The sequence below is a fragment of the Streptomyces sp. NPDC002838 genome (assembly GCF_040295365.1).
Classification (GTDB): domain Bacteria; phylum Actinomycetota; class Actinomycetes; order Streptomycetales; family Streptomycetaceae; genus Streptomyces.
Genome location: NZ_JBEOVF010000062.1, coordinates 1 through 49,907 on the forward strand (window position 1 = coordinate 1; position 49,907 = coordinate 49,907).

Sequence of the window (49,907 nt, forward strand, 5' to 3'; positions counted from 1 at the left end):
CCCGTGGGGGGTGGGCCGTGGGGGGTGGGCCGTGGGGGGTGGGCCGTGGGGGGTGGGCCGTGGGGGGTGGGCCGTCAGGTGTGGGGATGACGGCAGGATCAGGTCGGCGGGGCCGACCATTTCCTACGGAAACGGGCGCGCGGAGTCGGCGTTCAGCTGCTGTGGACACCCACCTCGCGGAGCGAATATCCCCAGTCGGTGCCGCGGTCCAGGCCCTGGACGCGGACGTAGCGGGCAGGCGTGCCGGTGAACCGTGCCGTGTCCAGGCCGCCGTCGCCGGCCGTCGTGGACCAGGCGGTCCGCCAGTTCACGCCGTCGGTGGAGAGCTCGACGCGGTACGACTTGCCGTACGCGCGCTCCCAGTCGAGCGTGACGCGCCGGACCAGGTGCGTGGAGCCCAGGTCGATCCGCAGCCACTGGTCGTCGCTCCAGTCGCTCGCCCAGCGGGTGTCCGCGTCACCGTCCACGGCCCGGCCCGGCGCATAACTCGTGAACGGGTTCGACTCCGCCGAACTGGCCGTGGCCGAGGCACCCTTGGCGAGATTCGCGCCGGCCCGGTGCCGTTCCGTCCCGCCCCAGGTGTCGAGGTAGGACTCGGCGCCCCGGAAGAGGTCGTCCACCACGTCCTGGCCGCCGACGCGCCGGATGTCCTCGATCCAGTCCGGGATCATGCCGACGTGGGCGGCGCCGTCGGTGTTGTAGTCCCAGGTGCGCTCGCCGGTGGTCTGCCTGTCGATGAGGGAGCCGCCGTCCACGCTGCGGAAGGGGTACGTGACGGGGTTCGCGGTGTCCGCGCCGCGCGGGGCGGGGTGGTCGCCGATGCCGTTGAAGTCGGTGCCGTAGCCATAGCCCACGTCGTATTTCGCGCGCAGCGCTTCCGTGCGCCCGGCCTCCTCGCCGAACTCCTGGGAACCGTGCATGTACTGGGCGACGAAACCGCCGAGGGAGTAGACCCGCTCGGTCCAGTTCAGGTCCATCCAGCTGTGCGAGGACAGCACGCCGGGGTACGACTCGGCCTCGAAGATGTCCAGGACCCGGCCGGTGGCCTTGACGCTCATGTGGTCGATCTCGACCATCATCTGGCGCTTCATCATGCCGCGCAGGGCGTACTCGCCGAGATCGGTGAGCCCACGGACGTTGCACTGCGCGTCCTCGTCGTACTCCGGGACCTCCACGCCGTCCGGGAGGTCCTCCTCGGCATCCGACGCCGCCTCACCGATCGGGTTGTCCTTCTGCGGTCCGGGGCACTTCTCCGTCTGCCAGAAGGTGCCCGTCGACAGGAACTGGCCGACGTTGATCGCCGTACCGAGCCCGTGTTCGTCGAAGCGGACCCCGCACAACGCGTTGTCGAACTTGTGACACAGGAACATGCTGCGCACACCCAGGTCGTACAACTCGTCGATGCCCTTGTCGATGTCCTCCTTGTCGCACTGCGCGACGTCCAGGATCTGCTTGCAGCCGAACGGCTCGGAGGTCTCGACGCCCAGGACGACGGCGAGCTTGCCCTGTCGGACGACCTCGCGGGCCTGGGCGCTGTCGGTGACGATGCGGAACCAGCCCTTGCCGGTGCCGCCGTACATCTCGTCGATGTGGTCCTGCATGTCGTAGGTCAGCTTCGCCTGCAGCCGGATCGAGGTCATCTCGTCGCAGCCGCGGTCCTTGAAGGGGTAGACCGAGCAGATCACGCCATTGGTGACGAGGTCGTTGACGAGGACCCGCTGACCGCCGCGCCAGGCGCGCTCGATCCAGGCGTAGTAGTTCGCCTGGTGGGTCATCGAGTCGTACGCCGGCCAGTCCTTGAACGTCGGCCAGCCGACCGGGTCGTGCTTGCCGTCGCCGCCGTGGGTGATGTAGTCGAAGATCGCGAGGGAACCGTCTGGGTAGTGCTCGGGACAGTCCTTGAGCGCGTCGGCGATGCCCCCGCCGGAGAACGGCTTGCCGCAGATGAGCCGCCCGCCGAAGGCCTCGTTGGAGAGCAGGTGGTTGTGGGCGTCCACGAACCCGCGCACCTCACCCGCGGAGTTCGTGCCCTTGAACGGCTCGCCGGTGACGTTGATCTGGGAGTCCGGCGCGGGGCGTGCGGTAGGAATCCACCAGTCCGTTCCGGCCGCTGAACTCGGCGTGGGGCCCAGGGCCACGGCCAGCACGAGGAGGAGCAGCGACAAGACGGTGACGTCTTTGCGCCTGTGGTACGGGCGTTGAGCCATGGTCACTACCCACGTCCCCTGAGTTGTCATGACCGGAGCAAGATACGCGACGAGGATCACCGTGGCTCGCATTCCGCGTCAAGAGCCCCGACCGATCGAGCTGATGCTGTGCACGTACCCAAAGCCATGACAGAAGGAACAGGCGCACCACCAGTATGAAACCCAGCTGACACGCACATTTACAGCACCTGTTACGTCCTTTACTGTGAACGTTCACGGAACCCCCTACATGCGCATGTCAGGCCCCTGGGCCTCGACTTCGCCACCGTCTCGATCAAAGGAGTTCGGGATGACCGTGAACGGTCCAGGCCGCACAGTGAAGGCCGCCTTGCTCATGGCGGCTGTCGCCCTGCCCGCGTCCCTGCTCACCAACCCCACGAGCGCCTCCGCCGCGGGCTCGCTCAGCATGCTCGGCGCCGATGTCTCCACCGCGCAACGCGCCCTCGACCTCGGCGCCAAGTACTACGACGCGAGCGGCACCGCCAGAGACCCGCTCGACGTCCTCAAGGGCCTCGGCGTGAACTACGTCCGCCTCCGGGTCTGGAACAACCCGGCCAGTGGCTACAACAACAAGGCCAAGGTGCTGGCGTACGCGAAGCAGGTCAAGGCCAAGGGTCTCAAGCTGCTGGTCGACTTCCACTACTCGGACACCTGGGCGGACCCGGGCAAGCAGTACAAGCCGGCCGCCTGGGCGAGCCACGGCGTCAACCAGCTGCAGACGGACGTCTACAACTACACCTACGACGTCTGCAACAGCCTCAAGTCCCAGGGCACCACGCCGGACAGCGTGCAGATCGGCAACGAGATCAACGTCGGCATGCTGTGGGACGACGGCAAGGTGGTCAACAACGACTTCACCAACCTCAGCCTGCTCCTCAAGTCGGGTTACAACGCGACCAAGGCGTGCAACAGCGGCACCAAGGTGATCATTCACACGGCCAACTCGGACAGCGACGCGCATGCGCGGTGGTTCTACGACGGCATCAGGGCGAAGGGCGTCAACTGGGACATCACCGGGCTGTCCTATTACTGCCCGTGGCACGGCACGCTGTCCAACATGGGCAGCGTGGTGTCCGACATGAAGTCCCGGTACGGCAAGGACGTGGTCATCGCCGAGACGGCCTACCCGTTCACCTCGGCGAACGCGGACAGCACCGGCAACTCGATCACCTCCGGCTGCTCGGGCTACCCGCTCACCTGGAAGGGACAGGCCGACAACTTCACCGCCGTACAGAACACGGCCCGCAACGCCGGCGCGATCGGCGTCTTCTACTGGGAGCCGACCTGGTACGCGGTCAAGGGCAACGGATGGGATCCGGCCGACATCAACAACAGTGGAAACGGCTGGGACAACATGGCCATCTTCAACTGGACCGGCCAGGTGAACCCGAACATCAAGTGGACGCCGTAGCCGGCGGCGAACACCAACAGCGAACGGCACCGTCCCCGGGCGGTGCCGTTCGTGTTCGCTTCGACGAGCAAAGCATTGACATGTCTGCCTCACGGAAGTGCAGTACTGGAAGCAAACAGCACGAGTGCCACAACTCATCCCACCGATGAAGGATGTGCACCAGTGACTCGATCCAGATGTCTGTCCGTGCTCACCGCAGTGCTCACCATGGTGGTGGCCTTCCTGGTGGCGCCCCCCGCGGCCGCCGCCGTAGCGTTCACGTCCACGGGGGTGAACCAGAACGGCGGTAACTGCCTGGACGTCCCCGGCAGTTCGTCGACCAGCGGGACACAACTCCGCGCCAGCATCTGCGACACCGGTGTGAGCCAGAGCTTCGGCTTCACCCTGGTCGCGGGAACGACCGACACCTACACGATCAGCACCCACGCCGGCCAGTGTGTCGACGTCCACGGCGCGTCCACCGCGGACAACGCCACGATCATCCAGTGGACCTGCCACAACGGAACGAACCAGCGGTGGCGGATCGTCCCCGTGACGGTCACCGGAACCGACAAGACCTTCCACCTGGTCTCCGTCGGCTCCGGCAAGTGCGTCACGCCGAGCGGCGGCTCGGCGGCCTCCGGCACCGGCCTGGTGCAACTGCCCTGCGGCACCGCGAACGGCAGGGTGTGGCGGCTGCCCGGCTTCACCGGCGGCGGTTCGGGCGCGCCCACGTTCACCAACCCACTGTCCCAGCGCGGGCCCGACCCGTGGCTGACGTACTACGACGGTTACTACTACCTCGCCACCACCACCTGGAACTCGACGATCACCATGCGCAAGGCCGACACTTTGGCAGGGCTCAAGACGGCTCCCGACACGGTGATCTTCAACCTCACCCGGCCCAACGGAGCCGGCACGATGTGGGCCCCGGAGTTCCACCTGCTCGACGGTCCCAACGGGAAGCGGTGGTACTTCTACTACACGGCCGGACGGGAACCGTACGACCTGGGCACCCAGCGGATCCATGTCCTCGAGAGCGCCGGCCTGGACCCGATGGGGCCCTACACCTTCAAGGCCGACCTGCTCGACCCGACCCAGGACAACACCTGGGAGCTGGACCCGGGCATCCTCCAGCTGAACGGCAGGCTCTACCTGCTCGGCACCTTCTACAACGGCTCGCAGCCGATGTTCATCCGGCCGCTGTCGAACCCGTGGACCGCCGGAGGTACCCGCCGTGTGCTGTCCACGCCGACCTACAGCTGGGAGACGGTGGGCGGCGCGGTGAACGAGGGCGCCGCGGTCCTCCAGCGGGGCGGCAAGACCTTCATCGTCTACTCCGCCAGCCACTGCTCCACGCCCGACTACAAGCTGGGCATGCTCACCTACAACGGCGGCGACCCGCTCAACTCCTCCTCCTGGGTCAAGTCACCGAACCCGGTCTTCCAGCGGTCCAACGCGGGCGGCGTGTACGGCCCCGGCCACAACGGCTTCTTCAAGTCGCCCGACGGGACCGAGGACTGGATGGTCTACCACGCCAACGACTCCGCCGGCGGTGGCTGTGACATGAACCGGAGCACCAGGGCGCAGAAGTTCACCTGGAACGCCGACGGCACACCGAACTTCGGCACCCCGGTGGCCCTCGGCGTCACGCTGCCCGCACCCTCCGGGGAGTAGCCGGACGATCTCGGTACAGGTGAACTGCTGTCATCCGGCGTCGGCCGCCAGTTCGGGAACGGTGGTCCCGGCAACCGCCTGTTCGGAGATGGCCGGTTTGCGGATCAGGAGCAGCGCCGCGTCGTCGTGCAGCCGACCGCCCACATGTGCCAGCAGTTCGTCGTGGAGCGCGGTGAGGGTGCGCGCCGGCTCGTCGGACAAGTGGCGCGCCAGCCCTTCGCGGAGGGGATAGAACTCACGGTCGCGGTCCCGGGCCTCGGTGACCCCGTCGGTGTAGAGCAGCAGTTGATCCCCGTCGGCGAAGGGCAGTACCTGGAGGCCGGGGGTCTGGCCCGTGAGGGCGCGCAGCCCGAGGGGCGGGGCCGGATGCGTGGGCTCCACCGCCACGACGCTTCCGGACGCGCGGACCAGCAACGGAGGCGCGTGTCCGCAGTTCACCACCTCCAGATGGCCCGGCCGCGGGTATCCGGCGACCACGGCGGTGACGAAGTCGTCGGGGCCGAGGTTGCGCGCCAGGCTCCGTTCGATCCTGCCGACGACGGCGAGGAGGTCGGGCTCGTCGTAGGCGGCTTCCCTGAAGACACCGAGCACCAGCGCGGCGGTCCCCACGGCCGGCAGCCCCTTGCCCCGCACATCGCCCACGATCAGCCGGACGCCGTACGGGGTGGGTATCAGTGCGTACAGATCCCCGCCGATACGGGCCTCGGCCGCCGCGGCGCTGTAGCGGACGGCCACCTGGAACGGGCCGACCGTCGCCGGTACGGGCCTGAGCAGTGCGTGCTGAGCGGTCTCCGCTACCGACCGGACGGCCGCGAGCACCCGTTCGCGTCGCCCGCGCAGCGCGCTGGCCAGGCCGCTCGCCAGAGTGACGGCCACCAGGGCAGACAGTACGGCCGCCAGTTCGTGGCCCGGAACGCCGTCCCGGGTTCCGAGCGTCGCGCCCAGCACCGCGGCGAGGAGGCCGACGCACAGGACACCGCGCGGACCGTTGGTGGTGGCGGCCAGCGCGGGCCCGGCCGCGAGCAGCGGCAGCCAGATCATCCCCGCTCCGCCGACGAGGTCGACGAGCACGATGACGGAGACGGTCAGCACGGGCAGTACGGGTGTCCCGGCGGCCAACTGTGCGGCAGCGCGCCTCCGGGCCGACGCCCCGGGACGGGCCAGTCGGTTTTTGAACGGCCGCATCGGCCAGTGGTCGCCACCATGGTCTCGGGCCTGACTCATCTTTCGTCCGCAGTCCTCACCTGTGTACGGGGCGCACTCCTGAAATGCCCGTTTCATCCAGGAAACGGGTTCAGCCCGGGAGTCACAAGAAGAGGATTTTCAGATAGTGAGCGAGAGGCCTCTGGTCACGCGACCCGCGGTCGGGATGAGCCGCGCCCGGATCTCCTGCAACCGGGAGAGCCGGTCCGCCGGCAGCGAGACGCCGAGCGAGCCGAGTGTGTCCCCGCTGTAGACGGGCACGGCGACGCAGACCGTGCCGAGGGCGTACTCCTCCAGGTCCGTGACGGCCGGGGCCACGGGTGAGGAGTCGAGCCGGCGCAGCAGTTCCGGCAGGCTGGTGATCGTCCTTGGCGTGAGGTCGGCGAGGTCGTGCCGGGAGAGGTAGTCCTTGCGGGCCTCGTCGTCCAGTTCCCGCAGCACCGACTTGCCCAGCGCGGTGGCGTGCCCCGCGTCCTCGAATCCCACCCAGAGGTCGACGCGGGGCGCCCGGGGACCGTCGACGATCTCGGCGACCCGGATCTCGCCCTCCTCGTAGAAGGTGAGGTAGGCGGCGGTCGCGAACTCGTCCCGCAGCGCGGCGAGCGTGGGACGGACACGGCTGAGCAGCGCCTGCCCACGGCCCGTGGTGTGCAGCGTCTGCAGCTTGTCCCCCAGGACGAACCCGCCGTCGTCCAGCTTCCGTATGTAACCGTCGTGGACCAGCGTCCGCAGGAGGTGATAGGCCGTGGCCAGGGGCAGGCCGGTCTCACGTGCCAGTTGCTTCGCCGGCGCGCCGTTCTCGTGCGCGCTCACCGCCTCCAGCAGGCGGAAGGCCCGCTGGACAGACGTGATGAGCGTGGGGCCGTCGTGCGCACCCATACGACCAGCGTGCGTCAGGCGAACAGCGCAGGCAAGGCGGGTGCGGTGCACCAGGAAGCCGGGAAGCCTGGAAGGCGCCCTCACCGCGTGAGTCCGGCCTTCTCGCAGGCGGGCCGAAGCTGCTGGGTGCAGATCTGGTCGATGGTGTACACGCGGTCCTTGACGAGTGTCTGTTCGATGTTGTCGACCGTCACCGCTCTCGGGGTGAGCAGGATGGACGGGATGCTCTTGCTGGTCGGACTGTCGGTCGTCGTCGTGGCGACGTCGCGGATGTCCTCACCGCGCCCCAGGGCGACGGCCATGTCGGCGGCCGCGGCGGCTTCCGCCCTGAAGGGTTTGTACACCGTCATGTACTGCTCCCCCTCGATGATGCGTCGCACGGCGTCGAGGTCGGCGTCCTGACCGGTGACGGGAGGAAGCTCCCTGACACCGGCGCTCTTGAGAGCGGAGATGACGCCCGCGGCTATGGCGTCGTTGGCCGCCAGGACGCCGTCGATCCGGTCCGGGCCCAGGGCCGCGATGGCGGCGGACATGTTGGCATGGGCGCGATCCGTGCTCCAGCCCAGGGTCTCGTACGACCTGGCGATCTTCACCTTGCCCGTGAGGACGGACACGGTGCCCTCCCTGTACCACGCCGCGTTGGGGCTGGTCGGATCGCCGTTCATCATGACGACGTTCCCGCCGTCCGCCTTGTCGCCCATGGCCTTCAGCAGCGCCTCGCCCTGAAGCCGGCCGACCTGCGCACCGTCGAAACTGACAAAGCCCGAGATCGGGCCTTCGGCCAGCCGGTCGTAGGCGACGACCGGGACGCCCGCCCGGCGCGCCTCCTGGATCGAGGAGCGGAGCGCCCTGGTGTCGGCGGCGTCGAGGATCAGGACCTCGACACCCTTGGTGATCATGGAGGTGACCTGCTGCCGCTGCCTGCTCGCGTCGTTCTCGGCGTTGGCGTACGACATGGTGCAGCGGGGACACAGCTCCTTCAGCCGCTTCTCGATCAGCGGCTTGTCGGAATGCTCCCAGCGCGGAACCGCTCGGCTCGGCAGCAGCAGGCCGACGGTGAAGCTGTCCGCGCCCGCCTCGTCGTCTCCCCCGCAGGCGGCCAGGGACAGCGTCATGACTCCCGCGACGAGCGCCGCGACGACGTGCCGCGTACGGGTCCTTCCGACAGGCCTCCTCGTACGGGTCCTCATGACAGACTTCCTCGTTCTGTTCCAGGCTCCGAGTCCGCGGGCGCCGGCTCGCGCCGCGGCACAACGATCTCGCTCCACACCTGCTTGCCGCCGGCCACCGGCATCGAGCCGAAGGACTGCGACATCGCCTCGACCAGCAGCAGGCCTCGGCCGCCGGTCGACTCCCAGTCCACGATCACCGGCTTGGCGGGCGCACGCGGCGAGGAGTCGATCACGCAGACGCGCACCCGGTCCCCGCGCAGCGTCAGGTCGACGCGGACCGCCCCCTGGGTGTGCACCAGGGCGTTGGTGACCAGTTCGGACACGACCAGCAGCACCTCGTCGGCCACCTCCTCGACCTTCCACCGACGCAGGGTGCGCGCGGTGAACCGGCGGGCGTGCATCACGGCGTCGGGCAGCCGCCACACCACCCAGCCGGCCCGTATCGGCCGGGTCTTCATGCCGTCGTAGCGCAGCAGCAACAGCGCCACGTCGTCCTCACGACGGTCGAGGTCGCCGAGCAGTTCGTCGGCCATCCGCCCCGGATCCGCCGGATCGGCCGCGGCGAGCGCGGTGCGCGTCCGCTGCATGCCCTCGTCCAGGGGCAGGTCGGCGGCCTCGACCAGGCCGTCGGTGACCAGGGCGAGCACCGTGCCGGGGGCCAGCGCGACCGCGGTCATGGGGAACTCCGCCTCCGCGAGAATGCCCAGCGGGAGCCCACCCTCGACCTGCACCTCCTCGGTGCTGCCGTCGGGATGGCGCAGCATCGGTGAGAGATGCCCGGCCCGGACGAACAGGGTGTTGCCCTGCTCCATGTCCAGTTCGACGTAGCAGCAGGTGGCGAACAGGTCGGTCTCCATGCCGACGAGGAGTCGGTTCGCGTGCGAGACGACCACGTCGGGCGGGTGGCCCTCCACCGCGTAGGCCCTGACCGCCGTACGCATCTGGCCCATGATCGTCGCGGCTCCGGCACTGTGTCCCTGCACGTCACCGATGACCAGCGCCACCCGGTCCTCGGAGAGGGCGATGACGTCGTACCAGTCGCCGCCCACCTGCAACCCCCGTCTGGCGGGCAGATAGCGGGCGACGGCCGTCCCCCCGGCCAGCTCGGGGAGGCGCCGGGGCAGCAGACTGCGCTGCAGCATCGTCGCGAGCTCCTGCTCGGCGTCGTACGCGTGCGCGCGCTTGAGGGCGTGCCCGACCAGCGCCGCGGTGGCGGTCAGCAGCGACCGCTCCTCGGGAACGAACTCGTGCGGCTCGTCCCACCCGACCAGGCACACGCCGGCGACCCGGCCCTTGGCGGGCAGCGGCAGGACGGCCAGACCACCGGCGCCGACGCCCGCGAGTCCGGGTTCGAAGGCTGTGCCGGCCGGCCACAGATCCGTACGTCCGTCCCGCAGAGCCATCCGAAGCGTGGGCAGGGCGCTCACCGGTGCGTCGGGCCACTCCGAACGCCACTCGGAACGCCATGCCTCCGGCCAGGCGTCGGGCTTGGGCGGGTCGAGCACGGTGACCATGAGCCGGTCGTCCTGCACCTCGGCGAGCGCCACCCGGTCGGCGCCCAGCGGCTCACGCAGCGCGGTGACCACCACTCGGCTGACGTCACGGACCGTCGCGGCATCGTCGAGTGCGGCCGTCAGCCACTGGATCCTGGAGACGTCGTCGGGGCCCTTGCGCAGGACCGAGGTCGCGGTCACCACGCCCAGCACCTGCTCCGGCTCTCCGCCGGTGCTCGCCACGACCCGGCAGCTCAGGCTCAGCCAGCGCATTTCACCGGTGGGGCGGCGTACACGGAACTCCAGCTCCCGCCGACCGAACGCCTGGGTGGACGGCTCCACGACCGACATGAGCGCGTGCATGTCCTCGGGCAGGGCGTGCGCGAGCAGGGTGTCCACCTTGCCGTCGAAGTCGTCCGGGGCGATGCCGACCAGCTCGAGCAGCGTCTCGTCCGCGTCGATCAAGCCGGTGTCCGGCACCAGGACGAACGAGCCGACGCGCAGACTCCGCAGGGCGAGACTCAGCAGCGACGACGGCGCCGGCCGGCCGGTCCCCGTCTGGAGCATGCCGGCCACGGCGTCGGCGTACCGCTCCAGGAAGCGCCTCTGCTCGGCCTCGAAGCCGTCCGTGGAATCCCCCACGACGACGAGGCAGCCCAGCCACCTGCCCTCCGTTCCGAGGGGCAGCGCGGCGAGCGACGCCTCAGCTCGTGGCGGCGTCGGCCCGCCCTCGGGGTAGGAGGCGAGTGCCGCGGGTGTCAGCCACAGGGGCCGGTGGGCGCGGAAGGCGTGCGCCGCGGGTGAACCACCGGACAGGGGCAGACGCTCCGGCAGCCCGCACTCGGAACTGGCGCACCCGGCCGTCTCCACCAGCTGGAGCTCTTCATGCCCGGCACCGGGCACGTAGACCGCTGTCAGGGCCGCTCCGGCGAATATCAGGGCCCGATCACTCGCGGCGGCCTCCGGCACCGGTGGCGGTGAACCGGTGTCTGTGGGGCCGGCCCCGGATTCTCCCAGCTCCGAGACTCCGGCCCGGGCACGGCCGTCATGAGGCATGTCCGCGACCTACTTCCCGTCCATGCGGCAGGTACCGACAGGTGGAGACCGAGCACCCATGTACCAGAATCGCATATAGGAGGTAATAGGACAGATCTACTTGATTGCCCTGGATGGCAGACAGCATTCGCAGATCACCACAGCCAGTGTCAAACTGACGACGTGGTGGTCTTGCCACCCGAACCCTTGACGCCGCGATGCACGCGAGCCGCTTCCCCCCACGCGCACCGCGCCGAAGCGCGCCCTCGCCGCACAAGGTGAAGGACAAGGGAGGTCTCTCGCATGAAGGCCCGCATCCGGGACGCGGCCGTCGCCGTGACCGCGGTCTCGACGGCCGTCGCTCTCGTGGCCTGCGGGGCGGACGGCGGGAACGACTCCGGCAGGGAGAGCACGCCGAACATCGCTGTGCTGCTGCCGGACTCCACCACGGCTCGCTGGGAGACCCAGGACAGGCCGCTGCTCGAGCAGAAGATCAAGGAGCTGTGCGGCGAGTGCACCGTCGAGCACGGCAACGCCAGGGGCGACGTGGCCATCCAGCAGGAGCAGATGAACACCATGATCACCAAGGGGGTCGATGCCATCGTGCTGGTGGCCGTGGACGCCCGTTCGCTTGGCCCCGCGGTCAGGAAGGCGAACCAGGCGGGTGTCCCGGTCATCGCCTACGACCGCCTCTCTGAAGGCCCGATCTCGGGCTATGTCTCGTTCGACGGCGAGGAGGTCGGCAAGCTCCAGGCCAGGGCGCTGCTGAGGGCCATGGGCGATGGCACACGAGACGACCAGATCGTCATGATGAACGGCGATCCCAGCGACCCCAACGCCGTGTCGTTCAAGAAGGGCGCACTGTCCGTGCTCGAGGGAAGAGTGAAGATCGGCAAGTCGTACGACACACACCAGTGGCGGACCGAAACCGCGAACATGAACATGTCCGGCGCCATCTCCGCCCTCGGCGTCCGCAACATCGACGGGGTCTACGCCGCCAACGACGGCCTCGCCGCGGGCTGCATCTCCGCCCTCAAAGCGAACAAGGTGGACCCGCTGCCCCCCGTCACCGGGCAGGACGCCGAACTCGGAGCCGTGCGGCGCATCGTCGCCGGCGATCAGTACATGACCGTCTACAAGCCCTTCGGGCCCGAGGCGTCCGCCGGCGCCGCCATGGCCGTGGACGTGGCCCGCGGTGAGAGCCTCGACCGGGTCGCCACGGGCGAGGTGACGACCCGGGACGGCAACACCGTTCCGGCCGTGCTGCTCACCCCCGTGTCCGTGACCGTCGACACCATCGAGGACACCTTGGTGAAGGACGGCGTGTACACGGTCCAGCAGATCTGCGCCCCCGAGCTCGCCGCCGCCTGCGACAGGGCCGGGCTGACCTGACAGCTGGTTCCGACCAGGTCCGGACCCCGGGAAGGAGATGGTTTCCGTGCCGGCTCCCCCCTTGCTGGCGCTGCACGGCGTGTGCAAGCGCTTCGGCGTCGTGGAGGTCCTCTCGGACATCGAGCTGGAGATTCACGCCGGCCAGGTCGTCGCTCTGCTGGGCGACAACGGGGCCGGCAAGTCCACCCTGGTCAAAGCGATCTCCGGCGTCGCCCCCGCGGACAAGGGCGTCATCGAGTGGGAGGGCCGGGCGGTCAACATCAAACGCCCCCACGACGCCCGTGACCTCGGCATCGCCACCGTCTACCAGGACCTCGCGCTGTGCGGGAACCTCGACGTCGTCGGCAACCTGTTCCTCGGACGCGAGATCCGCAGGTTCGCCTTCCTCGACGAGGTGGAGATGGAGCGCCGCACCAGACATCTGCTGGAACGGCTGACCAGGGCCGTCCCCGATCTGCGCGCCCCCGTCGTCTCGCTGTCCAGCGGCCAGCGGCAGACGGTCGCCATCGCTCGCTCGCTCCTCGGGGAGCCGCGGGTCCTCCTGCTGGACGAACCGACCGCAGCTCTGGGAATCGAGCAGACAGCAGAGGTACTGGACCTCGTGGACCACCTGCGCGACCGCGGCGTGGGCGTGCTGCTCATCAGCCACAACATGGGCGACGTCAAAGCTCTCGCGGACCGGGCCGCCGTGCTCCGGCTCGGTCGCAACAACGGCTTCTTCGACGTGAACACCGCGTCCCAGGAACAGATCATCTCCTCCATCACCGGCGCCACGCAGAACGTGCCCCGCCGGCCGGCCCCGCAGGACGCGGGATGGTGAAAGGGATGCGCAAGATGGCGGACCACATGCGGGCCGAACCCACCGCGCCGCGCGCCGAGGCTCCTCCCCCGCACCGCGAGCGGGCCGTCGCCCGTGCCGTGGAGAGCTGGGTCGCCGTCTTCCGGCGCAAGCTGAGCGCCGGGGAACTGGGCTGGCTCCCCGTCGTCATCGTCCTCGCCGCGGTCTGGATCACCTTCCAGACCCTCAACGAGAACTTCCTCTCACCCCGGAACCTGTCCAATCTCAGCGTGGACATCGTGGGCACGGGTCTGATCGCGGTCGGCATCGTCTTCGTGCTGCTGATCGGTGAGCTCGACCTGTCGGTGGGCTCGATCAGCGGTCTCGCGGCGGCTGTCTTCGCCGTTCTGAACGTGAACAACGGCGTGCCGGAATGGCTCGCCCTCATCATCGCGGTGATCGTGGGGACCGTCACGGGAGCCGTCCAGGGCTTCTCCTTCGCCCGGACGCGGGTGCCGGCGTTCGTCGTCACGCTCGCCGGGCTGCTCACCTGGAACGGCCTCATGCTGTACATCCTCGGGACCAGCGGCACCGTCAACCTCGACGAGAACGGGCTCGTCGCCAAGCTGACCAGCTACTACTTCACCCATGACGCCGCCGCCTACGGCGTGGCGGCAATCGGCGCGGGCATGGTCTTCCTCGTCTCCTACCAGGACAGGCGGCGCCGCATGGCCGTCGGCATGCCGCACCGCTCGCTCCGCGGGATCGGGATGCGCACGGGGGTACTCGCGGTGATCGCGTTCGCCGCCGCGTATCTGCTCAACCGCTTCCAGGGTTTGCCGCTCGCGCTTCTGATCTTCCTGGTGGTGGTGGCCGGCCTCGACATCACTCTCCGCCGCACGCACTACGGACGGCAGGTCTACGCACTCGGCGGCGGTGTCGAAGCGGCCCGGCGTGCCAGCCTCAGCGTGATCCGCGTACAGACCGCGGTGCTCGCCGTCTCGGGCACCATGGCCGCGGTCGGCGGCCTGTTCCTGGCCTCGCGGATCACCTCGGTGAGCCAGGGTTCGGGCTCGGGCGTCCTCCTGCTCAACGCCATCGCGGCAGCGGTCATCGGCGGCACCAGCCTGTTCGGAGGACGCGGTACGACCTGGTCCGCGGTGCTCGGCATCCTGGTGATCCAGTCGATCGCCTCGGGCATGGCGATCACGGACACCCCCGCTGCCGTCCAGTTCATCATCACGGGCGGGGTGCTCTTCGCAGCGGTGGTCATCGACTCGCTGTCCCGGCGCTCGCAGGAGGCACACGGGCGGGCTTGAAGGGCCCAGACGTGCGTTTCAGGGCCAGACGCCGGAGAAGTCGATCTTCTGGGCCCATTCCGGGTGGTCTATCAGCGGATTGCGGTTGCCCTGGATCTCCGCTATGGCGGCATTGCGGTGCCGCTCGTACTCGCTCACCGACTCGTTGTCGTGCCAGGTCAGAAGGGTGGGCAGCCGGTTCTCGGGGAACTCGTCCAGTTCGTCGCCGACCAGCCCCGGGTAGCGCAGCAGGAAGTACAGGGTGGCTCGGGCGACCGTTCCCTTCCCCTTCTCCGGCTCGAATCCCACGTCCTCGCGCATCCCGCACTCCTGACGGACCGCTTCCTCGAAGCCGGGGAAATCGAAGTAGGGGTACTTGTTGCGGTAGCTGTTGCACTTGGGCTCGCACGCGAACAGGTGGTGGAGGTCGCCCCGCATGGGCTCCCGCTCGGCGAACCACGACTGCGGCACCACATGCTCGCAGTTGAAGGGCATCGACGCTTCCAGAGCGGCGAATTCGGCCTCGAACTCGGCCGGGCCGGCCGTGCTTTCGTGCCGGAGCAGTTCTTGTACGCGTGCGAGGCGGGCCTCTTCCACCGCGGCGTCCGCCCGTATGAGCTCCTCCACGGAGAAGATCTTTCCGGAGTAGACGCTGCGCAGCCGGCCGTCCTCGTGCTGGTCGACCCATGGGTAGAGCAGCCGCATCGGCTTGTACCTGGGCCGGGGCTCGTGGGTCTCCTCCAGCAGCTCGGTGAGCGCGCGCCGCAGCGCCTCGCCGTCGGCGGTGTCGATGCCGGCGTAATAGGCGTCGCGTGCGGCGCTGTCCGCGGTCCGGTCGTAGTAGGGCCGTTCCCGCGCGAGCCGGAAGTTGACCAGGGCCGCGTTCACGTCCCTCTCTACCGCGGAGCCGCCGTCCAGCCGCCCTGTCGCCGGAATCGTCGGTGCCAGTGCGGGTGCGGGCTGTTGGGCGGCGGCGGGCCCCACCGGGTACGCCGACGTGCCGAGCCCGAAGCTGATCCGCAGGGGGACGGTGAGTTGTACGGTCCCGTCGGCCGAGGGCGTGGACGGAACGCCCTCGACGGGGGGCGGGGTGGTCCCGGCGGTGAACACCTCGTCCCGCAGCCGGGCTGCCGGGCCGGTCAGTGTGATCTCACGCAGGGCGCGCAGCACTCGGCTGATCCGCACCCCCTCGTTGGCCCGCCACGCCACTCGGTGCTCGCCCATCTCCGGCGCCCAGGGCGTTCCGTCGATGCTCAGGGGCCGCCCCTCGGCGTCGGTCTTCGGGACGGCCGAGTGGTGCAGTGCGACGACCTCCCACTGGTCGTTGAAGACCGGCGAGCCCGACGATCCCTCATCGGTGTCGGACTCGTAGTGCAGGAACCGATCCAGCACGTCGACGACCTGGTTCTCGCGCAGCGCGAGCTGCTTGGGCTCGCCCCTGGGGTGCTGAACGATGTTGACGAACTCGCCGATGACGACCTTGCCCTGCGCTTCACCGAGAGCCAGGCGGCCGAACGACGAGAGCGCCTCGCCGCGCGCGCCGTGTCCGGCGACCGCGACCACGCTGAAGTCCAGCTGCCGGTCGGTGACGAAGAACCTCTGCGGCTCCAGCTGGAAGACCGCCGGTTCGAGCGGACGCCCGTCGACTCCGGCCTGGAACGCGAACGCGACCGTACTGCGGCCCGCTGTCTCCTTGCCGCGCAGCACATGGTTGTTGGTGAGCAGAAGGGAGGGGGAGATCATGAAGCCGGTGCCGTGACCGCCGCCCGGCCCGCCGATGGTGACCCTGCCGACCGCGCGGGAGACCGCGGCGCCTTCCTCCAGGAACGCGACCGGGGTGAGATTGTTGCGCCCGATGAGGCGCTCCAGCCCCAGCACATCGCTGCCGAAGCTGTCCGGCGGCAGCCGCAGGGTGCTTCCCGCCGTCGTGACGGGATCCGAGGGCGTCCTCTCGATGGCCCTGGCCAACGACCAGTCGGCGCCGAGACGCGCCAGCCGCTTCTCGACCCGCTCGGGCTCATCGGCGTACAACACGCCGCGTGTCTCGAGTACCGCCTGGTTTCTCTCCCGCTGCGCGGTCCGGTTCGCATAGCGTTCGGCGGCCATCGTCAGTTGTGACAGGTAGTCCGATTCCGTCTCGGAAACGAGTTCCGGCGTTGCCATGGTCTGCCTCCTCGGAAGCGGCAGTGGTTTGCGCGCTGTTGCACCGGCGGCCATGGTGTCTCGGCGTGTTGGCTGTCCTCCTTTCGATGCTCGCAGGCGTGACAAACATGCGCAAAAGTTGTAGTGCGTCCCTCAAGGTGCAGGAGAGCAGTAGTTCCCATAACGTGGTATTTGGAGTGCTTCCAGGGGGTTTCCCTCCCTTGTCGGGAGGTTCGGCCGTAGTTCCCGCCGCCGCAAGCATCACCCCATTCTCAGGAGACATGATGGCCACGCAGCGTGCCGTCCCGCGCCCAGCCTCGGTCTACGCACTCGCCGGAATCCGGATCTTCAACGGGGCCACCGGACTGCTGGCACCGGCCCTGCTCATCCGGCGCCTCGACCCCGATCGTGAGCCGCTGAGTCCGGCGGCCGTCTACGCTTTCCGGCTCTTCGGGATCCGTACGGTCCTGCTCGGACTGGATCTGCTGACCAACCACGGCGAACGGCTTCGGCAAGACCTGCGCGAGGGCGTCCTGATCCACGGCAGTGACACCGCGACGGCGGCCATGCTCGGCTTGAACGGCCGGCTTCCGCCGCGCACCGCCGTGCTGACCACGCTCATCTCGGCCACCAACACCGTCCTGGCCGCGACCGCCGGCGCCTCCTTCACCGACTCCCGCCGTTCCGCCAACTCCGCCAAGGGGAAGCGGAAGTGACGGCGGGACCCGGTGCCGCTCCCCCGGCCGAGACGGCCGAGACGGGTTTCGACTACGTCGTCGTCGGTGCCGGTGCGGGAGGCGGCCCGCTGGCCGCCAACCTCGCCGCCGCGGGCATGCGCACCCTGCTGCTCGACGCGGGCGGCGCCGAGGAGGACGACAACTACCTGGTTCCCGCCTTCCACGCGGACGCCTCCGAGGACCCCGTCCAGTGCTGGAACTACTTCGTACGGCACTACGCCGACGAACGGCAGCACCTCCGCGACAGCAAGCTCGTCCCGGACAAGGGCATCCTCTACCCGCGCGCCGGGACGGTCGGCGGCTGTACCGCGCACCACGCGTTGATCACCGTCTATCCGTACAACCGCGACTGGGACGCGATCGCGGAGGAGACCGGCGACGCGACGTGGCACAGCACGGCCATGCGCCGGTACTTCGAGCGGCTGGAGCGCTGTACGTACCGGCCCAGGCCCAAGGAGCCGCCCGCCAACCCGCTGCTGGCCGCGCTGCTGAAGGTCCTGCCCTTCACGGCCGCCCGGTACCGCAACGACGCACGGCACGGATTCGACGGCTGGCTGCCCACCGCCCTCGCCGATCCCGAACTGGCCGTCCAGGACAAGCAGTTGCTGAAGGTCGTCCTCTCCGCCGCGGAGGACACGCTCGCAGGCCTCCTCGACCGGCCGCTGTCCCCGCTGGAGGGGTTCGGCTCCTTCGTCGATCCCAACGACTGGCGGGTGCAGACGCGTGCTCTGCAGGGGTTGTGGCAGATCCCGATCTCCACGGCGGACGGACGGCGCAGCGCCGTACGCGAGCGGGTCCAGGCGGTGCGGCGGAGCCATCCGGGCCATCTGGTGGTCCGTACGAACGCCCTGGCGGCCCGGGTCGTGCTGGACGCGAGCGGAGCGGCGACCGGCGTCGACTATCTGGACGGGGCGCACGCCTACCGGGCCGACCCCGCGAGCCGTCAGGCCACCGGGCCACCGGTGCTGCGCAGGGTCCTGGCTTCCCGGGAGGTGATCCTGGCCGCGGGGGCCTTCAACACGCCCCAGCTGCTGATGCTTTCGGGCATCGGGCCGCGTGCGGAGCTGCAGCGGCACGGCATCCCGGTGCGGGTCGACCTCCAGGGCGTGGGCGCCCATCTGCAGGACCGGTACGAAGTCGGCGTGGTCAGCCAGATGGACCGCGAGTTCCCGGTCGTCAAGGACTGCGACTTCCACGCGCCGCGGCCCGGCACCGAACCGGACCGCTGTTACCGAGCCTGGCGGCGCGGCGAAGGCCTGTACACGACCAACGGCGCCGTCGTCGGTGTCACCCGCAAGTCCCGCCCGGAGCTGGACGCCCCGGACCTGTTCATCTTCGGCGGCCCCTTCGACTTCCGGGGCTACTACCCCGGCTACTCGCTCGACCTGACGCGCCATCGGGACCGCTTCACGTGGGCGATCCTCAAGAGCCGCACCCACAACACCGGGGGCCGGGTGCGGCTGCGGTCCGCCGACCCTCGTGACACCCCGCTGGTGAACTTCCACTACTTCGCCGAGGGCACGGACAAGGACGACGTGGATCTCGAAGCGATGGCCGATGCCGTGGAGTTCGTGCGCGGGATGAACCGCAGGGCCGGCTCCGTGGTCCTCAAGGAGCTGTGGCCCGGTGACGAGGCGGGCGACCGCGAGGGTGTCCGCCGTTTCGTGCGGGACGAGGCCTGGGGCCACCACGCGTCCTGCACCTGCCGGATGGGGCGGGCGGACGATCCCTCGGCCGTCGTCGACAGCGACTTCCGGGTGCGCGGAGTGGACCGCCTGCGGATCGTCGACGCCTCGGTCTTTCCCCGCATTCCCGGATTCTTCGTCGCCGCCCCCATCTACATGATCAGTGAGAAGGCGAGCGACGTGATCCTCGCAACCGCCGAAGGAGCATCGCGATGAGCAAGCAACCACGCGCCGCACGGCGTTCCGCGGCCGGATACCGTACGTCATTTCCCTGGCGGATCGTCACCCGCGGCGCCGAATTCCTGGACCGGCGCATCGGCTGGGACAGGCTGCCCGTCGTTCCAGGCCTGCTGACGCTCCTCGGACTGCGCGTCAGACTCCGCCAGGAGAATCTCCACGACACCGGCCGGCTGCCCTCGGTCGATCTGCCCGATCCCGCACCCCCCTCCGAGAGCCACAGGGTCAACCGGACCGCCGACGGCAGCCGCAACGACCTCGTCGAGCCGCGGATGGGCATGGCGGGCACCCGCTTCGGCCGCAACATCCCGCTGGACCGGATTCCCCCGGCCACGCCGGAGGACGTACTGTCCAGGCCGAACCCGCGCGAGGTCAGCCGCGCCCTGCTCTCCCGCGACGAGCTCGCCCCGGCCGAATCGGTCAACTCGCTGGTCGCCGCCTGGCTTCAGTTCATGATCCGCGACTGGTTCAGCCACGGTACGAGCCCCATGGACCGGCCCTGGGAAGTACCCCTCATGGACGACGACCCGTGGCCGGAACACCCCATGCGGATCATGCGGACGCCGGACGACCCGACCCGCGACCCGCAGGCACCCGCCGGGACGCCCGACACCCGCGTCAACGAGTCCTCCCACTGGTGGGACGCCTCGCAGATCTACGGGTCGAACGAGACCGAGCAGCGCCTGATGCGCACCGGCGAGTCGGGCAAGCTGCATCTGTGGGACGACGAGCAGTCGCCGTTCCCCTCGGACCCCTCCCGCGACCCGTCGCGTGTTCCCGGGTTCTGGCTGGGTCTCGCCGTGATGCAGAACCTGTTCGCCAAGGAGCACAACGCGATCTGCGACCACCTGCACGCCGCGTACCCGTCCTGGAACGACGAGGAACTGTTCCAGCGCGCCCGGCTCGTCAACGCCGCGCTCCTGGCGAAGATCCACACCGTGGAGTGGACACCGGCCGTGATCAGCCATCCCACCACCGTCAAGGCACTGCGCGCCAACTGGTGGGGCATCGCGGGCGAGCGCGTCCACAACCTGTTCGGCCGGATCAGCGACAGCGAGGTCATCAGCGGCATCCCCGGCGGCGCGACGGACCACTACGGCGTCCCGTACTCCCTCACCGAGGAGTTCGTGGCGGTCTACCGCATGCATCCGCTCATCCGCGACGAGTGGCATCTGCGCTCCGCCGCCGATGACGAGACCCTGCGCCACTGCACCCTCCGCGACATCTCCGGCCCCGGGGCGCTGAAGGTCCTGGAGACCACCGAGATGGCCGATCTGCTCTACAGCTTCGGCACGCTCCACCCCGGACTGGTCACCCTGCACAACTTCCCCAGGTTCCTGCAGGAGTTCGAGCGCCCGGACGGGCATCTGCAGGACCTCGCCGCCACCGACATCCTGCGCTCCCGCGAGCTGGGCGTCCCCCGCTACAACGAGTTCCGGCGGCTGCTGCGGCTGAAGCCCGCGGAGAACTTCCTGGAGCTGACGGAGAACCGGGCGTGGGCCGAGGAGATCCAGTGGCTCTACGACGGCGACATCGAGAAGGTCGACCTGATGGTCGGGCTGTACGCGGAGAAGCTGCCCGCCGGATTCGCCTTCAGTGACACGGCGTTCCGCATCTTCATCCTGATGGCCTCACGCCGCCTGAACAGCGACCGCTTCTTCACCGAGTACTACACCCCCGAGGTGTACTCCAAGGCCGGTATGGCCTGGATCGACGACAACAGCATGATCACGGTGCTGCTGCGCCACCACCCGGAGCTGCGCACGGCTCTCGCGGGGCTGACGAACGCCTTCGTGCCGTGGCACACCGCCGGAAGGACGGTGACCTGACATGGAAGCGACGGACAAGTCCCGCGAGGAGCGGGAACGCCAGGTCGCGGCGGCCGCCGCGCGGTACGGCGAGACCGGCGACGAGCGGCGGGCGGTCGAGCGGCAGCAGGACGCAGGGGTCACCTTCCCGGATTCGCAGGAGGCGCTCGCGGCGCGCGCGGCCCGCCTGCTCGACCGGCACGCGGTGCCCGCCGCCATGGTGGTGGAGGCCGTCCGCGCGGAACCGATGGCCGCGCCTGCCGCGTACGAACGCATCCTCGGGGTGTCCAAGGAACTGCAGGCATGGAGCTTCCTGCCGCGCGGCACCCGGGCGGCACGGACCATCGCCCGGATCTCGGTGCGGGAGAACGGCCGCGAGCTGCCGATCGGCACCGGCTTCCTCGTGTCGCCGAGCCTGCTGATGACCAACCATCACGTGCTCACCGACGCGGAGGCCGCCCGGCAGTGCTTCGTGGAGTTCGAGGCCCAGGTCACCGTCGACAACACACCGCATCCGGCGACGCGGCTGGAACTCGACCCCGACGGGTTCTTCGTGGCGGACGCACGCCTCGACTTCGCCCTGGTGCTGGTCGCCCCCGGCCCGCAGGGGCGGCCTCCGGGGGAGACGTTCGGGTGGAACCGGCTCAGCGCCCAGCTGGGGAAGCTGGTGATCGGCGAGCCGGTCAACGTTGTCGGCCACCCGATGGGGCGCCTGAAGGAGATCGCCGTACGGGACAACATGCTCCAGGTCCGCCTCGACGACTTCCTGCACTACAAGACGGACACCGAGCCCGGCAATTCGGGTTCCCCGGTCTTCAACGACCAGTGGGAGGTCGTCGCGCTCCACCACAGCGGTGTGCCCAGAACCGACGACCAGGGCCGCGTCCTGCGCCGCGACGGACAGGTCTGGCGGCCCGGTGACGGAGACGACGCCATCGACTGGGTGTCCAACGAGGGCGTACGCATCAGCTCCATCCTGAGGCACCTCGCCGCCCTGCCCTTCGCTTCCCGGCAGCAGGCGCTGCTGGCCGAGATGGGCCCGGAGTCCGGGCTGGGCCGCACGGAAGCAGCCGTCGGTCCTGCGGCGGCCGCCCCTCCCGCCGTCGCCTCGGCGCCCCCGGCCGCCGAGAGAGCCACCGCGCGTGCGGGCCTGCGCGCCCGGGCCGGCGCGTTCGGCGGCAACCGGCATCTGGTCTTCCTGCACGGCCGCTCCCAGGAAGGCAAGGACCCCGAGAAGCTGCGCCGCGAATGGGCGGCCGGACTCAATCAGGGGCTCGTCCGCGCCGGGCTCCCCCCGGTCGACCCGGCGGACGTCTGGTTCCCCTACTACGGCGACAGACTGGCGCAGGCGCTCACCGCGCACGAGGCCGTCCCCCGCATCGTCGAGGCGCCGACCGCCACGGCGGCGGAGGTGGTCGCACCCGCCTCTCCCACCGCCCGCGCGGTGTACGAGGAGATCGTCGGCGAGGCGGCCACGAAGTGGCACGTGCCGCACGAGAGGCAGTTGGCCACCGAGCGGATCGGCCTGGGCGACGTGGTCGGGGCCCTGCAGCGGCAGCTGAGCTGGCTGGCCGCCAGGAGCGATCTCGACGCGTGGGCCATCGCCTTGATCTTCCGTGACGTGGCCGCGTACCTCGGCGACCGGCGCATCCGGGACGAGGTCCTGGGCTGTGTGCTCGAAACGATGCCGGACGCCGGAGAAGTGGTGCTCGTCAGCCACAGCCTCGGCACGGTCGTCGGCATGGATCTCACCACCCGGCTGTCCCCCGGCGTGGACCTGATCCACCTGACCACGGCGGGAAGTCCCCTCGGCCTGGACCACGTGCACAGCAGGCTGCTGGTCGGCGGGCCGAAGCGCCCGGACAAGGTGGTGGACTGGCTCAACGCATGGTGCCCGACCGACGCGGTGGCCATCGGATGCCCGTTGGGTGACGAATGGGCGGACGGACTGACCGACGTCGCCGTCGTCAACGCCCGCGACCGGGCACACAGCATCGTGGAGTACCTCGCCCACGCCGAGGTCGCCCGGTCGATCGGCAGCCACGTCGGCGGCTGAGCCGAACCGTTCAACAGGGCTTCCGCCACACCCCGAGTTCCGGTTGTTTCACCATCGACGACAGTCTCAGTCGGCGGGACTCGGGGCAGAAGCCGCTCCTCGGTTCCGTGTACTCCACGTGGAACACCGCCTTGCCGGCCGCGATGAACGGAGTGAGCTGAGCGCATTCGTCGTACTGTGCGCACTCCTCGTTGACCGCGAAGTCGAAGTCGGCCAGAAGCTGCGGGATCTGCGGCAGGTCGTTCTTCAACCCCACGGACAGTCCGCGCTCGTGGGCGATGGCCGCGATCATGCGGTTGTACCTGAGCTGGTCGCGCGCGGTGAGCGGGAAGCCGGTGTCGTTGCCGTAGCCCTCCACCAGGTCGGGCTCCACGGCGTCGAAGCCCTTGTCGCGGCACATGTCGAAGCGCCGTTCCATGATCGGCCGCAGGACGGCGATCCGCCGGATGTCCAGCCACCGTTCGCCCGCCCAGCCGTTGGGCTCGCCGAGCACCGAGCGCGGGAAGGTGTCCTTGTCGGGCCGGAAGTCCTCCCAGGCACCGACGTTCACGTAGCAGATGACCTTGCGGCCGTCGCGGTGCAGACGGGCCACGTCCGCCGCGGAGTTCTCGAAGCCGTCGATGTCGTAGACGGGCACGTCGGCCGAGGGGTCGGCCTTTCCGTCCAGTTGCCACTGCCAGGCCAGGCCGGGTCGGGGTTTCCACAGGGCGGTGTCCGATGTCGTCCCGCGCGCGTCGGCGGGTCGTTCCGCACTGCTGGAGCAGCCCGTCAACGCCGAGGCCACCAGAGCGACCAGCAACATCGCGCAGGCCAGCCCCCTGTTCCTCATCGCTCCGTCCCCGTCAGCGCGGGCGTCAACCGCGCCCAGGGGTTGGGGGGTTCACCCGTCACCGGACCGCAGACCGCCGCGCCGCGCTCGTGCGCGGTGCGCACGGCGAGCGGTACGAGCGCCTCGGGCACGCCGTAGACGAGGTGGCACAGCCGCTCGGGCGGCTGCTGCGCGGTCCACGCCGGTCTGCTGAACGCCGACACGTACGTCGCCCAGTGGCCTTCGAAGGTGACGGTCAGGTCGGCGAGGCGAGCGTATCCGGGTGCCGGATGGACCCCGGGGTTGAGTACGACCGTCCCGGCACCGAGCCGGCGTACGGTCCGGACCAGCCGGCGACAGGCCGGCAGCCCGTCCGGCGTCGCCGTCACCCGGTCGAGGAAGCAGCCGTCGGCCGCGTACCACTCCTGGTGCCGGCGTACGTCGTCGGCGATCTCGGTCCGGTCGCGCACCCCGTAGTCGGTGTCGACGTAGCCCAGCAGCCGTGCCCCGGCCGCGCGCAGCGCACCGGCCGCCGCGGTGAACGCGGGGTCGGGCCCGTCGCCCGGGCCGTTCGCGGGGTTGAGGACGACGCCGTACGTGCGGGTCGCGGCCGTGATCAGACGGTGCCAGGCACCGGGGTCCTCGGCCGGGTGGACGTACAGCGGAATCAGCAGGCTCACGGTGTACGGCCGCCTTCCCCCAGCGTGTCCGCCCACAGCGCGGCCAGCGCCTCGTCGAGGGTGTGGGCCGGGCGCCAGCCCAGGGCCGCCTCGGCGGCGGTGATGTCGGAACACTGCCACGACACCTGCGCCGAGCGGATCGAACTGGCCGAGTCGGTGGCGTTTTCCTCGATACGGCCCCGGAAGCCCGCCTTGTCGGCCAGCCCCCGCACCAGGTCGCGCACCGGGACGGCCCCTCCCCCGCCGATGTTGAGGACGGGCGACAGCGGCCCCGGGGCTGTGACCGCGAGCTCTGCCGCCCGCGCCACGTCGCGTACGTCGACGAAGTCGCGGTACGCGGACAGGTCGCCGAGCCGCAGCACCGCGTCCGGGTCCGGGCCGGCCGCGCGCAGCAGTCCGGCGATCCGGCCGGGCAGCCCGGTGGGCGGCGCCCCCGGCCCCACCGGGTTGCCCACCCGCAGCACCACGGCGTCCAGGCCGGACGCGGTCACCGCGACCGTGCCCGCCAGCTTGGTCGCGCCGTACGGGCCGACCGGGCAGGTGGCCGCCGACTCCGTCACCCGGGTGTCCGGGGTGCCGGGGCCGTACTCGGCGGCCGAGCCCAGGTGCACCAGGCGGGCCGCGGGGGCCGCCTCGCGCAGTGCGGCACACAGGACAGCCGGGCCGCGGGCGTTGACCTCGGCGAGGGTCACGGCGTCGCCGCCGGTCGCGCCCGCGCAGTTGACCACGGCGTCGGGCGCGGCCGACGCGAGGGTCTTCGCCAGCTGCTCCCGGCGGGCGGAGGCGAGGTCGATGCCGTACTCGGCGGCGGGTGAGCGGCCGCCGCCGAGGACCAGCGCGCCCGGCAGGGCACGCAGCCGCTCGACGACGTGGGCGCCCAGGTAGCCGGTGAACCCCAGGACGAGAATGCGCATGCGGTGCTCAGGCTCCCTTGAGGAGAAGGGACTTGCGGGTGGTGAACTCGGCGTTGGCCCGGTCATAGTCGTCCGGGCGGCCGATGTCCAGCCAGTACCCGTCGAACTCGTAGGCGTGCGGCGGGTTCTGGGCGGCCAGCAGGTCGAGGACCAACTCGTCGAAGCCCAGCGGAAGTCCGGGCGTGTAGCCGTCGAGCGTCGAGCGGGACACACCGTAGACGCCCATCGAGACGCGGTAGTCCATGCTCGGCTTCTCGGTGAACGCGACGACCTTGCTCGCGTCGGTGGTCAGCACCCCGAAGTCGATGTGCACCTTGCGGGCGTACGTGGCGATGGTCAGCGGCGCGCCCGAGGCATGGTGCCGGCGCAGGACGTCGGCGTAGTCGAGGTCGGTCAGGACGTCGCCGTTCATCACCAGGAACGTCTCGGGCAGACGGTCGCGCAGGGTGAGCAGCGGGCCCATGGTGCCCAGGGGGCTTTCCTCGGTGGCGTAGTCGACGGTCATGCCCCACTGGGAGCCGTCGCCGACGTAGGCGCGGATGATCTCGCCCAGGTGGCCGATGGCGATGGTGCAGTGGGTGAAGCCGGCCGTGGACAGCTGGCGCAGCACGATCTCCAGGATGGCGTGCTGGTCGCCGATGGGCACGAGCGGCTTGGGCAGCGCGGTGGTGTAGGGCCTGAGCCGGACGCCCTTGCCTCCCGCCAGGATCACTGCGTGCATGGTGAGGCTCCTCCTTCGTGGATGTGCGGGGCTGTGCCAAGTCGTGCCGGACGGGGTCAGATGTTGTAGATGCCGGTCTTGTAGCGGGCGAGATTGGCCGGGTCGCGGAAGAACTCCACGGTGTGCGCGAGGCCCTCCTCCAGGGTGTGGGCGGGCTGCCAGCCGGTGGCGGCGGCGAGCCGGCTCGCGTCCGCGACCAGCCGCATCACCTCGGAGTTCGCGGGCCGGATGCGCGCGGTGTCCTCGCGTACGTCGAGGGCGGTGTCCATCACCTTGCCGATCAGCGCGACGAGGTCGCCGACCGAGATCTCCCCGCCGGTACCGGCGTTGAAGGTGCGGCCCACGACGTGCTCGGCGGGCGCGGTGCCGACCGCGAGGAACGCCTGCGCGGTGTCCTTGACGAAGGTGAAGTCCCGCGTGGGTCGCAGGTCGCCGAGGGTGATGGTGCGTTCCCCGGCCGCCACCTGGCCGATGACGGTGGGCATCACCGCGCGCATCGACTGGCGGGGCCCGAAGGTGTTGAACGGTCGCAGGGTCACCACCGGGGTGTCGAAGCTCGCGTGGTAGCTGTCGGCCAGCCGGTCTCCGCCCGCCTTCGAAGCGGCGTACGGCGACTGGGTGTTGATGGGGTGGTCCTCGGTGATCGGCACGGTCTGCGCGGTGCCGTACGTCTCGCTGGTGGAGGTGTGCACCAGCCGGGGCGTGCCGAGGGCGCGGACGGCCTCCAGCACGTTGAGCGTGCCGGTGACGTTGGTGTCCACGTAGCTGTGCGGGGCCTGGTAGGAGTACGGGATCGCGATCAGGGCGGCCAAGTGGTAGGCGGTGTCGGCGCCTTCGAGCAGGCCGCGGACCGAGCCGGGGTCACGGACGTCGCCGAGGACGATCTCCACCTGGTCGAGGACGTCCGGGTGCAGGGTCTCCAGCCAGCCGTAGGAGGAGAAGGAGTTGTACTGGGCCATGGCCCGGACCCGGTGTCCGGAGGCGACCAGCGCCTCGGTGAGGTGCGAGCCGATGAAACCCTCGGCTCCGGTGACGGCGGCGAGCGGTGCGGAGGTCAACGCGGGTGTCCTTCCCGTTGGTTACACGTGGATGGTCGAGTGCGGAGTGGGCCAGAGGGTCAGGCGTGCGGGGCGTCAGGCGTGCGGGGCGTCAGGCGTGCGGGGCGGGCCGTCCGAGGAGCCACAGCGCGCACGCCGACAGGGACAGCGCCGCCACGCCACAGCACAGCGGCAGTGCCGCGGGACCCGGTGGGAGGCGCAGCAGCGTCACCGTCCCGGCGCCGGCCGCGGCCGCGAGGCAGATCGCGGCCGACGGCCAGGCCGCCCCGAACGCCTGGAGCAGCAGCGCGGTCCACAGGGCGGCGGCGAGCAGCAGCAGGGCGGCCGGGTCGGCGCCGGTGAGCAGGGCCGCGGGCAGCAGCGGCAGGAGATAGGCGAACAGACAGAGGCCGAGGATGCCGGCCGAGCGCAGCAGGAAGCCGGTGGGCGTCGCGGTGGCGCGCAGCGCGGCGACCGACAGCCCGCGGTAGCGGTACAGCAGCCACTCCGCCGGTCCCATGCTCACCGTCAGCACGATCACCGCGTACGGCTCCTCCCGCCCCTCCAGCAGCACCAGCACGCCCGCGGCCAGCCCGAACAGCCCGTACGGCAGGGACCACAGCAGGCGCGGCCGGGTGGCGCCGGAGACGGCCGGGACGGCGAGGGCGGCCCACAGGGTCCGGCCGGTGACGGCGAGCGTGGCGAGCAGCGCCAGCAAAGGCAGGCCCATCCGCGGCAGGTGGCCGGGCTCCCACCACGGCAGGACGGCGGCACCGGCGACCAGCGGGCTGAGCGCGGCCAGCAGCAGCCGTTCCCGGCCCAGCACCAGCAGGACGCCGGCCGCCGCTAGGTACGCCGATTGCGCGGCCGCCACCAGGGTCACAGGACCGCCCTCGGCGGGCAGCGCCGCGATCGCCGTGGCCACCGCCGCGCCCACGGGCGCGCCGGCCAGGAGCGTACGGCCGGCCTCCCGCCGCCCGGTCGCCATCCGCAGGTGTGCGCGATGGCCGAGCGCCTGCCCCCAGGCCCAGGAGGCGAGTCCCGCCACGATCAGGGCCGAGGCGTGCCCCCCGGCGTTCCACAGCGGTGCCGTCAGCAGGTAGGCGAGCCCCGGCAGGGCGAACAGCACGCCCCGCAGCAAACAGCGCACGGTGTCCGGGCGCCACGGGTCGGCCGCCGGCGCGGGCTCGGGGAAGGTGCGCGGCACCCGCTCGTACAGCGCGGAGGCGAGCGAGAACAGGTTCGGGTGCCCGTACCGTTCCTTGATCAGGGAAGCGGACAGGCCCTCCGCCTCCAGCAGCGCGGCCACCTCGTAGGGGTGGACGGCCGGACCGACGCGGTCGGCGAGTTCGGCGGCGAGCGCGCTGACCGCCTCCTCGTCCGGGCCGTGCCGGGGCAGCCGGATGGCGAGTGTGGTGTCGTCGACGGCCCAGCGCGGGCGGCGGCGCGGCGGGCGCGGCTCGGCCAGCCGGAGTGCCAGCGTGTCCTGCTCGGCGCCGCCGGGTTCGAGGGATATCGGTCCGCTCATCCGGTCAGACTCCCCGTGCCCACGGGCGTGAGCGGCTGCGCCGCGGGGGCCGGTACCAGCGCCGACCGCCGTCCGAGCGTGGGCAGTTCCAGATAGATGGACCGGAACGTGTCGATGGTCTGGCGCAGGGTGAACTGCTCGATCACCCTGAGCCGCGCCGCCTCGCCCATCGCCCCGCGCCGCCCGGGATCGCCCAGCAGTTCCAGCGCGGCCGCGGCCATCGCCGCCGGATCGCGCGGCGGTACGACGAGCCCGGTGTCGCCGACGGCCTCCCGTACCCCTCCCACGTCGGTGGAGACGGTCGGCCGCCCGCACGACATGGCCTCGATCAGGGTGAAGGGGAAGCCCTCGCTGATGCTGGAGAGCATCACGACGTTGCCGGCCGCGTAGGCGTCCTTGATGTCGTCGACGCGTCCCTCGAATGTGACGGCGTCCGCGTGTCCGAGCTCGGCGGCCAGTGCCTCGCAGCGCTCCCGGTAGGCCTCCCCGCCCCTCGGTGTCCCGCCGAACAACCGCAGCCGTACGTCGGGGAGCCGATCCCTGACGAGGGCGAAGGCCCGGATGAGGGTCTCCAGGTCCTTGATCGGGTCGACGCGGCCCGCCCAGCTGAGGGTGAGTGTGTCCGGCTCGGGCCCGGCCGGCGGGAACGCGGCGGGGTCCACGCCGTTGTAGACCGTACGGATCGACTCCGGATCGGCACCGCCCTGTTCCTCCCACAGCCGGTTGTAGCGGTTGCCCGGCGTGATCAGGGCGGCCCGGCGGTAGCTCTCCTCCGCCAGCAGCCGGAAGAACCCGAGGACGACGGCCTTCACCGGCCAGCGGTAGGGCGCGGTGCGGTAGCCGAGGTAACGCTCGCGCAGGTAGACCCCGTGCTCGGTCAACAGCAGCGGGACACCGTGCCGTTCGAGGGCGGCGAGGCCCGGCAGGACGGCGACGCCGCCGCTGACCGCGTGCGCGACCCCGCTCTCGGGCGGCGGTGCGGCCAGTGGGCGCAGGGCGTGTTCCAGCAGTGCGGTCGCGGTGAGGGCGTCGTGCAGGGTGGGCCGGGCCTCTCGCACGGTCAGGCCCGGGCGGTTCCACACCGCGGTCAGGAGGGCGATCGCCCGGTCCGAGCGCAGGAAGGGGCTCAGCGTCCCGTCCGCCGCGGCCCGCGCCATCGCGTACAGGGCGGGGGCGAATCCGTCCTCCGCACGCGGATCGAGCAGGGCGGCCAGGAACTGCTCGTAGGCGGCGGCGAGTCGGTTGCGGGCGCGGCCCCGGGGCGGGCGGCCCTCCGGCGGGTCGCCCCACATCGGGACGGACAGCACGCGTGAGACGTGCGCGGGCAGGTCCCATACGACGGGTTCGCGTCCGGTGCCGGTGACGGCGATGACGTCGAAGTCCAGGTCGGGCATGCCCTGGACGAGCTGGTCGCACCAGACGCTCACGCCGCCGTGACTGTGGGGATAGGTGCCTTCGGTGAGCAGGGTGACGCGCGTCACGCCGGGGCGTCGCGCGCCGTGGGGTACGTGCATCGGTGTGCTCCACGGCCGAGGTGTGGGGTGGTTCGTACCGGTCCTTCGGGCGGCCTGGGGGCCGTCCCTCGGGTCCGTCCTGGCGCCGTTCAGTTGTCCGCGGAGTACGGGACCCGCTCGGTCACGCCCGCTGGGACGCGGGTGTCCGGCGCGGGCTCCGTGGCCGGGGCCTGCGCGGTGGAGTCGGCGTCCGGTGCCGGGGCGGGCTCCGGCAGGGTGAGGCTGATCGGTGCGCCCGTGGAGGGCGTCCATCCGGACACCGCGCCCGCGTACGCCTCGCCGAACGCGGCGCCGGCCAGCGTGGTGCCGGTGGGCAGGGTCGCGGTGACGGCCAGCCCGTCCGGTGCCTCGACGGTCACGGTGTCGCCGATGCGGTAGGCGGTGATCTCGCCGGCCTGGAGGGCGGCCTGCCAGGCGGCTCTGCGCTGCAGTTCGGCGCCGATGTCCTTCATCCGCGGGTTCACCACGGGGGTGTCCTCCGCGAACAGCGCCTCGTAGCCGTCGAGGACGCCGCTGAGGACCGGGTAGGCGATGCGTTCCTCGGCCAGGTTCGACTGGTGGATGAAGTGCGGCTTCGGGTCGTTGGACAGCACGTGCCCGAGGGCGATCCGGGTCTCCAGCGGCACGATGCGTTCGGCGTAGCCGGTGGTGGTGTCCAGTGGTTCCGCCAGACACGTGGTGGTGGCCGGGTTGTCCTCGCAGATGCCGCTGCCGCCCTGGGCGCGGCTGGTATAGATCCAGTTGTACTCGTCGACCTGCTCGGCCGCCCGCCCCGCGTTGTAGAAGACGTTCATCGGGTAGCGGGGGACGGTCGTGGCCGGCCCGACCCGGCGCTGGTCGGGCTCACGGGAGTTGTCCGAGCCGAGCCAGGTGATGTCGTTGTCGTCGAGGGCGAGCGCCAGGTTGGGGTTGTCCTCGGGCTGCTGCGGCAGCACCTTCATGCCGGAGTGCTCGCCGGTGACCAACTCGCCGTTCTCCAGCGGGAGCCCGGCCGCCTGTCCCCAGACACGGTTGGTGGCGATCTCGTCGGAGATCTCGTTCCGGCTCACCCACTGGGTGCTGCCGTCGGCGTCGGTGGCGCACTTCCACGGCACGACCGAGGTGTCCTGCACACAGCCGAGGAAGGGGTGCGAGTAGGTGTGGTTGATCCAGCGGAACTTGTTCCGGTCCGCGATCAGCTTGTCGGCGAGCGCGTCGACGCCGTTGTTGTCCTGGCGGTGGTCGACGCTGCCGGCGCCGTTGTAGGCGAAGTCGAGGGTGAAGTCCTTGCTGTCCTGCCAGGAGGTGGCGTGCTCGACGTCGGCGGGGGTCATGCGGATCGGGTCGGGGGTGGCGTTCGGGTCCGTGCAGTCGACGTCACCGGGTGTGCAGTTGAGCTCGGTGTTCCAGCGGTCGTCGGCGGCGAACACGTCGTCGACGTGCACGGCGAAGTAGTTCCGTGAGGCGCCCAGGTGCACGCCGCCGGTCATCCACTCCACGATGCCGCGGGCCAGCAGCCGGAACTGCTGCTGGTACTGGTTGTAGACGAAGGTGACGACGAGCTCGCGCCGTCCGTCGTGCCGGTACTCGCCCACCAGCGTGCCCCGCGTCGACTGCCCGGGGATCGCCGCCTCGACGTAGGGGGTGAAGTCGGCGCCCGCCAGGGGCTTCGACAGGTAGGCGTAACTCTCACCGACGGCGGGGTCGTTGTCCTCGAAGGGCACGGCCCCGTCGAGGTAGCCGAAGGGGCCCGCCTTCCCGGCGGCGGTCACCTCCGCCTGCGCACCGTCGACGCTGCCGGAGTAGCCGCCGTGGACGGGGTACTGCAGACCGGCTTCGGGACGCGCGTAGGTGTAGGCGTCCACCTGGGGAACGGCGTACGTCCGCTCGTAGTCCGCGAGGGCCGCCATCTCTGCGGAGCCGGTGGGGAAGGGGTTGTCGTTGGGCAGTACGACGGCCTGGAACCTGGCGCGCGGCCGGCCGTCGACGGTGTCCGCGAGGAAGCCGGCGTCGATCACGGGCCGGCCGGACTGCGTGAGGTCGATCTCGGTGTACGGCGTGCCGGCCGCGGCCAGTTCGGCGGCGATCGCGTCGGTGGACGGGCCGCCGTCGCTCACCACCAGCACCCGCAGGTCGACGCGCGGTGTGGTGGTGTCGGCGTGGGCCGCGCCGGCCGGCAGGCCCAGTGCGGCGACGAGCGCGCCCACCGTGAGCGCGGTGGTGCGTAAGGTCCGCTTCATGCGGTGAAGTCCCCTCCCCGGGCAGGGGTGAGCACGGCTCCCGTGGAGCGGACGCACCCCCTTGCGTGACGCCGGCATCCCCCTCAGAAGCCAGTCGTCGACGCATCCGTCGCGTCACATAGTGATGTCTGTGTGCAGCTTTCGTGGTTGTGTTGCGAAACCTGACGGAAAAGCGCAGGTGACCAACTAGCCGGATCCGCAATCGAATCGAGCGTCTCTCCGCCGCGGAGGCCCGACGGACGGAAGAGCCCCGAGTGCTGGTCCGGGCCCGTACGGCGCACCGGCGGACCACTGGGGCCCGCCGAGCGAAAGTGCCGGTGGTCTATACCGCGATGCATACCTGGTCACAGACCGGTTTCAGGTCACCCGCAGCACAGTTGCCCACATTCTGGACGGGCCGTCAGGCGCACAGCACTCGTGTCTCGGGCGTGTAGACCGGACCACCGCTGACGTTCGTCCTGTCACCGAACTCGGCGTAGAAGTACGAGTAGAAGCCGATGTCGCCATTGCAGCCGGAGTCGGCGGCGACCTGGAGCGTCAGCGTGACGGTACGGCTCTGGCCGGGCGGGATGGTGGCGCCGTAGTTGGCGCCCAGGTTGGCGGGGCCGGTCCCGGAACAGGGGGTGGAGCCGGCGGCCGTGGTCAGGCTGCAACCGGTGAAGCCGTACTTCAGGTCGGGGCGCTGGGTGGTCAGCCACGTCGGTTCGATCGTCTGGTACACGAACCAGATGTCGTAGGTCTTGTTGTTGCTGATCGTCATCGACAGGTTCACCGTGCCGCCGGGCGTGGTGGTGGCGCTGTCGGTGGCGAACGTCAGCTCGGCCGGCGCCGGGTCGGCGGCGCTCGCGCTGGGGGCCGGACCGAACACGGCGAGGGCGAGGGCCAGGACGGCGGTGAGACCGAGACGTCTCATCAGTGGTGATCGCATGGCCTGGGAGGCTGGACATGGGGTGAACGCGCCGTCTGCCCCGCCAGGGGCGCACTCGACGCCACTCGGCCGAATGTGTGCGTCACGTGAAGACCGCGTGATGAATCCGTGCGCGTGCGGGGCCGTCCGTATCAGCGCACGGTAGCGAGGATGTGACACGGCGGTTCAACGGGACCGCTGATGCCGGACGGCCCCGTGGTGCGGGCGGATGACATTGGCGTGTATCGGCGCGTCAGCCTCGGAGCAGACCGATGCGGCGCAGCCAGGACCCGACCTCGTCGTCGGCGTCCCTGACCTCCTCGCCCGCACTGCCAGTCCTTCCCCGAAGGTCGCGCCCCGGCAGGACGCGGCGTAGTCGCGTTCGGTGGTTCCCAGTCCGCTCATGGCGTGGGTCGTGAACGGGATGACGGTCTTGCCGTCGAAGTCGAGGGCTTCGGTGAAGGTCGTCATGATCATGGGTGCTCTGACGTTCCAGACGGGGCTGCCAAGGAGCACCGTGTCGTAAGCGTCGACCGAGCGCAGGGGGTTGGCGAGGGCCGGCCTGGCGTCGGCGTCCTGTTCGCGGACGTTCCGCCGGACGGTCTCCTCGTAGTCGCCCGGGTAGGGGTCGGCGGCTTGGACGCGGTGGTGCGTCCGCCGTAGAAGTAGTTCTCCCCCGGCCGGGAGAAGTAGGCCAGGAGGACCGGCTTCTCGGCCGAGGCGGCCGTGGCAGGTCGATCAGTGGCCTCGCGCCTGGTCTGGCGTGGCGAGGATGAGGGGGTGGAACAGCCGCTCGTCTGGACGTCGGCCATGACAATGGCTCCTCCCAGGAGCGCGCTCCGAAGAAGCGTGCGTCGCCTCGGTAAGGCTCTTGCGTCGGTGAGGGCCTGCTGGTGGGGCATGGTGAAGCCTGCCGATGAGGAGTGTGTGTGCTGTCGGCGCGGCTGTTCCCGCGCTTCCGGGGACAACCGCGCCTTCAGCTCTGGTCCGTGCGCCGACGCCGCGGGTCAGTCGTTCAGGCGGACCTGGCCGAGCCGGCTGACCATGGCCGGGTCGCGGTGGTCGAAGAACAGCGAGCTTCCGGTGTCCAGCGTGGCGATGCGGGCCATCTGGTCGTCGGTGAGCTCGAAGTCGAAGATGTCGATGTTCTCCGCCATGCGCTCCGCCCGGACCGACTTCGGGATCGCGACGACTCCGCGCTGGACGAGCCAGCGGAGCACGACCTGTGCCACGGACTTGCCGTGCTTCTCGCCGATGTCGCTCAGCACCGGGTTGGTGAAGAGGTTGTTCCTGCCCTCTGCGAACCCGCCCCACGACTGGATCTGCACCCCGTGCTCGCGCATGACCTCCCGGTCTGCCGTGCGCTGGAAGAACGGGTGGGTCTCGATCTGGTTGACCGCGGGCGTGACCTCGTTGTTGAGGAGGAGGTCGACCAGCCGGTCGGGGTAGAAGTTGGCGACCCCGATCGCCCTGATACGGCCTTCACGGTGGAGGTCCTGCATCGCATGCCACTGGCTGTACACATCGCCGTACGGCTGGTGCATCAGGTACAGGTCGAGGTGGTCGAGGCCGAGCTTGTCCATCGACTTGTCGAAGGCGCGCTTGGTGTTGTCCTGCGCGGGCGCGTCCTGGACCCACAGCTTGGTGGTGACGAACAGCTCCTCGCGCGGGATGCCGCTGTTCTTGATCGCGCGGCCGACGGCGCCCTCGTTCCCGTAGGCGGCCGCAGTGTCGAGCAGCCGGTAGCCGGCGGCGAGGGCCTCGGTGACGGCCTGCTCGGTCTGCTCCGGCGGGATCTGGTAGACGCCGAAGCCGAGGATCGGCATCTCGACGCCGTTGTTCAGGGTGACGGTCTGCATGGGACTTCCTTGGGTGGGGACGGGTGCGGGTACCTGGCCGGTCAGCGTTCGAGCAGGCGCATGCCGGCCTCGTCGTGTGTGTCGCCGGCGGCCGGGGGGAGGTTGTCGAGCTTGTCGATCTGCTCCGCGGTCAGCTCGATGCCGTCGGCGGCGGTGTTCTCCTCGACCCGGCTCACGCGCTTGGTGCCGGGGATCGGGGCGATGAACTCGCCCTGGGCGAGCAGCCAGGCCAGGGCGATCTGCGCCGGTGTGGCGCCGGCCTCGGCGGCGATGGCCTGGACCTCGTCGGCGAGACACAGGTTCCGCCGGAAGTTCTCGCCGGTGAAGCGCGGGTTGTTCTTGCGCCAGTCGGTGTCGTCGAAGTCGTCCGTGGAGCGGATCTGCCCGGTGAGGAACCCGTGCCCCAGCGGCGAGAAGGGCACGAAGCCGATGTTCAGCTCGCGCAGCAGCGGCAGTACACGCGCCTCCGGGTCCCGGGTCCACAGCGAGTACTCCGACTGCACGGCGGTGACCGGGTGGACGGCGTGGGCGCGGCGAATGGTGTCCGGCCCGGCCTCGGACAGGCCGATGTGCCGGACCTTGCCCTCGGCGACCAGCTCGGCCAGCGTCCCCACGGTGTCCTCGATGGGCACCTCCGGGTCGACCCGGTGCTGGCAGTACAGGTCGATGTAGTCGGTGCCGAGGCGCTTGAGCGATCCCTCGACGGCGGTACGGATGTTGGCCGGGCTGCTGTCCAGGTGTCCCGGCCCGCCGCCCGCGTGCGAGACGAAGCCGAACTTCGTCGCCACCACGACCTGGTCGCGCCGGCCCCGGAGGGCACGGCCGACGAGTTCCTCGTTGGTGTACGGGCCGTAGATCTCAGCGGTGTCGATGAAGGTCACGCCCAGCTCCAGGGCCCGGTGGAGGGTACGGATCGACTCCGTATCGTCCCTCCCGGCCCCGGTGTAGCCGTGGGACATGCCCATGGCACCCAGTCCGATGCGGGAAACCTCCAGGTCACCCAGCTTGACGTGCCGCATCGAGAATGCTCCGTTCCTCGGCTTTCGCTGGTTTCCTCCGGCCTGTCCCTGAATCCACCCTCGCGCCTTTTCGTCCTCGGTGGCAGGCCGAGCTGTGCCGGGGAGTGGCGTTCGGGGTAATGACAGGGCCCCCACGCGCCTGCCGTGCAGGTCAGCGCGCTGTGACACTGACTGACATGGCACCCGAGCAGAGCAGCAGCGCCAGGGCGGAACTGGGCCGGTTCCTGCGCGCCCGCCGCGCGCAGACCCAGACCCGCCGAGGTCGGCCTCACCGTCGGTCCCGGCCTGCGCCGCGCTCCCGGCCTGCGCCGTGAGGAGGTGGCCGCCCTCTCCGGAATGAGCGTCGACTACTACGTCCGCCTGGAGCGCGGCAGGGAGACCCGGCCCAGCCCCTCCGTGCTGGACGCGCTCGCCAGGGCCTTGAGGTTCGACGACGAGGAGCACCAGCATCTGCGCGAGATCGCCGCACGTGCCGCCCGATACTCCCCCGAGCCCCCACCCCCGCCCGGCCGCACCGTCCGCCCGCACCTCAAACTGCGGCTGGAGACGCTGCGCCCCAACCCGGCCTACATCGTCAGCCGCAGCCTGGACCTGCTCGCCTGGAACCCCGGAGGGCCGGCACCCCACCGCGCGCGAGCTCTACCCCGACTGGGACTACCAGGTCCGTGCGTGTCCTGCCTACCCGCGCGCCGAGGCGGGCACCACCCCGGCGCCCCCGACCTGACCGGACTCGTCGATGAACTCCTGCTCAAGAGCCCCGACTTCGCCAGGCTGTGGGAGCGCTACGACGTCATCGGCCGCAAGAAGGTCGCCAAGACCTACCGGCACCCGAAGGCCGGCACCTTCACGCTCAGCGGCCAGGCCATGGCCCTGGAAGGAGCCCCGGGACAGCGGCTCGGCGTCCTCGTCGCCGAACCCGGCACTCCCGGCCACGACGCCGTCCTCCTGCTCGACACGGCCTCACCCGAGCCTGCCGAGCGCCCGGCCGCGGGCGGCGAGGTACAGCCGCGCCGGCAGTCCTGACCCGACGCCTCGGCTCGCCAGTCTGGCAAGGCTGTGACACGAGTGCCAGATGTGTGAGGGGTTCTGCCGTTACCCCGAACGCCGTTCCCCGGCACAGCCCGGCCTGCCAGAAGGCGAACGAACCCGCCAGTCTGCGGCCATGTCTACCGAACTCCCCGAGTCAACCGTCGCTCCCGCCGAGGGGCCTCCGACAGCACCGTCCCGGCGCACGTTCATCGCGACGACCACCGCCGTCGGCGGTGCCGTCGCGGCAGGTGGCCTGATCATGGGGACGTCCCCCTTCGGCGCGGAGGAGGCGGCAGCCGCTGAGGCGCCGCCCAGCAGCCGCGTCTCGTTGACCGTCAACGGCAAGCGGCACACCGTCACGGTCGACAACCGCACCTCGCTGCTGGACCTGCTGCGCGAACAACTCGGCCTGACGGGGTCGAAGAAGGGCTGCGACGCCGGGGCCTGCGGCGCCTGTACCGTCCTGGTCGACGGGCAACGGGTCAACTCCTGTCTGACGCTGGCGGTCCGGCTGGAGGGCGCCGAGATCACCACGATCGAGGGTCTGGAGAAGGGCGACCGGCTCCACCCGTTGCAGCAGGCGTTCATCGACCAGGACGCCTTCCAGTGCGGCTACTGCACCCCGGGCCAGATCATGTCCGGCGTCGGGTGCGTCCAGGAGGGCCACACCGGCTCCGCGGAGGAGATCCGGGAGTCGATGAGCGGCAACATCTGCCGCTGCGGCTGCTACGTGAAGATCGTGCGCGCTGTCGAGCAGGCCGCGGGCCGGAAGTGAGTGCCGATGTATCCCTTCTCCCTCACCACGGCATCCGACACCCGGGAAGCCCTCAACGCAGGCCGCCGCGGCGGGCGTTACATCGCCGGCGGCACCACCCTCGTCGACCTGATGCGCGAGACCGTCGAACGCCCCGAGACGCTGGTCGACATCAGCCGTCTGCCGCTGCGCGAGGTCACGGTCACCCCAAGGTGCGCACCACCTACCCGGTCATCTCCCAAGCCCTGGAACTGAGCGCGTCCGCCCAGCTGCGCAACATGGCCACCATCGGCGGCAACATCATGCAGCGCACCCGCTGCACGTACTTCCGTGATGTGACCGCCGACTGCAACAAGCCGAGCCGGGCTCCTGCTGTGCCGCGCGGGAGGGCTTCAACCGCACCCACGCCATCCTGGGCACCTCCGAGTCCTGCGTGGCCACCCACCCCTCCGACGTGGCCGTCGCCTTGCCGACTTCCTGCTCCAGCCCGGCCGCACGCCCCACCGCGAACAGGCCGTGAGAAAGGGTGAGTTGATCACCGCCGTGGAGGTTCCGGCTCATCCGCGCCCGCTCAAGTCCGGCTACTTGAAGGTGCGTGACCGGCAGTCGTACGAGTTCGCCCTCACCTCCGCCGCCGTCGCCCTGCACGTCCGCGGCGGGGTGGGGACGGTGCCGTGGAAGCTCCCCGCCGTCGAGCGAGCCCTCATCGGTGAACGCCCCTCGGAACGACTCTGGGCTCGGTCGGCCGCAGCGGCCGCGGACGGGGCCCGTCCGCTCCAACACAGCGGTTTCAAGGTCGAGCTGCTCAGGCGGACCGTCGAACGCCAGCTGCGCATCGTAGGAGACAACGCATGAGCCCCCAGCCGCCGGCAGCCGTCGGCGCACCGCTCTCCCGCGTGGAGGGGCGCCTGAAGGTGACCGGTCAGGCGAAGTATGCTGCCGATCTCCCCCATGCCCGAGGGAGTCGTGCACGCCGTCGTGGTCGACAGCGGCGTCGCCCGTGGCCGGATCACCGGCATCGACACCCGCGCCGCCGAAGGCCAGCGGGGCGTACTGAAGAGGATCCACCATCGCAACGCCCCCAAGCTGCCCTACGGGCCCAACCCCGGGTCGCTCAACCTGCCGGGTGAGCGGCTGCGGGTCCCCTTGTTGAGCCAGGCCCTCGGCCTCCCCGTCGCCTACGTGGGCGCGATGGGCTCCCGCCGCACCCACGAACAGCGCCTGGAACTCCTACGCGAAGCCGGTACACCCGAGGACCAACTGGCCCACCTGCACTCCCCGATCGGACTCGACCTCGGCGCCCACACGCCCGAAGAGACAGCGATCTCCATCACCGCCGAGATCATCGCCCACGGCAACAGGGGCACCGGCCTGCCCCTGTCCCACAGGACAGGACCCATCCACCACGCCGCATGGGGACCGCACGCACCTTGAAGTCAGCCTCGAACCAGCACCGGGGCTCAACCGTGGGGCGTGCAGAACTCGGCCGACACGACGTTCTTGCCGCCGCCGACCCAGTCGCCGTTGAAGTTCAAAGCGATCATGTGTCGACCGTCCTTGGTGCCGAAGGCCTGTGTCGAGGAGCCGTGGATACCGCCGGAGTGGCCCCAGACCTTGACCCCGCAGCTCGTCTCGTACTCGATGAGGCCCAGGCCATAGCGCTGGCGCGGCAGGTTGCCCTCAGTCGAGATCGTGGTCGTCATCTGCTCGAGCTGGGCGGGGCGCAGCAGCCTGCCGCTGAAGAGGGCGGCGTAGAAGCGGTTGAGGTCGGAGGAGTTGGTGACCATCTCGCCCGCCGCCCAGGCCCAGGACGGGTTGAGCTCGGTCACGTCGTAGGTCTTCCCCGGGTCCTCCGTGAAGGTGGAGTAGTGCCGGGTGGGGGCGGGGACGTGCGGGTCGGTGCCGGGGAAGTACGTGGCGCGCATCGCCAGCGGCCTGGTGATGCGCCGCTCGATCTCCTCGGCGTAGGGCCTGCCGGTCAGCTTCTCGATGATCAGCCCCAGCAGGAGGTAGTTGGTGTTCGAGTACTTCCAGGAGGTGCCGGGCTCGAACTGGGGCGGGTTCTGCAGGGCGAGGGCGATGACCTGCTGAGGAGTCCAGTCGTCGTAGCGGGACTCGAGGAACTCGATGCCCAGCACCCTCTTCGAGAACGCGGCGTCCTCGGTGAAGTTGAAGATGCCGCTGGTGTGGTTCATCAGCTGACGGACCGTGATCTTCGTGCCGTCGTGGCCGTTCCCCCGCACCAGGCCGGGCAGGTAGTGGTCGACCGTGGCATCGAGATCGGCCTTCCCTTCCGCCTGGAGCTGGAGCATGACGGTCGCCACCAACGTCTTGGTGACGCTTCCGACGCGGAACCGGTCGCCGTTGCCGCGGGGCTGCTGCGTGGAGAGGTCGGCGACACCCGAGGTGCCCTTCCACCCCCCGCGGGTGTCACGTACTTCGGCCACGACGCCCGGCACGCCCGCGGCGACGGCCGCGTCCATGGCGGCCTGGGTGGCAGCGTGCCGGAACTCCCGCGTCTCCGCGGCGGTCACCGTGCCGCCGGCCGCGGCCGCAGGAGTCGTCATCAGGGCCGTACCTGCCGCTGCGATCGCTGTCACGCCCACCAGCGTCTTCCGTATCAGGCGTGTCGACATGTGCACCAACCCTCTCTCGGCTTGCGGGACACGCATCGTGCCGACCGCCCCTAACCGGCCGCCAACGCCCCGCCAACGGCGATGATGTGACGCTCTTTGAACCCGGCGCGGTGCTGAACGAAGATGATGTTCGGCGTCCGACGCGGGGAGAGTGCCGGTGAGGTTCGCAGTACTGGGATCACTGACGACAGTCGACGACGACGGCGTCGCCGTTGCCCTCGGAGGATCGAAGCCCCGCTCGTTGCTCGCCGCACTGCTGCTGGAACCGAACCGCACGGTGCCGCTGGACACGGTGATGGCGGTGTTGTGGGGCGAGGAGCCACCGCGGACGGCCACCGCCTCGCTGCACAACCACGTCGCCCGGCTGCGGCGAAGCCTCCACGACGTCGGCGGCACACGGCTTCGCACCATGACCCACGGGCTCGAAATACGGGTCGACGAGGGTGAGTTGGACCGTGAGGTGTTCGAAGGGCGGGTACGCCGAGCGCAGGAGGCCGGCAACCGGGAGGACTGGGAGGCGGTGGAGCGGGACGCCAGTGCGGCCCTGGCGCTGTGGCGCGGCACACCGTTCGCCGATGTGCCCGCCCTCGCCGGCCACCCCGTCGTGACGCTTCTCCAGGAGCAGCGGTTGCAGGCGCTCGAATGCCGCTTCGAGGCTCTCCTGCACCTCGACCGCCTCGACGGGCTCGCCGCCGAGCTGGGCGTCCTGGTCAAGGAGCATCCGTTCCGGGAGGCGCTGCACCGCCAGCTGATGCTGGCCCTCTGCCGCACGGACCGCCGGGCCGAAGCGCTGGCACTCTTCCGGTCGCTGCGCCGGACCCTGGTCGAAGAACTCGGGGTGGAGCCCGGCCCCGCCGTCCAGGACGCCCACCGTGAGGTGCTCCGCAGCGCGGCCGTCCCGCACCGCGCATCACCCGCCTCCTCGACCGCCGCTCCGGCGGCCGGCCCGCGGACCCCGTCGGCGGGGATGCCCCCGCGGCCGGCGCAGCTTCCCGCGCCGCCCGGTGTGTTCGTCGGCCGTGCCGAGCAGATCGCCGAGATCCGTACGGAGCTGGAGTCCGGTCGCAGCCGCACCGCACTCGCCGTGATCAGCGGAATGCCCGGCGTGGGCAAGACGGGCCTCGCCCTGCACATCGCGGAACAGCTCCGGCATGCGTTCCCCGACGGTCAGCTCTATCTCAACCTCCACGGAGCCACACCCGGCGTGGCGCCCCTCGAACCCGCCGACGCCCTCGCCGTTCTCCTGCACGGCCTCGGGGTGGACGCCCGGCGGATCCCGTGCGATGTGGGGGCCGCCTCCGCCCTGCTGCGCTCCGCGCTCGCCCCCACCCGAACGCTGCTCGTCCTCGACGACGCGGCCTCGGTGAGCCAGGTACGTCCGCTGCTGCCGGCCGGCGCCGGCTGCGCCGTACTGCTGACCAGCAGACGGCCGCTGGCCACCCTGGGAGCCTCCACGCACATCCGGCTCGCCCCGCTCTCACCGCGGGACAGCGCCCTCCTGCTGGAACGGGCCTCGGGCCGGTCCTGGGCCGCGTCCGACGCCGAACCGGTCGCCCGGCTCGTGGCCCTGTGCGGCCACCTGCCCCTGGCGCTGCGGGTCTCCGCAGCCCGTCTCAGGAGCCGGCGGACCCTTCCGGTGGAGAAACTGGTGGAACGCCTCGCCCGGCAGGAGGACCGCCTGGACCACCTCGAACTGGAGGACCTCAGTGTGCGCCGGTCCCTGATGGCGGCCCAGGAGGCGCTCCTGGGCTCGGGCGACCCGCTCGACGGTGACGCCGCCGCGGCCCTGGTCCTCATCGGTGCGCTGGACCTGCCCGAGTACGGGGCACCGCTGATGGCCACCGCGATGGACCGCACGGAGCGGAGCGCCGAGAAGGCCCTGGACCGCCTGGCGGAGGTGACGTTGCTCCAGGAGGTGGGCTGGGGCCGCTACGCCCCGCACGACCTGGTCCGCGACTTCGCCCGGGAACTCGCCGGTCGGCCGGGCGAGCAGGCCGGGAACACCGAAGCCGCCGAACGGTCCCTGCGCTGGTACCAGGAGCGGCTCACACAGTGCGCCGCGGCCCTGCGGCCGTCCCCCGGGCGAGCTCCCGAGCGCCCCGGGGGCCGGACCGGCACCGTCTTCGCCGACGCGGCGGCGGCACTCGCCTGGGGTGACGCGGAAGCGGCGAACCTGCTCTTCCTGGCCGGCTCCGGTGCGCACGGGCGCCTGGGCCCGGCCCGCACCCTGGACCTGATCAATGCCTTGTTCCCCTACCTGCACGACCGCGGCCGGGCGCGGGATCTCGAACGGCTCACGCGGCACGCCATCACCCTCGCCAGGTCCTGCGGCAACACCGCGGCCGAGGGACGGGCGCTGGGCCAACTCGCCTCCGCGCACTACTCGGCCGGACGCCTCCGGCAGGCGCTGCTGCTCCTGGACGAAGCCGTGGAGCGCAGCGAGCACCTCGCCGACGACGTGGCCCGGATGCGTCACCTCGGCAACCGGGCCGCGCTGCTGCGTGAACTCGGCCGGGACGCTGATGCCCGAGCGACGTTGGCACAGTGTCTCGCACTACGCCCGGACCACTTCACCCCCGGAGAGGAAGCGATGTTTCTCGGGCACCAGGGGTACGTGTCCGAACTCACCGACCTGCGCTCGGCTCTCTCGTACCACCTGCGCAGCAGGAAACTCGCCCGGGAGGCCGGCAGCGCCGTGATCGAGCAGGTCGCCTTGTGCAACATGGGCCATGCCCACCTGCGCCTCGGCGAGCCCGCCCGGGCCCTGCGGAGCTTCGAAGAGGCGCTGCGCGTCATGGCGGCCGGTGCGGCGCACTGGAACGCGGAGCGGGAGACGCGACTGGGCCAGGCCCAGGCCCTGCGGGCGCTGGGCCGCCTCGGACAGGCCGGGGACACGTGCACGGCGCTGCTCCAGGAGGCCGCCGCGCGCGGCGACTCCTACGGTCGGGGCCTCGCCGAGTACGAGTTCGGACACGTCCTGAGAGCGCTCGGGGACGAACGCGCGGCCCTTGGCAGATGGGGAAGCGCGCTGTCCGCCCTGGAAGGAACGGACGCGCAGGTGCTCGCCGACCTGCGTGCCCTGACGTCTGCCCCGACGGTCATGGCCGACAGCTGACGGAACTGGCGCGGAACTGTGCCGGCGGGCGCCTCGCCCCGTGAGCTCGGGCCTCGCGGCATCCGGGTCAACTGTGTCTCGCCCGGCTCCATGCTGATCGAGGGCAAGGGCTGGGCCCGGCCGCGCGCCGAGGACCCGCGGGGCCTACCGGAAGGTCGAGAAGGAGTTCCCCGGCGGCCGCCTGGTCGATCCGCGGGATGTCGCCGAGGTGATCGCCTTCCTGCTCTCGGACCTGGCACGCGCCGTACAAGCAGGAGCCCGAGAAGACCCGGCTCTCCCCCGGGCTCGGCGACCGACGTCGCCCACGCGGCCGCCGACGCCGGCCACAGGCGGGCGCGGAGAGCCGTTCCATTGCTGGAGGAGCCGCCCGGCGGCGACCCGTGGGGCCTGCGCCCGGCAGCGGAACAGCTGGACTCCATCGCGGGTCGACCAGCCCCAACCAGCGCCTGTGCTGGATCAGGCGATGCATCAGGCGCTGGTTGGCCCCCGTCCATTGGCCCTGTCCGCTGGACAGCCGCCCCGGCGAACCACCGTGTGTCCGGCTCGTCGGGACGACGGCGCTCAGCGGTAACAGGTGGTGACGCCCGCGCGCCAGGGGCAGGCGACTGCGGCGAAGCCCCCGTTGGCGACGACGTCCACGCTGAGCGTGTCGCCGCCGCGCAGTGTCCGCCGGTTCTGGACGAGCCCGTCGGTGCCGTCCTGGATCGTCTCGACCAGCCACCGTCCTGGGCCGATGGTCAGCGGGACCTCGGCGGTGCGGGCGTTACCGGCGTATACCCCGCCCAGGAACCAGCGGTCGCCACTGCGGCGGGCCAGCACGGCTTCCTGGCCGGGTCGGCCGGCGAGCAGCCGAGTGTCGTCCCAGGCTGCGGGAACCTGGTCGAAGTAGCCCCGGGCGAGCGGCCGGGCGTCGTACGACTCGGGGGTGCCCGCGAACATCTGCAGGCCCGACTCGTAGGCGACCGTGAGCCCAACCTCGGCCGCGTCGGAGTTGGGGCGCAGGCCGACGCGCTGGAAGGCGCCGGGGGTGAAGTCCATGGAGCCGATGACGTTACGGGTGAAGGGCAGGGTGGTGAGGTGGGCGGCGGTGTTGGTCCGCTTCTCCTCGCCCGCGACGCCCTCCAGGGTCATGACGTGCGGCCAGGTGCGCTGGATGCCCTTCGGGATGGTGGAGCCGTGGAAGTTGACCATGAGGTGGTGGGCGGCGGTCTCCGGGAGGATGGCGTCGTACCACTGGAGCATGGACTGCGCCTCGGAGTCCATGAAGTCGATCTTGACGCCCTTGACGCCCCACCGCTCCAGGGTGGGCAGCCACTGGGCGCGTTCCTCGGGTGTGTCGAGGTCACGCTGGTGGATCCAGACGATGATGCCGACGCCCTTGGCTCGCGCGTAGTCGACGAGTTCGGGCATCCAGCTGTTGGTCTGCCAGTTCGGGTCGGTGGTGTCCCACTCGTCGGTCTTGAAGTACCAGCCCGCGTCGACGGCCTCGTACGGCCAGTTCCGCTCGGCGGCGTAGTCGACGTAGGTCTTCTGCGCGGCGAGGCTCTGGCCGGCCGGGCGGCCGCCAGCCAGCCAGGTCCACAGCGCGGTGCCCGGCTTGATCCAGGACGTGTCGGCGACCTTGGAGGCGGGGGCGAGGTCGTCGGTGAAGGTCGACCGCGTGACGGTGGCGAGGTCGCCGGTGACCATGGCCCGCCAGGGGGTGGCGAGGGGGCCCTCGGTGCTGATCCGGTCGTCGGCGAGCCGGATGCGGTAGGTGCCGGTGCCCTGATCGTGGGCGAGTCGGGCGCCGGAGTACGTGCCGGTGAGGTCGGATTCGGCGAGCAGGGTGTAACCGCCGTCGGTCGCGAACAGTGCCTGGTCCGAGTACTCGCCGGTGGGGGCCGTGGCTGCGGTGTACTGGACGAACTGTCCCTCGTTGTCGGCCCGGTAGCCGCCCAGCCACGCACGCGCGTCCGGCGGCAGGTTGAACGCGGAGGTCTCGCCGAGCACGTCGCCGTATCCGGCGGGCAGGACGTACCGGTAGGCGACGCCGTCGGCGGAGGCGCGGACGACGAGGTCGAGCCGGGCGCCGGCGGGGGTGGCGAACGACAGGCGGGTCTCGTTCATGCGGACCCGGCGGTCCAGTCGTTTGCCGGACTTCGCCCGGTACCGCTCGTCCACCAGCCGGTCCTTGCGGTGCAGGAAGCGCAAGTCCCGGGAGAGGTCGGCCTGTTCGGTGACGATGCCGACGGGCGACGGCTCGACGACCGCATGGCCTCCCCGGGTCACGGACAGACTGACGGTGCCGGTCGTGTCGTCCAGGGATACGCGCGCTCGCGGTTCATGTACCGTGGCGCGCCCGGGTCCGGACACGGTCCAGACGTGCTCGCGTTGTTCGGCCCTAGCGGGCCCGGATGTGAGAAGTGTGGCCACCAGCCCGGCGCAGAGCGCGGCGACCGCGGTCCTGATCGGAACCACCATGAGAACCCTCCCTGTTGATGAGGTGAGGCGGTGCGTGGATCCCTGCGGAAAGTCGCTACGGCAGTCCCCAGGCCGGGCCCGGTTCGCTGACGGCGACGGGCGCGATGACCAGGTCGGGGCGCGAGCCGGAGTGGACGAGTACCTCGCGGCCCTTGGGCAGGTCGATCGCGAGGGTGCCGTCGCCCAGGTCCTGGGTGCGGGCCGGGTGACCGTCGTCGAGCAGCACGGTGAGCGTGCCGGTGAGGCCGTGGCGGAGTTTGAGCGGCTCGCCCTCCAGGCTTCTGACGCGGATGAACCGAGTGGTCCCCGCTTTACGGACGGCGCTGACCAGGAAGGCGCCCTGGGTGCGGAAGTCGTGCAGGGTGACGTCCGCCCATTCGGTGGGGACGGCCGGGAAGACGCGGATCACGCCGCCCCAGCTCTGGCAGAACATGTCGTGCAGGGACTGCGAGGCGGACAGCGGAGTCTCGATGACCGGACCGGCCTCGGTGTAGTGGGTGTTGGCCTGGCAGGGGAAACGGGTGGTGGGGTCGAAGAACTTCCGCAGGTAGGTGATCGCGGTGTCGCCGTCGCCGGTCATCGCGTACATCGAGGCGGCGCCGGTGTAGCTGTAGCCGCGGTGGGCGCCGGTCAGCGCGTGCCAGTGGGCGATCGACTTCGCGATCAGGTCGCGGCTTTCGGGCTGGTCCCAGTTGACGAGGTAGAGCGGGTACACCATCAGCAGGTGCGAGTAGTGGCGGTGGGACTGGGCGTACGGGGTCTCGGCGCCGATCATGTAGCCGTTGTCGTCGACGGGGTACGGCGTGAGCTTGGCCAGCACCTCCTGCCAGCGTGGGATCAACTCGTCGTCGATTCCCAGAAGTTCGGCGGACTCGATGAGTGTCCGGCAGCCCCAGCGGATCAGGGACAAGTCATAGGTGGTGTCCTGCGGCGGTACGACGGGGTATTCGGGCGAGAGCGTGCTCGGCAGGTGGAGCTTGCCGTCGCTGCCCGGGGTGAGGAAGTGCAGGTAGTAGTTGACGGCCCGGCGCAGGACGGGGAAGACCGTGTCGCGCAGCAGGGATTTGTCCATGGAGTGCCGGTAGGACAGCCAGACGTTGTGCAGCGCCCAGGTGAGGTTGCCGACCTCGGTGCCGGTGCCAGGTCGGCCCACCTCCCGGTTGGCGAACCTGTCGGAGCTGCGGCCGACGCCGGAGCTGTCGACGCGGTAGGCGGCGGGCACGTTGGCGATGAGCTGTTCCTGGTTCTGGCGCAGTGTGGTGGCGAGCGCGTCGAGTTCCAGGTGGTTGGAGCCGTGGATGAGCCAGTACTCCAGCTGGACGTTGAGGTTCCACCAGACCGCGGGCCAAGGAGTGGGTTCCAGCCACGGCCCTGAGGTGGCCATGACAGGGCCGTCCGCGCGGCTGGCGGAGGCGACCTTGTAGAGCTGGATCCAGTGGAAGCTCTGCAGCCGCTGGTCGGGGAACGACACGAAACTCTTCCGGTAGAACGCGTGCCACCAGCGGATGTGCCGACGCCTGAGGCCGCCGTACGAGGTCACGCCCCTCAGATTGCGCAGCGAGTCGGTCTCGGCGGCGGTGTCGGAGGGGAAGCTGTGTCCGACGCTGAGCAGCAGGTCGTCGCCGACGCGGCGGTGCGCGGTGGCGGTCCGGCCGCCGCCGGTGAGGGGTTGGAGCACCTGCTCGGTGCCGTCGGTGGTGGTCCGCGTGGTCCAGGGCGGGTTGGCGCTGTAGCCGGCGGGCGGGGCCTCGCTGATCTTGCGAGGGCTGATGGCGTCCTCGGGGTGGAACGTCCAGACGACCCGTTCGTCGCCGTCGGCCGTCGTGCGGACGGCCAGGACCTCGTCGTGGATGAGGGCGGAGAGGTGGAGGGTGCCTGCCGTGGTGGTGACGGTGCCGGTGAGTTCGGCGTTCCACAGGCTCAGACGCCAGTCGACGGCGGTGATGGTGCCGACCGGATCGAGCGTGAGGTGTCCTACCGGCAGGCGGCAGGTGCCCCAGCCGCTGCCGAACTCGGGGCGGTGGTCCTGAACCCGGCCGTGCTGCACGGTGAACCGGATCCGATTGGCTCCCGGTTCCTGATAGACCATGCTGCCGAGCAGCCCGTCGCCGAGGAACGGGCCCTCGTACCAGCGGGTGGGCAGCCTGGTCCACAGCAGGTCCTGCCCGCGCAGGAACCTCGCCCAGGCGCCGTCGGTGGTCAAGGTGTCGCGGAGTCTCCAGGGCCGTCTGCCCGTCACCGGGCTGTCGGCGACGGACGGCACCGTCCGTAAGGGCTCATCGGCGTGGGCCGCCCCGGGCAGGGCCGCCGCTGCCGCGCCGCCCAGCGCGGTCCCGAGTACGGCTCTGCGGGCCACCTTCGAACGTTGCTCCGGCTGTGAGGTCATCTTCGTCCTCCAGACCTGACGGATCATCGATACATCGGGTGTATCGGCGAACCTAGCAGGCTTCGTGCACCTGTCAATGACCTCAACAGCATCAGACGTAGAGGAAAGACGGGCTTCAACCAGCCGTGACTTTCACACCTATATCAACGAACCTCAGCCAAGCCCGTGACTCCTCCGATGTATCGGGAGATCGAATTCTGTTGGCTCTGGCGAAACGGACGTCATCCGCGCAGCCGGGGCGCGGGTGCAGCGTGGGACATGACCTCTCCATTAGCGTGGGCCTCAGCAGGACACCGCGGCGAAGGGACAATCCCATGCGGGTCGGAGTACTGACCGGAGGCCGTGACTGCCCCGGTCTCAACGCCGTCATCCGCGGCATCGTCCGCAAGGGCGTGCAGGAGTACGGCTACGAGTTCGTCGGCCTCCGGGACGGCTGGCTCGGTGCACTGCAGGGCGACACCGTCCCTCTCGACATCCCGACCGTGCGCGGCATCCTGCCCCGCGGCGGCACCATCCTCGGCTCCTCGCGCACCGATCCGTTCAGGCAGGAGCACGGCGCCGGCCGCATCAAGGACACCCTCGCCAAGCGGGAGGTCGACGGGCTCATCGTGATCGGCGGCGCGGACACCCTGGGCGTGGCCGCGCGCCTGTGGGAGGAGCACGGCGTGCCGTGCGTCGGCGTACCGAAGACGATCGACAACGACATGTCCGCCACGGACCGCACCCTCGGCTTCGACACCGCGGTCAACACCGCCACGTCGGCGATCGACCGGCTGCACACCACCGCCGAGTCCCACATGCGCGTGCTCGTCGTCGAGGTCATGGGGCGCAACGCCGGCTGGATCGCGATCCACTCGGGCCTGGCCGGCGGCGCGAACGTCATCCTCATCCCCGAGCAGCCCTTCAATCTCGACCAGGTGTGCGCCTGGGTGACGTCCCGCTTCCGGGCCTCGTACGCCCCGATCGTGGTCGTCGCCGAGGGGGCTCGACCCAAGGAGGACGACGTGCTGCTCAGGACCGACTCACCGGCCTCGCCCGGACCGATGCACCTCTCCGGCGTCGGCGAGTGGCTCGCCAGGGAGATCGAGCGGCGCACCGGCAAGGAGGCCCGTACCACGGTCCTCGGGCA

General features: G+C 70.5%; 33 protein-coding genes and 4 pseudogenes. 16 read left to right on the forward strand and 21 right to left on the reverse strand.

Annotated elements, in window-relative coordinates; all coding sequences use genetic code 11:
• Nucleotides 1-152: 152 nt before the first annotated feature.
• The gene (locus ABT063_RS44260; protein WP_351066673.1) at nucleotides 153-2,207 is read right to left on the reverse strand and encodes a galactose-binding domain-containing protein; all 2,055 of its coding nucleotides are present in this window, start codon (nucleotides 2,205-2,207) and stop codon (nucleotides 153-155) included.
• Nucleotides 2,208-2,496: 289 nt separating this feature from the next.
• Here ABT063_RS44260 and ABT063_RS44265 point away from each other — a divergent pair, with 289 nt between their 5' ends.
• A complete protein-coding gene (locus tag ABT063_RS44265) occupies nucleotides 2,497-3,618 on the forward strand; it encodes a glycoside hydrolase family 53 protein (protein WP_351066675.1) in 1,122 nt (373 codons plus the stop codon).
• A 162-nt stretch (nucleotides 3,619-3,780) separates the two neighbouring features.
• On the forward strand, nucleotides 3,781-5,274 hold the full coding sequence (locus tag ABT063_RS44270) for a family 43 glycosylhydrolase (protein ID WP_351066676.1): 1,494 nt from the start codon (nucleotides 3,781-3,783) through the stop codon (nucleotides 5,272-5,274).
• A gap of 30 nt (nucleotides 5,275-5,304) precedes the next feature.
• Here the strand turns inward: ABT063_RS44270 and ABT063_RS44275 are convergent, their stop codons facing one another.
• The 4 genes from ABT063_RS44275 to ABT063_RS44290 all read right to left on the reverse strand — a co-directional run bounded on the left by ABT063_RS44275 (nucleotide 5,305) and on the right by ABT063_RS44290 (nucleotide 11,077).
• On the reverse strand, nucleotides 5,305-6,459 hold the full coding sequence (locus ABT063_RS44275; protein ID WP_351066678.1) for a PP2C family protein-serine/threonine phosphatase: 1,155 nt from the start codon (nucleotides 6,457-6,459) through the stop codon (nucleotides 5,305-5,307).
• Nucleotides 6,460-6,597: 138 nt separating this feature from the next.
• On the reverse strand, nucleotides 6,598-7,356 hold the full coding sequence (locus ABT063_RS44280) for an IclR family transcriptional regulator (protein WP_351066679.1): 759 nt from the start codon (nucleotides 7,354-7,356) through the stop codon (nucleotides 6,598-6,600).
• Nucleotides 7,357-7,436: 80 nt separating this feature from the next.
• Entirely contained in the window at nucleotides 7,437-8,546 is a 1,110-nt protein-coding gene (locus tag ABT063_RS44285; RefSeq protein ID WP_351066681.1) for a sugar ABC transporter substrate-binding protein, read from the reverse strand.
• Nucleotides 8,543-11,077: a SpoIIE family protein phosphatase gene (locus tag ABT063_RS44290; RefSeq protein ID WP_351066683.1), complete on the reverse strand. Its 2,535-nt coding sequence runs from the start codon at nucleotides 11,075-11,077 to the stop codon at nucleotides 8,543-8,545. Before ABT063_RS44290 ends, ABT063_RS44285 begins: the two co-directional genes overlap by 4 nt.
• A 282-nt stretch (nucleotides 11,078-11,359) precedes the next feature.
• Here ABT063_RS44290 and ABT063_RS44295 point away from each other — a divergent pair, with 282 nt between their 5' ends.
• Genes ABT063_RS44295 through ABT063_RS44305 form a run of 3 tightly spaced genes read left to right on the forward strand, consistent with a single transcriptional unit; the run spans nucleotide 11,360 to nucleotide 14,545 of the window.
• A complete protein-coding gene (locus ABT063_RS44295; RefSeq protein WP_351066684.1) occupies nucleotides 11,360-12,448 on the forward strand; it encodes a sugar ABC transporter substrate-binding protein in 1,089 nt (362 codons plus the stop codon).
• 37 nt (nucleotides 12,449-12,485) lie between these two features.
• Nucleotides 12,486-13,268, forward strand: a complete 783-nt coding sequence (locus ABT063_RS44300) for an ATP-binding cassette domain-containing protein (RefSeq protein ID WP_351066686.1) — start codon at nucleotides 12,486-12,488, stop codon at nucleotides 13,266-13,268.
• Between the two features lie 14 nt (nucleotides 13,269-13,282).
• On the forward strand, nucleotides 13,283-14,545 hold the full coding sequence (locus ABT063_RS44305) for a sugar ABC transporter permease (protein WP_502991010.1): 1,263 nt from the start codon (nucleotides 13,283-13,285) through the stop codon (nucleotides 14,543-14,545).
• Between the two features lie 18 nt (nucleotides 14,546-14,563).
• Here the strand turns inward: ABT063_RS44305 and ABT063_RS44310 are convergent, their stop codons facing one another.
• A complete protein-coding gene (locus tag ABT063_RS44310) occupies nucleotides 14,564-16,687 on the reverse strand; it encodes an endonuclease (RefSeq protein WP_351066690.1) in 2,124 nt (707 codons plus the stop codon).
• 263 nt (nucleotides 16,688-16,950) lie between these two features.
• Between ABT063_RS44310 and ABT063_RS44315 the strand changes: the two genes are divergently transcribed.
• The 4 genes from ABT063_RS44315 to ABT063_RS44330 are packed head-to-tail and all read left to right on the forward strand — an operon-like array spanning nucleotide 16,951 to nucleotide 23,189.
• Nucleotides 16,951-17,382, forward strand: coding sequence for a hypothetical protein (locus ABT063_RS44315; protein ID WP_351066692.1), 432 nt, complete (start codon nucleotides 16,951-16,953; stop codon nucleotides 17,380-17,382).
• Complete coding sequence (locus tag ABT063_RS44320; protein ID WP_351066693.1) at nucleotides 17,379-19,304, forward strand: GMC family oxidoreductase; 1,926 nt, start codon at nucleotides 17,379-17,381, stop codon at nucleotides 19,302-19,304. Before ABT063_RS44315 ends, ABT063_RS44320 begins: the two co-directional genes overlap by 4 nt.
• On the forward strand, nucleotides 19,301-21,154 hold the full coding sequence (locus ABT063_RS44325; RefSeq protein WP_351066695.1) for a peroxidase family protein: 1,854 nt from the start codon (nucleotides 19,301-19,303) through the stop codon (nucleotides 21,152-21,154). The genes ABT063_RS44320 and ABT063_RS44325 overlap by 4 nt, the downstream gene beginning before the upstream one ends.
• Before the next feature lies 1 nt (nucleotide 21,155).
• On the forward strand, nucleotides 21,156-23,189 hold the full coding sequence (locus ABT063_RS44330; RefSeq protein ID WP_351066697.1) for a trypsin-like serine peptidase: 2,034 nt from the start codon (nucleotides 21,156-21,158) through the stop codon (nucleotides 23,187-23,189).
• A 10-nt stretch (nucleotides 23,190-23,199) separates the two neighbouring features.
• On the opposite strand, the gene ABT063_RS44335 is transcribed toward ABT063_RS44330, so the two are convergent.
• The 12 genes from ABT063_RS44335 to ABT063_RS44390 form a co-directional block, all read right to left on the reverse strand.
• On the reverse strand, nucleotides 23,200-24,018 hold the full coding sequence (locus tag ABT063_RS44335; protein ID WP_351066698.1) for an endo alpha-1,4 polygalactosaminidase: 819 nt from the start codon (nucleotides 24,016-24,018) through the stop codon (nucleotides 23,200-23,202).
• Entirely contained in the window at nucleotides 24,015-24,677 is a 663-nt protein-coding gene (locus tag ABT063_RS44340; RefSeq protein WP_351066699.1) for a spherulation-specific family 4 protein, read from the reverse strand. Before ABT063_RS44340 ends, ABT063_RS44335 begins: the two co-directional genes overlap by 4 nt.
• The gene (locus ABT063_RS44345) at nucleotides 24,674-25,591 is read right to left on the reverse strand and encodes an NAD-dependent epimerase/dehydratase family protein (protein ID WP_351066700.1); all 918 of its coding nucleotides are present in this window, start codon (nucleotides 25,589-25,591) and stop codon (nucleotides 24,674-24,676) included. The genes ABT063_RS44340 and ABT063_RS44345 overlap by 4 nt, the downstream gene beginning before the upstream one ends.
• Nucleotides 25,592-25,598: 7 nt before the next feature.
• Nucleotides 25,599-26,312, reverse strand: a complete 714-nt coding sequence (locus tag ABT063_RS44350; RefSeq protein ID WP_351066702.1) for a nucleotidyltransferase family protein — start codon at nucleotides 26,310-26,312, stop codon at nucleotides 25,599-25,601.
• Nucleotides 26,313-26,368: 56 nt separating this feature from the next.
• Complete coding sequence (locus ABT063_RS44355) at nucleotides 26,369-27,370, reverse strand: GDP-mannose 4,6-dehydratase (protein WP_351066704.1); 1,002 nt, start codon at nucleotides 27,368-27,370, stop codon at nucleotides 26,369-26,371.
• Between the two features lie 91 nt (nucleotides 27,371-27,461).
• Nucleotides 27,462-28,877: a hypothetical protein gene (locus ABT063_RS44360; RefSeq protein WP_351066705.1), complete on the reverse strand. Its 1,416-nt coding sequence runs from the start codon at nucleotides 28,875-28,877 to the stop codon at nucleotides 27,462-27,464.
• On the reverse strand, nucleotides 28,874-30,391 hold the full coding sequence (gene pelF / locus ABT063_RS44365; RefSeq protein WP_351066707.1) for a GT4 family glycosyltransferase PelF: 1,518 nt from the start codon (nucleotides 30,389-30,391) through the stop codon (nucleotides 28,874-28,876). Before pelF ends, ABT063_RS44360 begins: the two co-directional genes overlap by 4 nt.
• Nucleotides 30,392-30,480: 89 nt before the next feature.
• A complete protein-coding gene (locus ABT063_RS44370; RefSeq protein WP_351066708.1) occupies nucleotides 30,481-32,610 on the reverse strand; it encodes a hypothetical protein in 2,130 nt (709 codons plus the stop codon).
• A gap of 400 nt (nucleotides 32,611-33,010) precedes the next feature.
• Entirely contained in the window at nucleotides 33,011-33,538 is a 528-nt protein-coding gene (locus tag ABT063_RS44375; protein ID WP_351066709.1) for a hypothetical protein, read from the reverse strand.
• A 165-nt stretch (nucleotides 33,539-33,703) separates the two neighbouring features.
• Nucleotides 33,704-34,060, reverse strand: a complete 357-nt coding sequence (locus ABT063_RS44380) for a flavodoxin (RefSeq protein WP_351066723.1) — start codon at nucleotides 34,058-34,060, stop codon at nucleotides 33,704-33,706.
• Nucleotides 34,061-34,524: 464 nt separating this feature from the next.
• A complete protein-coding gene (locus ABT063_RS44385; RefSeq protein ID WP_351066710.1) occupies nucleotides 34,525-35,376 on the reverse strand; it encodes an aldo/keto reductase in 852 nt (283 codons plus the stop codon).
• A gap of 41 nt (nucleotides 35,377-35,417) precedes the next feature.
• On the reverse strand, nucleotides 35,418-36,395 hold the full coding sequence (locus tag ABT063_RS44390) for an aldo/keto reductase (protein WP_351066712.1): 978 nt from the start codon (nucleotides 36,393-36,395) through the stop codon (nucleotides 35,418-35,420).
• Between the two features lie 176 nt (nucleotides 36,396-36,571).
• Between ABT063_RS44390 and ABT063_RS44395 the strand changes: the two are divergent.
• The 4 genes and pseudogenes from ABT063_RS44395 to ABT063_RS44415 form a co-directional block, all read left to right on the forward strand.
• Nucleotides 36,572-37,418, forward strand: a pseudogene (locus ABT063_RS44395) (helix-turn-helix transcriptional regulator).
• Between the two features lie 139 nt (nucleotides 37,419-37,557).
• Nucleotides 37,558-38,199 carry a (2Fe-2S)-binding protein gene (locus ABT063_RS44400; RefSeq protein WP_351066713.1) on the forward strand — a complete coding sequence of 214 codons (642 nt, stop codon included), beginning with the start codon at nucleotides 37,558-37,560 and terminating at the stop codon, nucleotides 38,197-38,199.
• Between the two features lie 6 nt (nucleotides 38,200-38,205).
• A pseudogene (locus ABT063_RS44405) lies at nucleotides 38,206-39,033 on the forward strand (FAD binding domain-containing protein).
• A 285-nt stretch (nucleotides 39,034-39,318) separates the two neighbouring features.
• Nucleotides 39,319-39,612, forward strand: a pseudogene (locus tag ABT063_RS44415) (XdhC family protein); the annotation flags it as partial.
• A gap of 26 nt (nucleotides 39,613-39,638) precedes the next feature.
• Here ABT063_RS44415 and ABT063_RS44420 read toward each other — a convergent pair.
• A complete protein-coding gene (locus ABT063_RS44420; RefSeq protein WP_502991009.1) occupies nucleotides 39,639-40,814 on the reverse strand; it encodes a serine hydrolase domain-containing protein in 1,176 nt (391 codons plus the stop codon).
• Between the two features lie 157 nt (nucleotides 40,815-40,971).
• Between ABT063_RS44420 and ABT063_RS44425 the strand changes: the two genes are divergently transcribed.
• Nucleotides 40,972-43,929 (forward strand): AfsR/SARP family transcriptional regulator, encoded by a 2,958-nt coding sequence (locus tag ABT063_RS44425; protein WP_351066717.1) that lies wholly within the window; start codon nucleotides 40,972-40,974, stop codon nucleotides 43,927-43,929.
• Between the two features lie 285 nt (nucleotides 43,930-44,214).
• Nucleotides 44,215-44,355, forward strand: a pseudogene (locus tag ABT063_RS44430) (alginate lyase family protein); the annotation flags it as partial.
• Between the two features lie 135 nt (nucleotides 44,356-44,490).
• Here the strand turns inward: ABT063_RS44430 and ABT063_RS44435 are convergent.
• Both ABT063_RS44435 and ABT063_RS44440 read right to left on the reverse strand, forming a co-directional pair.
• On the reverse strand, nucleotides 44,491-46,392 hold the full coding sequence (locus tag ABT063_RS44435) for a glycoside hydrolase family 97 protein (protein ID WP_351066718.1): 1,902 nt from the start codon (nucleotides 46,390-46,392) through the stop codon (nucleotides 44,491-44,493).
• A gap of 55 nt (nucleotides 46,393-46,447) precedes the next feature.
• A complete protein-coding gene (locus ABT063_RS44440) occupies nucleotides 46,448-48,778 on the reverse strand; it encodes a glycosyl hydrolase family 95 catalytic domain-containing protein (protein WP_351066719.1) in 2,331 nt (776 codons plus the stop codon).
• Nucleotides 48,779-49,092: 314 nt separating this feature from the next.
• On the opposite strand from ABT063_RS44440, the gene ABT063_RS44445 reads away from it, so the two are divergent.
• A partial coding sequence (locus ABT063_RS44445; protein ID WP_351066721.1) for an ATP-dependent 6-phosphofructokinase occupies nucleotides 49,093-49,907 on the forward strand: 815 nt, incomplete at its 3' end.

What these genes read in the sequence shown, in the direction of transcription:
- ABT063_RS44295 (WP_351066684.1), top strand. Translation starts at nt 11,360, where the DNA reads ATGAAGGCCCGCATCCGGGACGCGGCCGTCGCCGTGACCGCGGTCTCG.
- ABT063_RS44305 (WP_502991010.1), top strand. Translation starts at nt 13,283, where the DNA reads ATGGCGGACCACATGCGGGCCGAACCCACCGCGCCGCGCGCCGAGGCT.
- ABT063_RS44290 (WP_351066683.1), bottom strand. Translation starts at nt 11,077, where the DNA reads ATGCCTCATGACGGCCGTGCCCGGGCCGGAGTCTCGGAGCTGGGAGAA.
- ABT063_RS44350 (WP_351066702.1), bottom strand. Translation starts at nt 26,312, where the DNA reads ATGCACGCAGTGATCCTGGCGGGAGGCAAGGGCGTCCGGCTCAGGCCC.
- ABT063_RS44275 (WP_351066678.1), bottom strand. Translation starts at nt 6,459, where the DNA reads ATGCGGCCGTTCAAAAACCGACTGGCCCGTCCCGGGGCGTCGGCCCGG.
- ABT063_RS44280 (WP_351066679.1), bottom strand. Translation starts at nt 7,356, where the DNA reads ATGGGTGCGCACGACGGCCCCACGCTCATCACGTCTGTCCAGCGGGCC.
- ABT063_RS44375 (WP_351066709.1), bottom strand. Translation starts at nt 33,538, where the DNA reads ATGCGATCACCACTGATGAGACGTCTCGGTCTCACCGCCGTCCTGGCC.
- ABT063_RS44440 (WP_351066719.1), bottom strand. Translation starts at nt 48,778, where the DNA reads ATGACCTCACAGCCGGAGCAACGTTCGAAGGTGGCCCGCAGAGCCGTA.
- ABT063_RS44400 (WP_351066713.1), top strand. Translation starts at nt 37,558, where the DNA reads ATGTCTACCGAACTCCCCGAGTCAACCGTCGCTCCCGCCGAGGGGCCT.
- ABT063_RS44260 (WP_351066673.1), bottom strand. Translation starts at nt 2,207, where the DNA reads ATGGCTCAACGCCCGTACCACAGGCGCAAAGACGTCACCGTCTTGTCG.
- ABT063_RS44385 (WP_351066710.1), bottom strand. Translation starts at nt 35,376, where the DNA reads ATGCAGACCGTCACCCTGAACAACGGCGTCGAGATGCCGATCCTCGGC.
- ABT063_RS44360 (WP_351066705.1), bottom strand. Translation starts at nt 28,877, where the DNA reads ATGAGCGGACCGATATCCCTCGAACCCGGCGGCGCCGAGCAGGACACG.
- ABT063_RS44310 (WP_351066690.1), bottom strand. Translation starts at nt 16,687, where the DNA reads ATGGCAACGCCGGAACTCGTTTCCGAGACGGAATCGGACTACCTGTCA.
- ABT063_RS44420 (WP_502991009.1), bottom strand. Translation starts at nt 40,814, where the DNA reads ATGTCGACACGCCTGATACGGAAGACGCTGGTGGGCGTGACAGCGATC.
- pelF (WP_351066707.1), bottom strand. Translation starts at nt 30,391, where the DNA reads ATGCACGTACCCCACGGCGCGCGACGCCCCGGCGTGACGCGCGTCACC.
- ABT063_RS44390 (WP_351066712.1), bottom strand. Translation starts at nt 36,395, where the DNA reads ATGCGGCACGTCAAGCTGGGTGACCTGGAGGTTTCCCGCATCGGACTG.
- ABT063_RS44335 (WP_351066698.1), bottom strand. Translation starts at nt 24,018, where the DNA reads ATGAGGAACAGGGGGCTGGCCTGCGCGATGTTGCTGGTCGCTCTGGTG.
- ABT063_RS44300 (WP_351066686.1), top strand. Translation starts at nt 12,486, where the DNA reads ATGGTTTCCGTGCCGGCTCCCCCCTTGCTGGCGCTGCACGGCGTGTGC.
- ABT063_RS44345 (WP_351066700.1), bottom strand. Translation starts at nt 25,591, where the DNA reads ATGCGCATTCTCGTCCTGGGGTTCACCGGCTACCTGGGCGCCCACGTC.
- ABT063_RS44435 (WP_351066718.1), bottom strand. Translation starts at nt 46,392, where the DNA reads ATGGTGGTTCCGATCAGGACCGCGGTCGCCGCGCTCTGCGCCGGGCTG.
- ABT063_RS44315 (WP_351066692.1), top strand. Translation starts at nt 16,951, where the DNA reads ATGGCCACGCAGCGTGCCGTCCCGCGCCCAGCCTCGGTCTACGCACTC.
- ABT063_RS44370 (WP_351066708.1), bottom strand. Translation starts at nt 32,610, where the DNA reads ATGAAGCGGACCTTACGCACCACCGCGCTCACGGTGGGCGCGCTCGTC.
- ABT063_RS44325 (WP_351066695.1), top strand. Translation starts at nt 19,301, where the DNA reads ATGAGCAAGCAACCACGCGCCGCACGGCGTTCCGCGGCCGGATACCGT.
- ABT063_RS44265 (WP_351066675.1), top strand. Translation starts at nt 2,497, where the DNA reads ATGACCGTGAACGGTCCAGGCCGCACAGTGAAGGCCGCCTTGCTCATG.
- ABT063_RS44330 (WP_351066697.1), top strand. Translation starts at nt 21,156, where the DNA reads ATGGAAGCGACGGACAAGTCCCGCGAGGAGCGGGAACGCCAGGTCGCG.
- ABT063_RS44285 (WP_351066681.1), bottom strand. Translation starts at nt 8,546, where the DNA reads ATGAGGACCCGTACGAGGAGGCCTGTCGGAAGGACCCGTACGCGGCAC.